Below are 48524 nucleotides of genomic sequence, written 5' to 3'. Positions count from 1 at the left end.
TTAGAGCTCTCTCCAGCGGCGATCAACACAGCAGTGACCAACTCGAGTACCGGTACGATTGTGGCCGAGGGCGGGCAAGTGTTTATGCAAGCATCTGCGCTTAATGATGTGGCGGCAACGGCGGTGAGCTCAGTCACCAACTCGGGAGCGATTGATGTATCAGGAGCGCAGGCTGGTAATGTCGCAATGTTGACTGACCATGGCAACATTAAAGTCGATGGTTCGATTAGCGCCAATAGCACCAATTCAAACAACAAAGGCGGCAACATCATTATTGGTCGTGATACCGATACCGGTGTATTGTCAGCCACAACCGATGTCAGCGGCGCTACCTTACAAGCCAAAGGCGGTTTTATTGAAACCTCCGGTCAATATCTAAAGACTGATGGCGTTCAGATCACCGCAAAAGATTGGCTCTTAGATCCCAATAATGTGGAGATTAATACCAACTCTACTGCTAATACGGCGGGTGACTCAGTTGTTAAAGCGGGTGATATTAGTACGGCCTTAGGTAATGGCACAAGTGTGACAATTGCTACTGGAAGCGGCACTGGATCAACTTCAAGCGCAACCGGTGTAGCGATCGCAGGATCAGGTGGTACACAAGCTGATGGCAATATTTTGGTGAACTCAGCTATCACTAGCACTTATAACGGCTCATCAGCACCAACACTCACTCTTACTGCCAATAACGGCATTACGGTTGTTTCTGGTATTGGCATTGGCATTACCGGCGCTGGTACTGGGTTTAATGTTTTAATGACAGCCAAGGGCTTAGGAACCACTAGCCAGGGCATTATCTTAAATAGCGCAATCAATGCGGGTACTGGCACCGTTAGCTTAACGGGTGCAACAACGAATGCCACCTCCAACGGCATTGCGTTTAATAACAACTCTGGCATCACTGCAAGCACCTATACCGTTATTGGAAACATGAACGCTACCAGTGGTGGCACTGAGGGTGGCGCAAATGGTGCCGGTGTTATGTTTAGAGGCACTACCTCATTTACTTCCACGGGTGCTAGCTCTATTACGGGTAGCACGCAGTCTGGCACGGCTGATGGCGTAGAGTTTTATAACTCTACGAGCACCACATTTAATGCCGGAGCCGGCTCCTTAGTCGTGTCAAGCGGCTCGAATAATATAGGCATTCAGGGTATTCGGTTTGGTTATGCCGGTGGCGCCACGATGAATACCTCGGGTAATGTCACCATCGGATCTACTGGTAATAACTATGCCAAATTACAGATTCAAGGCACTATCAATGCTAGCTCAGGCACTCTGAGTTTAATGGGCCAGTCTAATACTGGCGATGGCGTTTATTTTCAAGATGGTGGCGGCGTAGCCCCTCAAGTGCTGGCGACCAATGCCGCAAACATTAGCGTGACCGGAGTTTCCACAAATGCAAACACTGGCAATGGTATTGAATTAAATTTGAACGGCGTATTATCCAAAATCACTACCAACACCGGTAGCATTACGATGAATGGTACTGCATCGGGCACCGGTAATGGTAGTGGTATTACTTTCCAGAATGCGGGGGCGACATCGAATGTCACCAGCACTGGTGGCGGCGCCATTTCATTAACCGGAACAGTCGGCACCGGCGGGGGAAATGGCGTTTCTCTTTATTCTGGTATTTCCACAACCGGTAGCATCACTGTCAATGGCACCGCATCCGGAACTGGATACGCCATCACTGCCACCAATCCGCTCAAGGGTACTAATATCACCTTAAGCGCTACCCCAACAGTGAACACGGGCACAGCGATCTACATTAATGGCTCATCCACTACTACTGCCCCTTTAATAACTGCCTCTGGTAATGTCTTAATCAAGACAACCCAAGGCCAAATTAGTATTTATGATGGGTCGACAACGGCCAGTACGCCCACTATCAAAGGCGCTAATGTCACCATTGATAATACGGGCAGCACCAATATCGATCCCATAACAGGCGCTATTACAACGCCTGGCAGTGGCTACGCACAAACTTCTAGGGGCCTTCTGTTTCAGGATGGCAACAGCAATAGTGGTGTTGGCGGCGGCATTAGCGCAACGGGCAATATTAATATTGCCGCGCAATCAAACTCCACTACAACATCGTCATTAGAGCTGGCAGGGCCCATTGCGGCAACGGGGGCTGTGAACTTTTATGGAGCCCAAACCGGCTTAGCTACCAATAACAATGGTATTTATTTGTATGCAAACGCTAATATTTCTGGATCAACGGTTGCGATGACTGGTGTGGCTGGAACGGCGGGCGGTGCTGGAATTTATATCAATAACAACGTAGGGATTACGGGTAATGCAACGACAGGCACCGCCGTTTCCTTAACTGGCACAGCGAATGCTGCGAATGTTCCGGGCATTCAAACTTATAGTGGATCAGTGATTAAGGGTTACTCGGATATCTCCTTGAAAGCCACTGCTGCTGGATCAGGCATCACATTATCGGGCACCATTATTGGCATCAATAGTGGAACTGGCGTAGCCAATGTTGCAGTGGAATCAAATGGCGGCACTATTGCGGCTAATGGCGCAATCAGCGCTAACAATATTTCACTGGATAACACTAACGGTACGATTGATGCAACAAGCGGTGTAATCACGCGAGGTTCTGCTGGCCTAACATCGGGAGCACTTGGTGTTGGTGCATCTAATTTAAATGCAGCAAGCAATATTAATATTGCCGGCAATGGCGGGAATGTTGCATATCAAGGCGTAAGTCTTAGCCACTCTACCAATGGCATTACCGCAGGCAATGCCATTAATGTATATGGCTCAACTGGCTACTCACATGGAGTAGATATTAATAATGCGGCAATCACAGCAGGTGGCCCAATAACGATTACTGGCAATCAAACCGCTAATCAGGATTTAGGCGTCATTATTTGGCAGGGCAGCACTATTACTGCTAATGGTGGTAGCTACGCTGCCGGAGCTGATGCAATTAAGATTGCTGGATCGGGCACAAGGGGCGTTGTCATTAATAACGCCTCAATTATCAATAACTCCACTGGAGGCAATACTTCGATCAGCGGGACTGGTGGTGGTAGTGCCAATACACAACTGGATAATGGCGCGGTCATTACCAATGCCAGCACAGCTGGAGCAGTGCTAGTTAGTGCCAGTGGTTACGATGCAAGTGGTGTTGGGGCTACGGTTGGTGCATCCAATACAACTACGTACGGCGCACTACCCACAATCACTCAAAATAGTAATGCGGGAGTGATCATCTCCTCCCAATATGGCAATGTTGCCCCACCAAAAATTATTAACAACGGCAATGGCGATGTTGTTATAGCTGCTGGCACGGGATTTACAGCAGGCAATGGGCTATCTGCCAACATTACTGCGCCAGCCGGCTCGACAAGCTCCGCTTTAAATCCGGTAATCAATAGCGGCACCGGTAAGGTTTATCTATATTCTGGATCAACAACTGCGACTGGAAATTTAAGCGTTCTAAACGCAGGTTTTAATAACTTGTATTTTGCGGGCTATGGTGTCGCCCCTAATGCCCAATTAAATACGGCTTACTCTGTTGGTCGAAGCGTGTCGGGATCAACCTCTAATATGCAGATCATGTTTAGAGAGGTAGCAACTACGCCATCACCACTACCCCTACCACCTAATGTCAATCCGGTAAGCCCCGTTGTTGTTCCGTCGAGCACTCAATCAGCTGGCCTCGGTGTTTCTTTTGGACCTGCTTCTATAGAGGAGTCTAATACTTGCGGCACTAAACGAGCTTGTAATTGCGACGCGACGGGTACTGCCGGAGTAGAGATTTGCTATTTAATTGACGTCGATAGTGTTAAGCCAAAACTCCAGTTATCTAAGTTAGTTGGTGGCAAATGGTAAGCATTAATTTTCCTTATACCCCAATCGTTGGGTCATCAGGAAGCAATAACTTTTGACTTGTGGAAAATATCGCCATGCTCTATTGAGCTGGGCTCAATGTACATCAATATAAATATTTTTCATGGTCCTGTATGACAAAAAATCAATCCATTAAATTTCATATGAATTCCAAAATTAACCAATCCATAGTACATTTGAGCTTAACGCTTCTTTGTCCGCTATTGGCCTTTGGCCAAAGCGCTCCGGTTGTAGAGCCTAACCCAGCGGCCGCCTTGAAAAACATTCAAGATAATTCGACTTTGCCGCCCTTAAAAGATCAAACCAGGGACCTGTCTGAAGTCCAAAGAGTTGATTCTAAGATTTATATCGATAAATTAACCGGAGTTAGTGTAAATAACGAGTTAATCAAAGAAGAGATCTTGCAGTATTGGGCGCCATCGATTGGAAAGTCTGTGACTGATCAAGATATTTCCAACTTTAAAGAATGGGCATGGCAAAAGTTTGGTCAGGCTGGTTACTTTGCATTCCTGTACACAGAGATCCTTAAAGAAGATGGGGGGCAAAGATTAGTCATCAAGATCTCTTTGCCAAAGGTTAAAGAAATCTTGATTTACTCAAAGGACAAGGCTCTGGCAGAAAAATATTCTGGGCAGATTATTGGGCGCATTGGGGATAGTGGCATGCCGGGGCATACGGTAGACACCTTATCTTTAGAGCAAAAATTAGACAATATCAGCTTTGATTTACCAATTTCATTGGACTTGAATATTCGTCCGGTTGATTCTGATCAGGTGATTCTGGTGATTAATGTCACTGACAAAGAAAATAACCCGGGCGCTTTACGTTATGGCGCGGTTCAGGTAAATAATTACGGTCTTACTCAATATGGGAGAACCCAGGCCTTAGGCATTGCAGCTTTTAATGGGTTCACGCCTGATTCAACAGCCACTGTAACTGCTCAAGGGGCTGAAGGATTGGCATACGGTCGAGTAGAGTATGAGGCGCCAGTTGAAGAGCTTGCAGGCCGCGCCCGCATATTTGGAGAGTCTGTCTATAGCAGAACGATTACTGGCGGTACTACTGCGACTCAGGGCCTTACCAGTAATTATGGTGTAGGACTAACCAATCTTTTGGGCTCTCAGAGGGATATGGTTTATAAGTCGTTTATTGATCTGTCCCAGAGGAATACTTCTAGCAAGCTGCAGGCCGGAGGGTTGCAGATAAGTAGCATAGTTGATGATCAGGCCCGATTAAAGTTTGCTGCAGATAATGATAGGCTTGCAAGGGATAATATTCAGCATTATGAGATGACGGTTGTTGATGGCACGGATAACAATAACGGTCGATATTCATTCCTCTTAATTGGGGCTAATTATCAGGGTAGATTAAATAGTACCGGTCTTGGCCTATATGCAAAAATGCGAGCCCAAGGAATTCCTTCGCGAAATCTAGATACCTATAATCGCATATCTCTGGGTGGCGTCAATGGATTGCGTGCCTATACTACCCTTGATGGTATCGGCGACATGGGTGCAATGGGGTCTCTTGAAATTCGTCAGCAATACTTCGTTGATCATTTTATAGGCGCCTTCTACGATGGCGGAATAGTAAAACAAAACCGCAATCCAGTTCCTGGGCAATTCAATACCCCGTATACCCTGCAGGATATGGGGCTCTCTTTCGGCGGCTATGTAAAGGGGATCAATTACAACGCCTCAGTTGCAAAGGCGATTGGCAGTTATGCTGCTTTTGTGCCCGGCGTCTATGAAACAAATCCAAATTCATGGCGCTTTAATTTTGCGCTAACCTACCCAATCTAAAAAAATGTAAAGACTCTTGGCTATCCTTCTTATGCACTATGACAGGTAAAATTAAGGCTGTTAGCTTAATTTGATTCAATACCTAGTGCAAAGATTTTTATTAGCCATATTGCTTTTTGCTGCTCCTTGCGTACATGCGCAAGTAAGCCTTCCTTGGTATTTTGATGACCCGAAAACAAATGCTCAGGAGGCAGCAGCAATAAATGCCGAACAATTAGTCCGCTTTAGAGGTGTTGGCGAGGTGGTTGTTGCGTTAATTGATAGCGGACTACGTAGCGATCATCCTAGTTTGCGTGGAAAGGTATTGCCCGGTGTCGACATGGTGTCGTCTGAGCGCAATCCCCGTGGGGATAGAGGCGATAATTTTGCCCCTGACAATGAAAAAGACTTATGTCCCATAACTAAGCGGGTTAATAACCCTGATGTTTTTAGCCATGGAACAGGTGTTGCCAGCGTCATTGCAGGCAATGGAGAGTTGGGGGTTTTCGGAGTCAATTCCCGAGTAAAAATTCTTCCAATCAAGATTATGGGGGCCTGTCCAGCCAATAGGCGTGATTTAATGGATGGCTTACGATGGGCTGCTGGCATACATATTGACGGGGTAAAAGACAACCTATACCCAGCAAAAATAATTAATATCAGCATGGCGGGCGGGGAGTCGCGTTGTGATCCATCCCTACAGGAATTGATTGATCAGCTGATTAAAAAAAATATCATTGTGATTAGCGCATCTGGCAACACCTTTGGGAAATCTGCTCTCGAGCCTTCTATTTGCGATGGAGTTATTGGTGTGGGGGCAGTAAACCCTGATAATTCAAACACATTCTATACGGCTGTAGATAGCCGTATATTGCTTTATGCTCCCGGAGGTGGCAGTCAATCATCAACATATTCCATGGCCCTTAAAAATAAGATCAAAGTTGCGGGCTATGATCCAAATACAGGGCGGCCAATTGCTAGAGAAAGCGGGCTGGGGACAAGCTATTCATCTGCTCTAGTTGCTGGAGTAATCGCTGAACTTGTTTTGCAAAACCTAAATTTGAGCGCAAAAAGTGCAATATCAATAATTAAGCGACTCAATACCATGGAAGATGGTAGCGGTCGCCGCAACTTAAATTACGAGCGTCTTCTGACTTTGCTACGAGGTGAAGCCAAGCTTCAGGAGGAATATTAAAGAATGTTAAATATTGATCTTTGGGGTTGAGGTACGAATTACTTAAGTCAATAATTCGTACATGCTCCAACCACGAAACCATCTGCCAAAATTTGTATATCACAATAAGGCGGGTCATTTACCCTACATTAATTTTCGATTGATGCGATGCGCTATCGCGATAACTTTTGTCCTGATGGGCGGCATTCATCATGCCAATGCAATTGAGTTGCTTTGCTCAAGCTCTGAAAATTTATCCGCACTAAATAAAGATGAATTTTCTGTAGCGTTGGTAAAAGATGCACATATTTCTTTAGGAGATTTGCCGCAGCTGTTTTCGGCGTCTTACGAAAATGATGGGAGCGAAACAATTCGCGTATGCCTATTTCCGCCAGAGAGCCCATCAACGAAATCATTATTATCCAGTCTGGGGGTTAGTCGAACTAGTTTTAAGTCTCTACTTGCCAACCGCGATTCGATGAAAGATAGCCGGGAAATAAAACTTGTGAGTTCAGAGTCTGAAATGTTCCAGTGCGTAGAGGGAGCATATCCATCTATTGGATACACTGCCCGGGCTATAAATTCGCGGAACGATTTAGGCTGCTACTAATTTAGTAGACGCGCCTGATATTTCAACCAGTTTCGTAAAGCGAGTTTTCAACTAATATAGGCTGAACCTGCGCCATCACTTTTCTCTATGAGACTGGCAAAACTTCGGTACATCTTAAGAATCTGACATGCATTAGTCGGCGGCAACCAATTCAATTTCTTTATTATTGACCTTCACAAGTAGATTTTTTTGAAATGTAGCACCCCCAATTACCATTGACTTAATAGCGTTTATTAGGCTATTGGGAACCGCGGCAAATTGTGTTCCTATGGGGATAACTTTTTTACTTTCCACTAATGAATCATATAGCTTGGAATCAATTTGGTATCCAATTCGTTCCCCAGGGAAGCGAAAGGTTACACGATCAATATTTGTTTGATGGTTAATTGATGCAACTACACTACCCTCATTTTGCTGAGTAAGATTGAACGCATTCTCAGTAAATCTTTCATCCCTTGCTGCTGAGTTTGTGTTGGTTGTGGAATAAAGCGGCATAGCTCGTAGAGCTTGTTGTTGTAATGCTGCAACTACTTGGGCTTGGCTGTTGTTGGTTGTGTTTGCGGTCGGAATATTAATACAAGGGGCTTGTGTCACAGATGTCCCACAGGCGAATGCTATTTCACAGTTGTACATTAACAAGCAGGTTATAACAATAATTTTTAGAGGTACAAAGTGCATATCGGTAAATTTATATTTGACGATACAAAGATAATTCACCCAAGGTGTTTTGAAAGTTAAATATTGTTAAGTTCAAAACCGTAGAGCGGTAATTTTTTTACCACCGCGCACTCTATACCCCCTGTTTTTAACTCTAACCCGCATCAAATTAAAGCAAATTACGCGACGTTTAAATGAAGCGTATCTAGGGCTAAAAGGGTTGGCGGAAAATATTGCATTAAGATTTGACACAATGAGACATGATCGATATCTTGAAAAATAAATCTCTTGTAGATGCGAGTTATAAAACTAAAAGTACCAGATAGTCTTTTTGCAGGCTACTTCTCATTACGATTTGATATTGGCTATATCAGACCACTGCAAAGGGACAGGCTCAACCGCCTTGGCAACAAATTTATTAATTAAACACCTCTGAAATCAAAAACGATGACGGCCAAAATGCATGCGATTGACACCCTTCCCCGAAAAGCTACAGTCTAATAATCCAGCCTTAGCGCCAATTAATCCATAAAAGAAAGGTATGGAACGATTTTGCGCCTGACTCTCTGCGAAGTGAATAACAACCGATGCTGATAGCGGTGGGTAGCCCTGTGGTTTCCTTGGCTATGGGGTGGCTTTTGTATTGCTCCAAAGGATTTAGCGATAGCTTTAACAATTTTTAACAAATAAAAATGTGTGGCGGGCTTAAAGTCTAAGCCTATGAATACTCTTTGGCTCTGCTTCATATCACTGGTTCTTTTGCTTATTCTGTCACTATCGGGAGCTTATTCTTGGCTTGAGTGCTCAGTCATAACTACTGCAACACTTACCTCTATTGGGTTTGCCATAAAAGACGCCCGTAAGCAAAAAATACGTAGCTAATTGAAATTAGATGTCTTTGTAAGACTTTGCTAAGGCAAGGCCATTTTCAAGCTGCTTGAGTCGAGTGCCAGGATATTCGCGAATAAAAGCCCGGTCACCAAAGTCACGAACGGAATCCGGAATAACAGACATCTTCACCACCCTGTTTTTGGCATTGACAATTTCTAAGGTGGTCCAGCCAGCGTCGCCAGTTACAAAGCCAATGGTGTAGCTGCTAGTCACTACCTCACTATTTTTAAACCCCCCCAAAACTTTTGTAATTAGATGAGACGATGCTTGTTGCCACGGGGTCAGGTTGGTCATCAATGTATAGGGCCGCGTAGTATTTGGCCGAGCTGATGTCGTAACCACTTTTATTAATCATTTTGGCTTTAATCTTTGGCTGGTCGCCAAAAAAGTCTTTAGCAATATAAAAGCTAGCGTCGCTTACGGTAATTAATCGCAATGTGGCGGCTTCTTTTTCCCAGGCATCAACATCTTGCTTGAGCGCTGGAATTTGCTCTTCACTAATCTTTATTTGTTTTTTTACCTCCGCCCTAATAATTTCTTTAGGACTTGCGCCCGCGTATTCCTTGTTAAGGCGAGCTAGATCAAAATCTTGTACCGCCCAATTAAATGCCTCTTGTTCGTGAGGGCTCATCTTTTCCCAAGCAACATCAAGTGATGCTTTATAGGTTTGAGCATCTTTATTGGTAACAAGAGAGTGGTTGCTGCCCTCTCCGCATGCGGATAGTAGCAGTGACAGGCTTGAGAAAATTAACCCCAGAGAAAATCTTTTAATGGCTTGGATATTCATAATTTAGCTTGTAATTATTTAAAAACGATATGACATCCCACCCATATAAGTGTTTGCACTGTTCATAAACCCTGCGGTACTAAAATGGGTGTAATCGACGGTGAGATCCATATTTTTATAAAGTGCATACTTTGCACCCACCCCAGATGTGAGAGCAAAGCCGTTTGATGAGCCAATCAGCGCGGAAGAGGATGTGCTTAAGTAAGCGCCGCCTAGTTTTGCAATGAATTGGAGCTCAGGGATTGGCTTGACTCGAAACAGGAAGCTGCTGCCATATGCGCTTGTGTTGCCAAAATGCTTATAGGTAATATCTGCGCCAATATATTCGTTGGTGAAAAACCCAAGTCCAAACCCAGCGGCGAGATTATTTTGAGTAACTGAATTGGTTTGCAGGCTGGAGTTATACAAAAAGTTATTATTCGATACCAGTACTTGTTGAGAATATTTTGAACTTGCTTGCCCAACCAGTAGATCAACATAACCCTCTGCTTGTGTAGCCTTAGATAAGCATAAGGCTGCGACCACAATTACCGAGAAGGCGGTATTTTTCATTAGCTACTTATGCTGGATTTTGTTCGTAAGCTTTTGTACATTCATGAGAAGCTTTTGGCTAAAAATAGTGTCCTGCCTAGCGGACACCGGAGTTCTTTTTGGCCTTGAATCTGTTAGAGGCCAAAATCTTCAGGACTTCTGATGATGGCAGCAAAGATAGACTCTAATTCTTTTAGCTTATAGAGGCGCTCCCTTTCCTTGGGTAAAATTTGCCCTTCTTTGTTCAATAGCGGTGACCGTACACCTTCAATTTTTCTGTAAACATCAAAAATTTCTGCATATAAAGCAAAGCTCATTACCATCTCCCAATATGACTGCAAAATCTTCTGGAGCCAATGTAGCAACTTATTGAGAGGTTAAAAGTTAAATATTGTTAAACAACTGTCGTCACCAACGCAACTTGAGACTCAACTGCTTCTTGAAAATAGATGATTCGATAGTTGGGTACAGTGATATTGCATATAAAAATTAGACCGCTTACGCATCACTCTCAAGGCCAGAGAGGCTGCTGCATGAATGACGCCTGGGTCAGCCAAAAGAAGATCCATTCGAGCATCCTCATCACAGGCTAGGGTAATTTGATTTTGGCCCGCATCACGGTACCCTCTTTCGATAAATTGCACACTAGGAAAGTGCTCAAGAAAGACTTCAGGTTCAGGCCAATATTGGCTGAGTACCTCGGCATCTACCGTCATAAAGGCCCATAAATTATTGGTTTTTTTCACCCAACCAACAATAAATATCTCCATTGAGGCTACATTAACGCAAAAGAGTCTAGGCCAAGTACTGACATTGGTACTTGGCATGCAGCTGACAGACCAGAAAGAATACTCAGTAGATCTCGGAAATGGAATGCATTTAGATATGTATTGCTTTAAAAGAGATGTAGCAGACTTTTCTAGAGGATGGCCAAGGTATTGATCAAAGCTTTTGGAGAATCGATCTTGCTGATTTTGTGGAAGAATAATCTTCGGTTCACATTCTCCCCCTATAAAATCTTGACCACTAATAGCGGCCAGCCAATCTTCTTGCTCTTTTGGCGATACAACAGCATCTAGATCCGTATCGCCCAATATACTACTAACATGAATGGCATTTTTCAACTTTAGGCCCATAGCCTCAGCCCTGTAGATCAATTCTTTTTCTCGATCATTTAACAAGGCCTTTGAGCTCTCAATAAAACTAAATCCCACAATATCTAAGTAAATTTGGCGGTGTTCAGAAAACCTTCTCACCACATCAATTGCCTGCCCAATATAGAAATGGCCCGTTGCAAAAGATAAGCAGTAGATACCGCAACGTTTTTTAGTGGTGCCAAAGAAGTGTGCAATCGATAAGAACGACTCTACATTCTTTATTTCGAGGAAACCTAGGGGCGCTAGATTAGCCACGTTGGAGATTGGCTTTATGTCATCAATTTGCATATTCAAGTTCAAAGAAATCACCAGGCAAAAGACTTATTAAAAAATTCATAACTTTTGGCGACAGAAAAAATAAACTCACGCTTGAATCAGCAGAATTTTTTTGAATTATCCCTGCCAACTATCATTTAATTCCCATCGAATTATTAAATATTGTTAAGCGTGTTTTGCAATCCATCTTTACGCATTAACCTTTCAAACATTGCTGATAAAAATCCCCCTCATTAAAGGAGGAATTAAATGCAGTACAGAAGAGCTCTGGAGTTTAAGGAACTATGCCGCATAGGACTCCTTGGGTTAAGACAATAGTTATTTAAAGAGGGTTTATATGAATATCGCCAAAGTAATAGCTTTATCTATAATTGCTGCACAGATATTTGGATGCACTGCAATCAATACCAGCATCTCCAAGAGAAATCTAGATGTTCAGTCCAAACTATCGGATACAGTCTTCCTGGATCCAGTAGCCGATCGCTATAAAACCGTTTTTGTACAGGTGCGAAATACATCTGATAAGCCGGAACTTGATATAGAGCCAGGCGTGAAATCTGCTCTCATGCAAAAAGGTTACACAATTTCAACCGATCCAGATAAGGCACAATTTATCTTACAGGCCAATATATTGTCCGTGAGTAAAACTAGCGTAAATCCGCTTAATTCAGATTTCGGTGGGTACGGAGCAGTTTTGGCGGGCGGAGCAATTGGCGCTCTTGCATCGGCAGCAACGGGCGGATCGAATCGTAATATCGCAGGCACAGCTTTGGCAGCTGGGGCTCTAGTTGGACTTGGAAACTTAATTGGGAATGCTTTGGTATCTGATGTTTATTTTTCAGTTGTAACGGATGTTCAAATTAAAGAGCGAAATAAAGCTGGGGTTATTAGCCAGGAAAATAACACCCAAATAGCCAAAAATGGAAAAAGTGCATCAAGCACTACTACCGTCAACGCCTCAACCGATATGAAGACCTACCAAACACGGATTATGTCTGTTGCCAATCAAGCCAATCTTGAATTTAATGATGCAGTCCCATTGCTTCAAGGGGGCCTGAACAAAGTAATTTCAGGAATCTTTTGATCAAAAGCAGTCAACTTTGATTGGCCCCCAGCACATAACAAAGGGGCTTCTTTCAAGCCTAAGTAAGTTAATACTGTTTATTCCTCACGAAAGAATATCTATGTGGAAAGTACTATTTTCTATCATTTGTATCGCCTCACATCATTTGGCAATAGCTCAGAATGCCCCTATATCCTCGACTAATGCCCCTCCACAATCCATTAATCTTAAGCAGCTATCCAAAGAAGATGTAGCGCCTACTGCAGCAAAATGGAGCACTACTGGCTATACAATTATTGGCGTTCTATATGTCGCAGGCGCTATGGCCACTATGCGCGCTCACGGTGACGAACTAGACGCTGCCTTCAAGGGCTATCTTGCCAATAATCCACAATCCGATACTTTGGATAAAGTTTTTAATAATGAACTACTGGCAAACCTCAAAATTGTAGGAATAAAACCGAATGATATTGAGGTTAAATTTGAGGATAAGGAAGCCATCACTGACCCATCTAAAGCCAATGGTAATTTAGTTTTTTCCATTAACAGATTAGAAAGTGGTTTTCTAGCAGCTGCCGATGACAAGCCCTATAGACCCATTGTATCGGTCTCTTTTAGCCAGCTAGATGGCGCCGTTGAAAGACAAAAAGCAAAAGCCATGGCCGTCAATATGACACTGCCTGAGGCAGAACAAGTTCAATACGATAACTTTGATCAACTGCTCGCAGATGCGCCCAATGCTTTTATAGCTCTGCAAAAAATTACTAGGGCTGCAGCTAAGCAGTGTGCCCTGGCCATCAAGGGCGCTTTGGTAAAGTCGCGGAAAACCGAAGAAACTAATGCAAACCCTGCATAAAAATCTGATGAAAAATATCACCTCCTTTTTACTTACACTCTTATCCCCATGCCTTTCAAAAGACAGACCTCAGACTCACCCCTATTTTCTGCTGGCATTATTACCGTTGATGGGTCAAGCGGCGCACACTACGAACTTTTGCATCAACCAGTGGAAGGCCGACCAACTCACGGACTCGTTCAAAGATTCCCAATCCAAGGCGGTCAAGGTGAATGGGAATACTTTGCAGTCTGGAATTTGAGTTTCTCATTGCTAAAAAATCTGACCAATAAAAACATTTTTCATCCAAGAGAATTTCGATTGCTTCGGGTGCGGTCTTCACTTTTGGAATGTGCAATGCAAGCTTATCGCGTAACTCAATCCAATCGGTGCGCCTTCTGAGGTTTGTATATAGCCTATTTCTAGTGGTTAACTGATTTGTATTTTTTAGGCCTAATTTTTTTAGATAATTGACTGCTGCCAGAGTATCAAGTGTCTTAAATTCTTTAATAAGTTCACTTGTAATTTGAATATCAGCTTTTCTGCGTTCTTGTTCTTTGGCGGAAACATTTCCCAGAAAGTCTCCCCAGTTTGTCCATTCGGGGTAGCCGCCATTCGGCGCCGCTGGAGATTTCCTGATGAAATCCCATTCCCCTCCTTTTCGGGGATATTTTTCAAATTCTGTTTTTGATTGAAAGTTAAAAGTGCGAACAAATTTTTTCGCATCTTTCCAGCGCCAAAAGTCATCAATTTTTCTGCCATTAATAAATTCATACCAATCCATTCCATAGCTTTGGCGAATAGAGTTTGGCGTGCCTACAGGGAATAATCCTTTTTTATAGGCTTCGTTATATTGGGCTCTTTCAACAATGCCTAGGCGCCGACAATCTGCCCTAACATCTGCAATTGGCCTAAGATCTTCTTTGTAGGTAATCGATCTTCTGTTGTGCAAGGCATCCAGCGCTAGTCGCACTTCTTTTGCCAGGCCCTTTATGCGGGTCAGTGCATATAAGTCCGGTGCTCCACGTTGAAATTGAGAAAACGAGCCAATATGGTTCGTTTTAGCGTAGTTGACAAAGTCTTCTAATCCCCATTTGATTCCAAGATCGTGCTGACTGTATGCGATTGGTAGGCCAGCGGGAGCACACAACAGAATGCCGAAGTTTTTAAATTGTTGCTTGATGTGACTTAAGTATTTCCTTAAACCCCACTGCCGAAAAATTTCTGCTTCTATGGAGATGAGGGGTAGTTCTGAGTTTGCATAGTAGGCCTCCTTCTTTTGCCGTCTAATTAAATATGTTTCAGCCCATGTTGGTAGATCGCTTCTTGAATTCTTGTTAATGTCAGAGCACATAAACACTTCAACATTTGCCACCCCTGGCAGCTTAAAGTCACCTTTAAAAGGCTGCCTTGTTTCCTGAAGAGCTAGTTTGGGGTGGCTAAGGTAGCTAACCCCAGAATAATGAAGCCAGTTAGCAACAACCATTTCTGATTTGCTGTCATATCTTCGCCCATCCATCCCATAAAGGTTATCCACCCATTTACCAGAGTCGACCATTAATTTTTTAATTTGTGGCCAAAGATTAGACCTATACGCAGCATTTTGCCCTGCTACATAGTTGGAGCGAAATTCGCTAGCTGAGCTAAATTGTTCACAAAGTGCTAGCCAATCAGAAATTTTATATAGCCCCCACTTTTCTACTCCCCTGCGCCAGCCAAAAGTTGCGCTCATGCGAGCCCTTAAATTTTTCCGACCTTTAATTTCGTTATATAAGGGCACATCTTTTTTCGAGAGATTCGTGGGGCTGATCGCGTATTGGCAGGCCAACTCAAATAAAAAGTCGTCGGTTGCGCTGGCATAAGTTTTGTATTTAGGTGCCATGATTTTTTCGAGTGGTTAATAGATGGATGCTTGTGTGGGGGAAAGGTTATTTCATGAGCGCCCTCCTGGTGGCTTCTCTGGAGAAGTTGTTGGCTCGTTCGAGGGGGCTACAGAAAGACCAGAATGTTTTGCAATTTCTAACCAAGGATTGGCGATAAGCCCAGTATCGGCACCTTGATTTATCCGGATGTTGGGTAACTGATTTGGCGAATCTGGCGAGCTTAATGGGGGTGATGCAGGCAGCGTCATTGACTGAGGCCCGGGTAATTGTGTTGCTTGCTCAATTTCTTTAGTTGCCCGACTCTGAGTTTTCGGCAAACGGTTCACTCCAATTCTGTTTGGATTTATGCCTGAGTGGGCACTTACTTCATTGAGTGATTGGGGGTCAATAATGGGGTGCGGTTGGTCTTGCATCTGCGCTGCCATGAGTCTTTCAAAGGCGCTTCCGTCCTAGCGGGTCAAGTTCGGAATAAATCTTGAGTACACCCGAAAGAGCATCTCGGTGGTGGTGTGCCCCATCTGTCGGGCGATCCATTCGGGAGCCTCGCCAGAAGCCAACATGAGGGTGGCAAAGGTATGGCGAGTTTGATACGGCACTCGCTTTTTGAGGCCCAATAATCTTAAAAGCGGATACCAAACTCGCTTAGAAATATTGCGATGAGAAATGGGCGTTCCTGCGCTGGTTGCAAAAACATAGACGCCCTGCCCGGTCACTTTGTGTTGCGCCAAAAGCGCATCAAAGACCATCTGAGACATTTGGATGTCGCGCTCGGATTCTCCGGTTTTGGGAGTTTCCTCGTAATCGTTAACAATCGTCTCTTTTATGGAAATCGTGCGGCGCTCAAAATCGACGTACTGCCATTTGAGGCCATCGATCTCACCAGTACGGGTCCCCGTAAAGAAGCGAACGATATAGTAATTGCGAAAGTCAGCTCGAACTGTGCGAAGAATGTCTTGGACTTCTTGTATCGTGAACGGCTGCACATCGGTCTTGCCCACTCTTAAAGGTTTGATATTGATAAAGGCCGGGGCAAATTCATAGCGGTCGGCAGCCTCTGTCAATATCATCCGCAGCGGGGTCATGATGTGGTTAATACGTGAAGCAGAAAGGCTCTCTTTGTTCTTAATTCCGGGTAACTTTGCCAAAGAGGAGCGAAAAGCCAGAATGTCACCCTTTTTGATCTCATTTACCGTCTTTTGGCCAAACTGAGGAATCAGGGAGTTATCTAGAACACCGCGGGTAGTCGTCCTATGCGAACGCTTCCACCCCACTTCCATCTCTGAGTACCACTGATTGGCAAAGTCGGAAAACAGTGGGGTTTGACGATGGGTTGATGGCGGGCGGTCGGGTGGCATTCCAGCAATGGCTAAAACCAAGTTGGCGGGAGCCTTATTAATAGCAGGGGTGCTAATAGCCAGTCGCGCTTCTTCTACTTCTGCAATGCGTTTACTCATTGGAAAGAAGTGCTCATGGCGGTAAGAGCCATTGGCTACAGCTACTTTGATGTTTTCATCTAGCTTGGCCAGTAATTTGCGGTTAGCCTTGGAATCAACCAATTCCGTTTGCTCTCTACAGCGAATCCCAAAAACTCGGAAATCCAGAAAGAGGTGCCCAGTTTCTTTTCTGACGCGAATGTTAGACATGAACAACGCCCCCTCTTGCCATTGGGATTTGATTTAGGGTTGAAGAGATCGCCTTTGTCATGTCATCCTCAATAACTTCCCAGATATAGAGAATCTTTCTTCCGCCAAAAGGGCGGAAATAATGACGTCCCTCTAATAAGACAGAATCTTTAAGTTGATCCCGAATCGTGCGGGGGTCATATTTGATGCGAGCTGAAAGCTCTTCAGTGGTGAGATAGGTCTGTGCCATTGTTAACTCCATGTAGTAAAATCAATCAAAGTGGCGAAAAGTAATTCTTAATTAACTTTTGCCATCCTGAATGACATTATGCATGAGTAAATGACATTTAGCAAGCACTTTTTACATTTAATATTAAAAAAAGCTATTCAGAATGATAAAATGCCATTTATCGACCCTTATGGGCGAAAGAAAACTCAAGTTGGTGGATGTCGCTCGTGAAACAGGCTTGCATCGAAATACCATCACCCTGCTTTACGATGAAACAGCTGCAAGGGTCGATTTAGATGCAATTAGTAAGCTGTGCAAATTTTTCGATTGCAAAGTCGAAGATCTATTTGAATACCTACCAGATGCTCAAAACGACTAGTCAATTCGGCTTGGGCACAGAAATCTAGGTATTAAGGCGGTAAGTGTGCCAATTTGAGGCTAATACTCAAAATTGGCATAGCCCAAAAAAGGTGGGCACAAAGCAGGCACAAAATGGGCACGGTTTGGGCACAAAAGACCATTTGAGTATTGGCCTGATTTGTAAATGAAGAGATAGCAAAAGCATTAAAAGCTGCAAAAAATAGCTTTCAATGCAGTTTTTTAAAAACTATGTGCCCAAAAGACTGGTGCGCCCGGCAGGAATCGAACCTGCGACCCTTGGCTTCGGAGGCCAATACTCTATCCACTGAGCTACGGGCGCTAGTGGAAAAACTGGTTACCCCTCTATTGTAAGTGTCTATAACCCTTCTCTCTAGTTATAATCTAGACAAAACAACCCTGAAACCCGTCAAACGATAAATTCTTATGAGCAACGAGCACGGAAGTCTAATTAAGTCCCCAAAACAACTCATCATCATGGTGTTCGCAAGCTTTTTCGTGCCACTCATCATCATTTTGTTATTAATGGTGTTTGTGAACAATGGCAAGCGCGCAGATTCATCTGCATCTGCCGATCAAATTATTAAGCCAGTGGGGCAACTCAATTTTAAAGATGCTAGCGAGCCTGCGGCTCCTGCTACTAGCGCCAAATAAGTCTTTAGCGCATATTTAAAAGCTGGCCTTGTGCCAGCTTTTTTATTTTCATTTATTCACTCTTTGCATCTAAGGCAACTTGATAGGCTTCTTTTTTTGTGAGGCCTAAAGTTTGCGAAAGAACGGCAGCAATTTCTTTGCTCCCCATATAAGGGCTCAGCGCATTAGCCCACAACAAGAGAGCTGAATGCTCTGGAGTCTCATCGCTATTGGCTGATCGCCCTGCAACCACGATGACAAATTCACCCTTAAGGCTCTCTGCCACCTCTAGCCAGTGAGTAACGTCTTGCGCTTGAAGTGGCACCAGTTGCTCAAATTTTTTGGTTAACTCACGGCAGACTAAAAGCTGACGATCAGCCTCTAAATTTTTTGCAAGCAATGCAAGTGTTTCTTTAATGTGGTGCGGAGACTCGAAAAAGATGCTTGCCTTTTTGCTGCTGGAGATATCGTGCAGCAGAGCATCACGCTCTTTAGTTTTATTGGGCCAAAAACCTAAAAACTGAAAGCGTCCTTCCGAGTGATGCATCACTGAGCCGGCTGCTGAGATGGCGCTTGATACAGCGCTTGCGCCCGGAATGGGAATTACTCTTAGCCCTGCTTTTTGAACCTCATTTACCAGTTTTGCCCCTGGGTCCGAGACTCCCGGGGTTCCGGCATCTGAAATATAAGCCCAGCGCTCATTGTTCAAAAGGTGTTGTATGACTGTTTGAGCGCCGCCAATTTCATTGTGTTCGTGCAACGCTAAACATTTTTTATGAATGCCAAATTGTTGGAGTAATGCCGCACTATGTCTGGTGTCTTCACAAGCAATCCCATCGACTGAATTGAGAACATGCAGGGCGCGTAAAGTAATGTCGCCCAAATTGCCGATAGGTGTCGCAACCATATACAGAGCTCCTACAGGTAAATCCTGCTGCTTTAAGAAATCGAAAGAGCTAAGTTCCATGGGGGCTGCCTGCAAAAAGTTAAACAATTAGTAAGAGGATACGTTGCTTTTGGGATAAGCTGATTGCTAATGAAATTAGGACATCTTTGGCGCATAATATTGTTATGGAAAAAGATATCAACGAACGTTTGCGTCTGCGTGCCTCCCAGCATTTTCTGGACAGCATTGCCGTGAAACAAGAGGCTGAAAAACTGCTCCCCGAATCTGTTGCTAGGGGCGTACTGGCGATGGTCGATTGTTTGCGTGCCGGCGGTAAGATCATGGCCTGTGGCAATGGTGGTTCTGCAGCCGATGCGCAGCACTTTGCAGCAGAGCTCGTTGGTCGTTTTGAAAGGGAGCGCCAAGAGTTGGCTGCAATTGCTTTGACGACCGACACTTCAATTCTTACGGCCATTGGAAATGACTATAGCTACGATGAGATTTTTAGTAAGCAAGTTCGCGGTCTTGGGAAAAAAGGTGACATTCTGTTGGGTATTTCAACCTCAGGGAATTCGAAGAACGTGATTAAAGCCATTGAGGCTGCCAAAAAGCTCGGTATGAAAATTATTGCATTCACCGGCAATGGTGGCGGCAAGATAGCTCAGTTATTAGATAAAGATGATATTCACTTGTGCGCACCATCAACGCGTACAGCGCGCATTCAAGAAACGCATTTGGTTTTGCTGCATGCTTTATGTGATGGCGTAGATCACGTACTACTCGACTGAAAATTATTGTTACTTCAATACAGAAATTACCCAAATGAAAATCTCATTCCTCAGAAAACTGTTTCTCGCTACTCTCGTTGTTTCACAACTTTCTGCATGCGCAGTGGTTGCTGTTGGCGGGGTAGCGGCGGGCGCTGCCGTTATGGCGGATCGACGCACACCAGCCGTGCAAGCAATTGACAAAGGCATTGAGTTAGAGGCAGAGAATGCGCTAGCAAAAAGATTTGGTGATAACGCACACATTAACGTGACTTCGTTTAATCAAAAAGTATTGCTCACTGGCGAAGTGAAGGATGCCGATATTAAGGGTGACGCAGGAGCTTATGTCAAGGCGATGAAGAATGCGCGCTCCGTGTTTAATGAATTGGTTGTTGGGCCAAACAGTAACTACACATCACGCGCAAATGACTCTTATCTGGAGTCTAAGATCAAAACACAAATGGTCTTTACTGACCAGTTACCGTCAAACTCTATGGTTATAGTGGCGGAAGGGGGTAGCGTCTATCTTATGGGGATCTTGACGCAAAGTGAAGCTGACCTTGCCAAGAAAATTGCGAGCAATACCAATGGCGTAAAAGATGTTTATGTTTACTTCGACATCATTTCTGAAGAAGAAAAAGTGCGTCTAGAAAAGCAAGGCAAAGCAGATCAAACTCAACCTAGTAGCCCTCCAAAATTTCAATAATTTTTTCGTAGGTTGGTGATGTTTAAAAAGCGAGCGATTGTAAAAATAGTTTTTTTATTTACAGTGCTCGCTTATTTCTTGCCTACTGCGCAGGCGAATATTCAAGACGAGAATGCATTCGCACTTGCAAAACAAAATGCTTGCTTGGGCTGCCATGCAATCAATAAAAAAATTGTTGGCCCTAGTTTTCAAGCGGTGGCAGAAAAATATAAGAGCGACCCCAATGCTCAAGCATTTTTAAAAAATAAAATTGCTAAAGGAGGGTCTGGTTCTTGGGGCATTGTGCCTATGCCGGCCAACTCAAAATTGAGTGATGCGGATTTATCTACATTAACTAGCTGGATATTGCGTGGCGCACCCAACAAAAACTAAGGCTAGAAGTTAAGGCGCTAGACCGGGTCTTCCTAAGAGCCACCACCAGGCTTGATTAGAGCGTTTGAGGTTTTCTTTTAGGGCGTAGTCCATGCCAGCCCACTGCGCATTGGCAGCCTCTTCCACAATAGTCGCGGGATTTGCTGGGGGCAACTTAAGGCAAGCATCAGCATCGCCATAGGCGTATTCAACGGTCATCCCTGCCTTTTGAGCCAAATGCATCATGGCTTTGTTATTGGCAAGACAATGAACGTAAAGGGTTTCAATGCTGGTATTGCGTGAGTGAACGGCTGAGCGTTGTAACAACGCTGTGCCCAGGCCCTGGGAGCGCCCTTCTGGTAACACAGACACACCAAATTCAGCAGCTCGCGCCTCACCCTTATGCTCAGGCAAATAGGCTAGATGGGCCATACCAACTAGCTTCAGATCTAAATTGAAAACACCAAAAATGACATCCCGATTGAAATCAAGACCTTCTACATAGTGACGAATCACCTCATCAGGAGTCTGGGTGCCAAACCGTAGCCGCCTATCTTCATCATTTAGTTGTAGTAAATGATTCAATATTTCCTGTCTATATCCAGCGTGAAGTTCGCGAACGGGTACAGCCTGCCCAGCCATATATGGGCTTGAAGGTAAGTGACTATTCGCTAATTTATTGTGCATAGCAATATTTTAGCAGGGATAGCTAAAAATTACAGGGTTTTCCCTAAGTTTGTTGCAAATAGGCCAAATCAGCATCAAAAAACAGCGTAATTTTTGGTTTGTTTAGGGCTAAACCTTAAAAAATAAGAAATTTCGAAAAAAAGTTGAAATTTTTTTCGAAATATAACCCATTGTTTTAATTGGATATATTTTTAAACTAAGAAAAAACTTAGCCTTTTTTAAGTAAAAGAGTACGAAAGGTGTTGACGACCCTAAAAATGTGGGGTATAGTCTCACCTCTCTGCTGAATGTTTTACGAAATACGAAAAACAAGTCAGCCCTCTTTAAAAATTAGTCAACCGATAATTGTGGGTACTAAGTGAAAGCATCCAGTCCTTCGGGACAGATGTAAATAAATAGTACTCATAGACAGTAAAAAGATTTGGTTTTATTACCAAGTCAATTTCTTGAATGAGTGCGACGATCCGCAAGGATCACAGGAATTAAACTGAAGAGTTTGATCCTGGCTCAGATTGAACGCTGGCGGCATGCCTTACACATGCAAGTCGAACGGCAGCACGGGTGCTTGCACCTGGTGGCGAGTGGCGAACGGGTGAGTAATACATCGGAACGTACCTTATCGTGGGGGATAACGCAGCGAAAGCTGTGCTAATACCGCATACGCCCTGAGGGGGAAAGCGGGGGATCGAAAGACCTCGCGCGATTAGAGCGGCCGATGCCTGATTAGCTTGTTGGTGGGGTAAAAGCCCACCAAGGCGACGATCAGTAGCTGGTCTGAGAGGACGATCAGCCACACTGGGACTGAGACACGGCCCAGACTCCTACGGGAGGCAGCAGTGGGGAATTTTGGACAATGGGGGAAACCCTGATCCAGCAATGCCGCGTGAGTGAAGAAGGCCTTCGGGTTGTAAAGCTCTTTTGTCAGGGAAGAAACACCGGCTCTAACACAGTCCGGGAATGACGGTACCTGAAGAATAAGCACCGGCTAACTACGTGCCAGCAGCCGCGGTAATACGTAGGGTGCAAGCGTTAATCGGAATTACTGGGCGTAAAGCGTGCGCAGGCGGTTATACAAGACAGGCGTGAAATCCCCGGGCTTAACCTGGGAATGGCGCCTGTGACTGTATAGCTAGAGTGTGTCAGAGGGGGGTAGAATTCCACGTGTAGCAGTGAAATGCGTAGATATGTGGAGGAATACCAATGGCGAAGGCAGCCCCCTGGGATAACACTGACGCTCATGCACGAAAGCGTGGGGAGCAAACAGGATTAGATACCCTGGTAGTCCACGCCCTAAACGATGCTGACTAGTTGTTCGGGATTTACATCCTGAGTAACGTAGCTAACGCGTGAAGTCAGCCGCCTGGGGAGTACGGTCGCAAGATTAAAACTCAAAGGAATTGACGGGGACCCGCACAAGCGGTGGATGATGTGGATTAATTCGATGCAACGCGAAAAACCTTACCTACCCTTGACATGTCACTAACGAAGTAGAGATACATTAGGTGCTCGTAAGAGAAAGTGAACACAGGTGCTGCATGGCTGTCGTCAGCTCGTGTCGTGAGATGTTGGGTTAAGTCCCGCAACGAGCGCAACCCTTGTCTTTAGTTGCTACGCAAGAGCACTCTAAAGAGACTGCCGGTGACAAACCGGAGGAAGGTGGGGATGACGTCAAGTCCTCATGGCCCTTATGGGTAGGGCTTCACACGTCATACAATGGTGCATACAGAGGGTTGCCAACCCGCGAGGGGGAGCTAATCTCAGAAAATGCATCGTAGTCCGGATCGTAGTCTGCAACTCGACTACGTGAAGCTGGAATCGCTAGTAATCGCGGATCAGAATGTCGCGGTGAATACGTTCCCGGGTCTTGTACACACCGCCCGTCATACCATGGGAGTGGGTTTTGCCAGAAGCCGTTAGCCTAACCGCAAGGAGGGCGACTGCCACGGCAGGGTTCATGACTGGGGTAAAGTCGTAACAAGGTAGCCGTATCGGAAGGTGCGGCTGGATCACCTCCTTTCTAGAGAAAAGATGCTGGAGCTATAGTGCCCACACTTATCGGTTGACAATAAAAGCCACGGGTCTGTAGCTCAGCTGGTTAGAGCACTGTGTTGATAACGCAGGGGTCGTAGGTTCAAGTCCTACCAGACCCACCAATCAGCGTTGATATGGACTTAGTGGACGTTGGGGGATTAGCTCAGCTGGGAGAGCACCTGCTTTGCAAGCAGGGGGTCGTCGGTTCGATCCCGTCATCCTCCACCAACATCTAAATGTCAAAACTAAGCGATTTAATAATTGTTTAGTTTTGCCATTTATGGCTGTTCTTTAAAAATTTGAGTAAGCAAAGTGTCAAATGTTTCTTTGAGAGGACATTTGACAATGTAATAAGGGTAAAGATTGAATCATCAATCAGTAATACAAACGAGTTTTACCAAGTTCTTAACAAAGTACTTACAGTTTGGATTACGGCAAACATGTCAGAAGTAGAAGTAAACCTGTAACAGGTACTAGCAATGGTGCTCGTTATAGGATCAAGTGAATAAGTGCACATGATGGATGCCTTGGCGATTACAGGCGACGAAAGACGTTATAACCTGCGATAAGCCCCGGGGAGCTGGTAAATAAGCTTTGATCCGGGGATTTCTGAATGGGGAAACCCACCACTTTTGTGGTATCCATACCTGAATACATAGGGTATGAGAAGCGAACCTTGTGAACTGAAACATCTAAGTAGCAAGAGGAAAAGACATCAACCGAGATTCCCAGAGTAGTGGCGAGCGAAATGGGAAGAGCCTTCTAGTGATATCTCAGTAATTAACAGAATGGAATGGAAAGTCCAACAATAAAGGGTGATAGTCCCGTATGTGAAAATTATTGAGTGGTACTAGGCTAGAGACAAGTAGGGCGGGACACGAGAAATCCTGTCTGAATATGGGGGGACCATCCTCCAAGGCTAAATACTCGTAATCGACCGATAGTGAACAAGTACCGTGAGGGAAAGGCGAAAAGAACCCCGGGAGGGGAGTGAAATAGATCCTGAAATTGTGTGCATACAAACAGTAGGAGCCTCGTAAGGGGTGACTGCGTACCTTTTGTATAATGGGTCAGCGACTTACATTCAGTAGCAAGCTTAACCGAATAGGGAAGGCGTAGCGAAAGCGAGTCCGAATAGGGCGCTAGTTGCTGGGTGTAGACCCGAAACCAGTTGATCTATCCATGGCCAGGTTGAAGGTGCGGTAACACGTACTGGAGGACCGAACCCACTAACGTTGAAAAGTTAGGGGATGAGCTGTGGATAGGGGTGAAAGGCTAAACAAAACTGGAAATAGCTGGTTCTCTCCGAAAACTATTTAGGTAGTGCCTCGTGTATCACTGTAGGGGGTAGAGCACTGTCATGGTAGTGGGGTCCATTGCGGATTACTGCGCCATAGCAAACTCCGAATACCTACAAGTGCAAGCACGGGAGACAGACATCGGGTGCTAACGTCCGGTGTCAAGAGGGAAACAACCCAGACCGCCAGCTAAGGTCCCTAATATATGCTAAGTGGGAAACGAAGTGGGAAGGCTAAAACAGTCAGGAGGTTGGCTTAGAAGCAGCCATCCTTTAAAGAAAGCGTAATAGCTCACTGATCGAGTCGTCCTGCGCGGAAGATGTAACGGGGCTAAGCATATAACCGAAGCTGCGGATCACAGCAATGTGATGGTAGGAGAGCGTTCTGTAAGCCTGTGAAGGTGTCTTGTAAAGGATGCTGGAGGTATCAGAAGTGCGAATGCTGACATGAGTAGCGATAAAGGGGGTGAAAAGCCCCCTCGCCGTAAGCCCAAGGTTTCCTGTTCAACGTTCATCGGAACAGGGTGAGTCGGCCCCTAAGGCGAGGCAGAGATGCGTAGCTGATGGGAACAAGGTTAATATTCCTTGACCATTGTTAGATGCGATGGGGGGACGGATCGCGGAAAGTTGTCCGGGTGTTGGAAGTCCCGGTTCTTACGTTGGAGATGGCTATTAGGTAAATCCGGTAGCGTAATTCAAGGGCGTGAGACGAGCGAATTTATTCGCGAAGCAATTGGAAGTGGTTCCAAGAAAAGCCTCTAAGCTTCAGTCTAACAAGACCGTACCGCAAACCGACACAGGTGGGCGAGATGAGTATTCTAAGGCGCTTGAGAGAACTCAGGAGAAGGAACTCGGCAAATTTGTACCGTAACTTCGGGATAAGGTACGCCCTGGTAGTTTGACCCTGTACAAGGGGAGGACGAAAGGGTTGCAATAAAAAGGTGGCTGCGACTGTTTAATAAAAACACAGCACTCTGCAAACACGAAAGTGGACGTATAGGGTGTGACGCCTGCCCGGTGCTGGAAGATTAAATGATGGGGTGCAAGCTCTTGATTGAAGTCCCAGTAAACGGCGGCCGTAACTATAACGGTCCTAAGGTAGCGAAATTCCTTGTCGGGTAAGTTCCGACCTGCACGAATGGCGTAACGATGGCCACACTGTCTCCTCCTGAGACTCAGCGAAGTTGAAATGTTTGTGATGATGCAATCTACCCGTGGCTAGACGGAAAGACCCCATGAACCTTTACTGTAGCTTTGCATTGGACTTTGAATCGGTCTGTGTAGGATAGGTGGGAGGCGTTGATAACAGGATGCTAGTTCTGTTGGAGCCAACCTTGAAATACCACCCTGATTTATTTGAGGTTCTAACCTTGGCCCGTTATCCGGGTCGGGAACAGTGCATGGTAGGCAGTTTGACTGGGGCGGTCTCCTCCCAAAGTGTAACGGAGGAGTACGAAGGTACGCTTGGTACGGTCGGACATCGTACCTAAAGTGCAATGGCAAAAGCGTGCTTAACTGCGAGACCGACAAGTCGAGCAGGTGCGAAAGCAGGTCATAGTGATCCGGTGGTTCTGTATGGAAGGGCCATCGCTCAACGGATAAAAGGTACTCTGGGGATAACAGGCTGATACCGCCCAAGAGTTCATATCGACGGCGGTGTTTGGCACCTCGATGTCGGCTCATCTCATCCTGGGGCTGTAGCCGGTCCCAAGGGTATGGCTGTTCGCCATTTAAAGAGGTACGTGAGCTGGGTTTAAAACGTCGTGAGACAGTTTGGTCCCTATCTGCCATGGGCGTTGGAGATTTGACGGGGGCTGCTCCTAGTACGAGAGGACCGGAGTGGACATTCCGCTGGTGTACCTGTTGTTTCGCCAGAAGCATCGCAGGGTAGCTATGAATGGAAGAGATAACCGCTGAAAGCATCTAAGCGGGAAACTTGCCTGAAGATGAGATCTCCCGTAGGTTTAACCTACATAAAGGGTCGTTGAAGACCACAACGTTGATAGGTCGGGTGTGGAAGTGCAGTAATGCATTAAGCTAACCGATACTAATTGCCCGTTAGGCTTGATCCTATAACCAGCACTATTGTGTTGGATGTTTGCCAGATTTAATCTGCATCCTTATTACATGCTTACTCAAATAGAGTTGTTGATTTAATCAGCAACTCGACCCTCTACGCCCGGTGACCATAGCAAGTTGGAACCACTCCTTCCCATCCCGAACAGGACAGTGAAACGACTTTACGCCGATGATAGTGCGGATTACCCGTGTGAAAGTAGGTAACTGCCGGGCACCAATGCGACGCCCAGACCCTCTTAGGTCTGGGCGTTTTTACTTGTGCCAAGCGTTTAGAGATATTGACAGAAACTCTATTTGGAGTCAGAATATTGGGTTCGCGGAGGGGTGTCCGAGCGGCTAAAGGAGGCAGACTGTAAATCTGTTGGCTATGCCTACGTAGGTTCGAATCCTACCCCCTCCACCAGATGTGCGGGATTAGTTTAATGGTAAAACAGCAGATTTCCAATCTTCGGTCAAGAGTTCGATTCTCTTATCCCGCTCCAGAATTTGTTGCATTAGATTTCGCCCATGTGGCTCAGTGGTAGAGCACTCCCTTGGTAAGGGAGAGGTCGGCAGTTCGATCCTGCCCATGGGCACCATGTTTGATTTTATTAATTGTGTATTTCGTGTTTGGTTTAAGAGTTAACTAAAGGCAGATTAAAAATGGCAAAAGAAAAATTCGAGCGGACAAAACCGCACGTAAACGTAGGCACCATCGGTCACGTTGACCACGGTAAAACTACATTGACAGCAGCAATTGCAACCGTGCTTTCTAAAGCATTCGGTGGCGAAGCTAAAGCATATGATCAGATCGATGCTGCTCCTGAAGAAAAAGCACGTGGTATTACGATTAATACTGCGCACGTTGAGTACGAGACTGCAAACCGTCACTACGCACACGTGGATTGCCCAGGACATGCTGACTACGTGAAGAACATGATTACTGGTGCTGCTCAGATGGACGGCGCTATTTTGGTTTGTTCTGCTGCTGACGGCCCAATGCCACAAACTCGTGAACACATCCTCTTGGCACGCCAAGTAGGCGTTCCTTACATCGTCGTGTTCTTGAACAAATGCGACATGGTTGATGACGCTGAATTGTTAGAACTCGTTGAAATGGAAGTTCGTGAGCTTTTATCTAAGTACAACTTCCCTGGCGATGACACACCAATCATCCAAGGTTCTGCTAAGTTAGCTTTAGAAGGCGACGAAGGCCCATTGGGTAAAGAAGCCATCATGAAATTGGCTGAAGCATTAGATACTTATATCCCAACTCCAGAGCGTGCTGTTGACGGCGCGTTCTTGATGCCAGTAGAAGACGTGTTCTCTATCTCCGGTCGCGGTACTGTTGTGACTGGTCGTATCGAGCGCGGTATCGTTAAAGTAGGCGAAGAGATCGAAATCATCGGTATCAAGCCAACACTCAAGACCACTTGTACTGGTGTTGAAATGTTCCGTAAATTGCTCGACCAAGGTCAAGCAGGCGATAACGTTGGTATCTTGTTACGCGGTACAAAACGTGAAGAAGTTGAGCGCGGCCAAGTATTGGCTAAGCCAGGTTCAATCACCCCACATACTCACTTTACAGCCGAGGTGTACATCTTGGGTAAAGATGAAGGTGGTCGTCATACACCATTCTTTAACAACTATCGTCCACAGTTTTACTTCCGCACAACGGACGTAACTGGTTCAATCGAGTTGCCAAAAGACAAAGAAATGGTCATGCCTGGCGATAACGTCACGATTACCGTAAAACTCATCGCGCCAATCGCGATGGAAGAAGGTTTACGTTTTGCGATCCGTGAAGGTGGCCGTACTGTTGGCGCCGGCGTGGTTGCAAAGATTTTGGCTTAAGTAGTTTTTTATAAAGGGGTGTAGCTCAATTGGCAGAGCGTTGGTCTCCAAAACCAAAGGTTGGGGGTTCGATGCCCTCCGCCCCTGCCACGATTTGAACTGAAAGTTATATGTCTCAACACACTGCAAGTCACTCTGAAGAAAAGAGCAGCTGGGTCTCCGGACTCGCTGCTTTAATCGTCGTTGCTGCGTTAGTTCTTTACTACACGTTGATCGACCAGTCTTTATTGGTGCGTCTTGCAGTTTTGTTTGGCGGCATTGCAGCAGCAGTGATCATTGTGGCGATATCTCCTGATGGGCGTCGTTTTATCGCCTATGCAAAAGATTCTTGGTATGAAGTAAAAAAGGTTGTTTGGCCAACTCGCAAAGAGACGACCCAAATGACTCTAGTCGTATTTGGCTTTGTTCTGATCATGTCCTTGTTTTTATGGATTGCAGACAAATTGATTGAATGGCTAGTTTTTTCAGTCTTTTTGGGCTGGAAGTGAGTAAAAAATGATTGATTCTGAAGCAGCTGTAAATCCACAAGCAACCGGCAATATGCGTTGGTACGTGATCCATGCTTACTCTGGCATGGAAAAAAGCGTTAAAAAGGGTCTTGAAGAGCGTATTGCACGTTCTGGCATGCCTGAAAAATTTGGCCGTATTTTGGTTCCCTCTGAAGAGGTTGTAGAGATCAAGTCCGGCACCAAGTCAGTTTCCGAGCGTCGTTTCTTCCCAGGATATGTCCTGATTGAGATGGAAATGACCGATGAGAGCTGGCATTTGGTGAAGAACACACCAAAAGTAACCGGTTTCGTAGGCGGCGTTCGTAATCGTCCAAGCCCAATTTCTACGGCTGAAGTAGCCAAAATCATGGATCAAATGCAGGCTGGGGTGGATAAACCTAAGCCTAAGACCCTATTTGAGGTTGGCGAGATCGTGCGAGTTAAAGAAGGCCCATTTGTTGATTTCAACGGAAATATCGAAGAAGTCAATTATGAGAAGTCAAGATTGCGCGTTTCTGTTACAATTTTTGGCCGCGGTACCCCAGTTGAGCTGGAGTTCGGCCAGGTAGAAAAGATGTAAAAACAAGGACTTAGTCCTGGTTTTAGTAGTTAGTAGTTAAGTGGTTAGCAATAACCGAGGAGCGGAGCTAGAAAGCCAAAAACTAGCGAAGCGTTTACTCAACAGCGGTCTTTCCTAATGAGGTTAGGCGCGCTTTAAGGAGCACACATGGCAAAGAAGATTATTGGCTTTATTAAGCTGCAGATCCCTGCAGGTAAAGCAAATCCATCACCACCCGTAGGTCCAGCATTGGGTCAACGCGGCCTTAACATTATGGAATTCTGTAAGGCGTTCAATGCTCAAACTCAGAGCATGGAACCAGGCCTTCCAATTCCAGTCGTGATTACAGCGTTTGCTGATAAGAGCTTCACATTCATCATGAAGACTCCTCCAGCAACCATCATGATTAAGAAGGCTGCGAAGATTGAAAAAGGATCACCACGTCCTCATACCGATAAAGTGGGTTCAATTACTCGTGCTCAAGCGGAAGAAATCGCTAAAGCAAAAATGCCAGATTTGACAGCAGCCGATATGGACGCAGCTGTTAGAACAATCGCTGGTAGCGCCCGTTCCATGGGCATCACTGTGGAAGGTCTCTAATCATGACTAAATTATCTAAACGCGTAAAAGCAATTCAATCTAAAGTTGATCGCAACAAGTTCTATTCATTAGATGACGCATTGAACCTTGTTAAAGAGTGTGCAACTGCTAAGTTTGATGAATCTATTGACGTTGCTGTTCAGTTGGGTATTGATGCTAAGAAATCTGACCAAGTTGTGCGTGGCGCAGTAGTGCTCCCGGCTGGTACAGGTAAGCATGTTCGTGTAGCTGTTTTTGCTCAAGGCGAGAAGGCTGAACAAGCTAAAGCCGCTGGTGCAGAAATTGTTGGCATGGAAGAGCTTGCTGAACAAATTAAAGGCGGCAAAATTGATTTCGATATTTTGATCGCATCCCCAGACACAATGAAAATTGTTGGTACTTTAGGTCAAGTATTGGGCCCACGTGGTTTGATGCCGAATCCAAAAGTTGGAACAGTGACTCCTGACGTTGCTACTGCAGTTAAAAATGCAAAAGCTGGTCAAGTTCAGTTCCGTGTGGACAAAGCCGGTATCGTGCACGCAAGCATTGGCCGTCGTTCATTCGAGCCAACTGCATTGAAATCCAACTTGCTCGCATTGCTCGAGGCTTTGAATAAAGCGAAGCCACCTGCATCTAAGGGTATTTATTTAAAGAAGGTTGCCGTAAGCAGCACCATGGGTGCAGGCGTACGCGTAGACCAAGCATCGTTACAGGCAGCAGCTTAATTAGCCTGTAGCAAAAAAGAACTTTGGGTCGACTCCCACTCTTTGAGTGAGAGTCGAACATCAAAGACCGTTGGTGAATGAGTTTGCTTTTATAGGGATGAATTCTTAATCGTTACGAAAGTAATAGCCAGCGCAGATGGCGACCCTGAAAAGATTTTCACAAGAACCTTGTGAACAAATGATCAGACGCTGGTGTGTAACCCCAACTGGAAACAGTTGGTTTTTTAGGAGTTAAACCGTGCCTTTGAATGTACAAGACAAAAAAGCGATTGTTGCTGATGTCGGCGCTCAATTGGCTGGAGCCCAAACTGTCGTGCTCGCTGAATACCGTGGTATTCCAGTAGAGCAGTTGACAAAGCTACGTGCTAGCGCACGTGACCAAGGTGTATATCTTCGCGTTTTGAAGAACACATTGGCACGCCGTGCTGCACAAGGCACACAGTTTGAGCCTCTTGCCGATTCGATGGTTGGCCCCTTGATCTACGGCATTTCTGCTGATCCGATTGCTTCGGCAAAAGTATTGCAGAACTTTGCTAAGACTCAAGACAAGCTGGTCATTACTGCTGGCTTATATAACGGCAAGTTGTTGGACGTAGCGGGTGTTAAATCCCTCGCGTCTATTCCAAGCCGCGACGAGTTGTTATCTCAGTTGTTGGGCGTGATGTTGGCCCCAGTTTCTGCGATGGCTCGCGTATTGGGCGCAGTAGCAGCACAAAAGGCAGAAGGAGCACCTGCTCCTGTTGCAGCACCGGTAGCAGAAGTAGCAGCAGCCCCAGCAGAAGTAGTTGCTGAAGCCGCCGCTCCAGAAGCAAGTGCTGAGCCTGCAGCCGCAGCCCCAGAAGCTGGAACAGAAACACCTGAAACCCCTGCCGCTGAATAAGCGACAGATTAACTATTTAAGTATTAGGAGCTAAAAATGGCGATTACTAAAGAAGAAATCATTGATGCAGTAGGTAGCATGTCCGTTATGGATTTGAACGACTTGGTTAAAGCATTCGAAGAGAAGTTTGGCGTATCAGCTGCAGCGATGGCTGTTGCTGGTCCTGCTGGTGCAGCTGGCGGCGCTGCTGCTGAAGAGCAAACAGAATTCACTGTTAACTTGCTCGAAGCTGGCGCAAACAAAGTTTCAGTAATTAAGGCAGTTCGCGAAATTACTGGTCTTGGCTTGAAAGAAGCTAAGGACTTGGTTGACGGTGCACCGAAGCCAATCAAAGAAGCTGTTGATAAGAAGACGGCTGAAGAAGCTAAGAAGAAGCTTGAAGAAGCTGGCGCTAAAGCAGAACTCAAGTAATACATACAATGCTGGCGCCTCTCAAAAAGGGGCGTTAGCCATGTTGGGTTTGACCTCTAGAGGTCAAACCCGATTTCATTTCTGATTGAAATCGGGTTTGCCTTCTGATACGACTGCAGAATGCAAGTTTGGTCGGACACTAAATCTATCGGTTTAGTGTTGTCCGCCAGTGATTGGTAGTGGCCAATCGCCAAATCTTTGTACAGTCGCTGAATTCGGAGATGAAATGAACTATAGCTTCACCGAACGCAAGCGAGTCCGTAAAAGCTTTGCTAAGCGAGTAAATAACCACCAGGTTCCGTACCTGATCGCAACGCAGCTGGAATCCTACGCTAAATTTTTACAGGCTGAAAAGCCAGCAATGTCTCGTCTTACTGAGGGACTTCAAGCTGCCTTTACATCAGCATTCCCAATTGTGTCTAACAACGGCTATGCACGTATGGAATACGTGTCTTACCAGTTATCACAGCCACCATTTGACGTTAAAGAATGTCAACAGCGTGGTTACACATACCACTCTGCCTTGCGCGCAAAAGTTCGCTTGATTATTTATGATCGCGAAGCGCCTACTAAGGTTAAAGAGGTAAAAGAGAGCGAAGTCTACATGGGTGAAATTCCACTCATGACAGAAAATGGCTCTTTTGTGATCAATGGTACTGAGCGCGTGATCGTTTCTCAGTTGCACCGTTCCCCAGGCGTGTTCTTCGAGCACGATAAGGGTAAAACACATAGCTCAGGTAAGTTGCTGTTCTCAGCACGCATCATTCCTTACCGTGGTTCATGGCTCGATTTCGAGTTTGATCCGAAAGACATTCTCTATTTCCGCGTTGACCGTCGTCGTAAGATGCCTGTCACCATTTTGCTCAAAGCAATTGGTTTAAACAACGAACAGATTCTTGCTAACTTCTTTAACTTTGACCATTTCTCATTAACTGCTAACGGCGGTTCAATGGAATTTGTGCCAGAGCGTTTGCGTGGTCAGTTGGCTAGCTTTGATGTGCTCGACAAGAATGGCGTTATTGTCATTCAAAAAGACAAGCGTATCAATGCAAAGCATATTCGTGAACTCGAAGCTGCTAAAACTAAAACAATCGCTGTACCAGACGACTATTTAATTGGTCGTGTAGTGGCACGCAATATTGTTGATCCAGATTCTGGTGAAATCTTGGCCTACGCTAATGATGAAATCACTGAAGAGGTATTGGCTACATTGCGCGATGCAGGCATCAAGCAATTAGAAACTATCTACACCAATGATTTGGATTCTGGTGCATACATTTCTCAGACATTGCGTACTGATGAAACAGCGGATCAAATGGCTGCTCGTATCGCCATCTACCGCATGATGCGTCCTGGTGAGCCTCCAACAGAAGATGCTGTAGAAGCCTTGTTCCAGCGCTTGTTCTACAACGAAGATACTTACGATTTGTCACGCGTTGGCCGTATGAAGGTCAACAGCCGTTTGAACCGTCCAGAAATGGAAGGCCCAATGGTTCTGTCAAACGAAGATATTCTCGACACCATTAAGTCCCTCGTAGATTTGCGTAACGGCAAAGGCGAAGTAGACGATATCGATCACTTAGGTAATCGTCGTGTACGTTGCGTTGGCGAATTGGCTGAAAACCAATTCCGTGCTGGTTTGTCACGTGTTGAGCGTGCGGTTAAAGAACGTCTCGGCCAAGCCGAAACAGAAAACCTCATGCCGCATGACTTGATTAACAGTAAGCCAATCTCTTCTGCGATTCGTGAGTTCTTCGGTTCTTCACAGTTGTCCCAGTTTATGGACCAAACCAACCCGCTTTCAGAGATCACGCACAAGCGTCGTATTTCTGCGTTGGGACCTGGTGGTTTGACCCGCGAGCGCGCAGGCTTTGAAGTGCGCGACGTGCATCCAACTCACTATGGACGTGTTTGCCCAATTGAAACTCCCGAAGGACCAAACATTGGTTTGATCAACTCACTCGCGTTATTTGCGCGTTTGAATGAGCATGGTTTCTTAGAAACCCCATACCGTAAAGTTTCCAATAGCAAGGTAAGCGATGAAGTGGTTTACCTCTCTGCGATTGAGGAAGCAAAGTATGTGATTGCTCAGGCAAACGCAACAATCGACAAGAGCGGTAAGTTGGCCGACGAATTAGTTTCTGCTCGTCAAGCTGGTGAAACCATGATGGTTAGCCCAGAGCGCATCGATTTCATCGACGTTGCTCCTAGCCAGATCGTTTCTGCTGCCGCTTCACTCGTTCCATTCTTAGAGCACGATGATGCAAACCGTGCGTTGATGGGTGCGAACATGCAGCGTCAAGCAGTTCCTTGCTTGCGTCCGGATAAGCCATTGGTTGGTACAGGTTTAGAGCGTATTGTTGCGGTTGACTCTGGCACTGTTATTTTGGCGTCCCGCGGCGGTATCGTTGATTATGTTGACGCTAACCGTGTTGTGATTCGTGTAAACGATGATGAGACAGCTGCTGGTGAAGTTGGTGTGGATATTTATAACCTCATCAAGTACACCCGTTCAAACCAAAACACCAACATTAACCAACGTCCTATCGTTCAGGCTGGTGATCGCGTAGCGCGTGGTGACGTTGTTGCTGACGGCGCATCTACCGATTTGGGTGAATTGGCTTTGGGTCAAAACATGACTGTGGCATTTATGCCATGGAACGGCTACAACTTCGAAGATTCAATCTTGATCTCTGAAAAAGTTGTTGCTGACGACCGCTACACCTCTATTCATATTGAAGAGTTGTCAGTGGTTGCGCGTGATACCAAGCTGGGTTCAGAAGAAATTACTCGCGATATCTCCAATTTGGCAGAGTCACAACTCTCCCGTTTGGATGAAAGCGGTATTGTTTACATCGGTGCTGAAGTTGAAGCTGGCGACGTATTGGTTGGTAAAGTAACTCCAAAGGGCGAGACTACTCTCACTCCTGAAGAGAAGTTACTACGTGCGATCTTCGGTGAAAAAGCATCTGACGTTAAAGATACTTCTTTGCGCGTTCCATCAGGAATGATCGGTACTGTTATTGATGTTCAGGTCTTCACCCGTGAAGGTATTGAGCGTGATGCACGTGCACAGTCAATTATCCAAGAAGAATTACAACGCTATCGTTTGGACTTGAACGACCAGTTGCGTATTGTTGAGGGCGATGCCTTCATGCGTTTAGAAAAGCTGTTGATTGGCAAGGTTGCCAATGGCGGTCCTCAGAAATTAGCTAAAGGCACTAAGATTGACAAGGAATACCTTGCCAGCTTAGATAAATACCATTGGTTTGACGTTCGTCCAACAGATGATGAGGTTGCCTCACAAGTTGAAGCAATCAAGTCTTCTATTGAAGCGAAGCGTAAGCAATTTGATGAGGCTTTTGAAGAGAAGCGCACCAAGCTTACCCAGGGCGATGATTTACAGCCTGGCGTAACAAAGATGGTTAAGGTGTACTTGGCCGTTAAGCGTCGTTTACAGCCTGGTGACAAGATGGCCGGTCGTCACGGTAACAAGGGTGTGGTTTCTAAAATCGCCCCAGCTGAAGATATGCCATTTATGGCTGACGGACGCCCTGTTGACATCGTCTTGAACCCATTGGGTGTTCCTTCCCGTATGAACGTTGGCCAGATCTTGGAAACCCATTTAGGTTGGGCTGCCCAAGGTATTGGTAAGCGTATTGACGAGATGGTTCGTGAGCACGCTAAGCAAGCTGAATTACGTAAGTTCTTCAAGCAGCTTTATAACGAAACAGGTCGTGTTGAAGACATCGACAACTTCACTGATGAGCAGATCAATGTTTTGGCTGAGAATCTCCGCCAAGGCTTGCCATTTGCTACTCCAGTGTTTGATGGTGCTACTGAAGCTGAAATCGGACGCATGCTCGAGTTGGCGTATCCAGAAGATGTTGCTAAATCTTTGAAGATGACCCCTTCACGTCAGCAAATGATTTTGTGCGACGGCCGAACTGGCGACCAATTTGAGCGTCCAGTCACTGTTGGCGTAATGCACGTCTTGAAACTCCACCATTTGGTCGATGACAAGATGCATGCACGTTCAACCGGACCTTACTCTTTAGTAACGCAACAGCCATTGGGCGGTAAAGCTCAGTTCGGTGGTCAGCGCTTTGGTGAGATGGAAGTCTGGGCCCTCGAAGCATACGGTGCTTCATATGTCTTGCAGGAAATGCTGACAGTGAAGTCCGATGACGTCGCAGGCCGTACCAAGGTTTATGAAAACATCGTCAAGGGCGAGCACACGATTGATGCTGGCATGCCCGAATCCTTCAACGTGCTGGTAAAAGAAATCCGTTCGTTGGGTATTGACATTGACATGGAGCGCAACTGATATGAAAGCATTGCTCGATTTATTTAAGCAAACGCAGGGCGAAGAGCAGTTTGATGTCATCAAAATTGGTCTCGCATCTCCTGAGAAAATTCGCTCATGGTCTTTTGGTGAAGTACGCAAACCAGAAACCATCAACTACCGGACTTTTAAGCCCGAGCGTGATGGTTTGTTCTGCGCCAAGATTTTTGGACCAACCAAAGACTACGAGTGCTTATGCGGTAAGTACAAGCGTTTAAAGTTCCGTGGCGTGATCTGCGAGAAGTGTGGCGTTGAGGTTACCCTCGCTAAGGTACGTCGTGAGCGCATGGGCCACATTGAGTTGGCAGCCCCTGTAGCGCACATTTGGTTCTTGAAATCACTGCCATCCCGTTTGGGCATGGTTCTCGATATGACATTGCGTGATATCGAGCGCGTTCTCTACTTTGAAGCATATGTAGTTGTTGATCCTGGCATGACTCCTGAAGGCGCAATGAAGCGCGGTCAGATCATGTCTGAAGATGAATACATTGCTAAGACTGAAGAGTATGGTGACGGTGCATTTACCGCCATCATGGGCGCTGAAGGTATTCGTGATCTCTTGCGTTCGATTGATATCGATCGTGAAGTAGAGACGATTCGTGCAGATTTAAAAGCCACTGGTAGCGATGCCAAGATCAAGAAATACGCTAAGCGCTTAAAAGTGCTCGAGGCGTTCCAGACTTCAGGTATCAAGCCTGACTGGATGATCATGGAAGTGTTGCCAGTATTGCCACCAGAGTTGCGCCCATTGGTGCCATTGGATGGCGGTCGCTTTGCTACTTCTGATTTGAACGACCTCTACCGTCGCGTTATTAACCGTAACAATCGTCTTAAGCGTTTATTAGAGTTGCGCGCTCCAGAGATCATCGTTCGCAACGAAAAGCGGATGTTGCAAGAAGCGGTTGACTCATTGCTCGATAACGGTCGTCGCGGTAAGGCTATGACTGGCGCTAATAAGCGTCCGCTCAAGTCCTTGGCTGAGATGATTAAAGGTAAGAGCGGTCGTTTCCGTCAAAACTTGTTGGGTAAACGTGTTGACTACTCAGGTCGTTCAGTCATCGTGGTTGGCCCTACACTGAAATTGCATCAGTGCGGCTTACCAAAATTGATGGCATTGGAATTGTTCAAGCCATTTATTTTCAACAAGCTTGAGACTTTAGGAATTGCAACCACCATTAAGGCTGCGAAGAAAGAAGTTGAGAGCCAGACTCCAATCGTTTGGGACATTCTCGAAGAAGTGATTCGTGAACATCCAATCATGTTGAACCGTGCACCTACATTGCACCGTCTCGGTATTCAGGCTTTCGAGCCAATGCTGATTGAAGGCAAAGCAATCCAATTGCACCCATTAGTCTGCGCGGCATTTAACGCGGACTTTGACGGTGACCAAATGGCGGTTCACGTTCCTTTGTCGCTCGAAGCGCAAATGGAAGCGCGTACATTGATGTTGGCTTCGAACAACGTATTGTTCCCAGCTAACGGCGAGCCATCAATCGTTCCTTCACAGGACGTGGTGTTGGGTCTGTACTATGCTACACGTGACAAGATCAACGGTAAAGGCGAGGGCATGGTCTTCGCTAACATTACTGAAGTAGTGCGTGCATACGAAGCAGGTCAAGTTGAATTGGCTTCTCGTGTTGCTGTGCGTATTACTGAGTATGAGATCGTGGACAAGAAGGCAGAGGGCGATGCCCGTTTTGCTGAGAAGACCAAGATTTATCACACATCAGTTGGCCGCGCCATCTTGTCTGAGATTTTGCCTAAAGGCATGTCTTTCGAGGAAATCAACAAGCCTTTGAAGAAAAAAGAAATCTCACGCTTGATCAACACTTCATTCCGTAAGTGCGGCTTGCGTGAAACAGTGATTTTTGCTGACCGCCTCTTGCAGTCTGGTTTCCGCTTGGCAACCAATGCAGGCATCTCTGTTGCGATCGACGATATGTTGATCCCAACATCTAAAGAGCGCATCATCACTGAGGCTTCTGCCAAGGTTAAGGAGTATGACAAGCAGTTCATGTCAGGTCTCGTAACCAATCAAGAACGTTACAACAACGTGGTTGATATTTGGGGTGCTGCAGGTGATCAGGTTGGTAAGGCGATGATGGACGAGTTGTCACACGTTGACGTACTCGACCGTAACGGTAAAACTGTGCGTCAAGAATCCTTCAATTCCATCTACATGATGGCGGACTCTGGTGCGCGTGGATCTGCAGCGCAGATTCGCCAGTTGGCTGGTATGCGTGGTTTGATGGCCAAGCCTGATGGCTCGATCATTGAGACCCCAATTACTGCGAACTTCCGTGAAGGTTTGAACGTATTGCAGTACTTCATTTCAACCCACGGTGCTCGTAAAGGTCTGGCTGATACAGCGTTGAAGACAGCGAACTCTGGATACTTGACACGTCGTTTATGTGACGTAACTCAAGACCTCGTAGTCATTGAAGATGATTGCGGCGCAACTTCTGGCGTAACAATGAAAGCGCTGGTTGAAGGCGGTGAAATTATCGAAGCATTGCGCGATCGTATTTTGGGTCGTGTATGTATCGGTGACATCGTTCATCCAGATACACAAGAAGTTATTGTTCCTAACGACACACTGCTTGACGAAGATCACGTTGATCAAATCGTTGCATTGGGTATCGACGAAGTTAAGGTTCGCACAGTATTGTCTTGCTTAACTCGCTTCGGCTTGTGTGCTAAGTGTTACGGACGTGATCTAGGTCGTGGTGGTTTGGTCAACGTTGGTGAAGCAGTTGGCGTTATCGCTGCTCAGTCCATCGGTGAGCCAGGCACACAGTTGACTATGCGTACCTTCCATATCGGTGGTGCAGCGTCACGTGCATTGGTTGCAAGTAATATTGAAGCCAAGTCTAACGGTGCATTGAAGTTCTCCGGCACGATGCGTGTTGTGAAGAACGCAAAGGGTGAGCAGATCGTGATTTCACGTTCTGGCGAAGCCTTGATCGTTGACGAGAATGGTCGTGAGCGTGAGCGTCATAAAGTGCCTTACGGTGCAACTCTCTTGTTAAAAGAAGATGCAGCCGTGAAAGCTGGCGCAAGCTTGGCGACTTGGGATCCGTTAACACGTCCGATTATTTCTGAGTACGCTGGTATCGCTCGCTTCGACAACGTCGAAGAAGGTGTAACCGTTGCTAAGCAGGTTGATGAAGTTACTGGCCTCTCCACCTTGGTGGTGATTGACGGTAAGCGTCGTTCTGCTGCAAGCAAAGGCGTTCGCCCAATGATCAACTTGGTTGATGACAAGGGTAACGAAGTCATGATCGCCGGTACTGATCATCCAGTTAACATTGGCCTCCAAGTGGGCGCTTTGATTACTGTTAAAGATGGTCAGAAGGTCGAAGTTGGTGAAGTGTTGGCACGTATTCCAATCGAATCACAGAAGACTCGCGATATTACCGGTGGTTTGCCACGCGTTGCAGAATTGTTCGAGGCACGTTCACCAAAAGATGCAGCTGTATTGGCGAAAGTTACTGGAACCGTTTCCTTCGGTAAAGAAACCAAAGGTAAACAGCGTTTGGTTATTGCCGATATGGATGGCGAAGCTAATGAATTCTTGATTCCTAAAGAGAAGCAAGTTCTCGTTCATGATGGTCAAGTTGTGAATAAGGGCGAGATGATTGTGGAAGGCCCTGCTGATCCACACGACATCTTGACTCTCAAAGGTATCGAAGAGTTAGCAATCTACATCGTTGACGAAGTGCAGGACGTTTATCGTCTCCAGGGTGTGAAGATCAATGACAAGCACATCGAAGTAATCGTGCGTCAGATGTTGCGTCGTGTTCAGGTAACTGATCCGGGCGATACATCCTTCATCACTGGTGAGCAGGTTGAGCGTTCTAAGTTATATGACGCGAACGATGCGGTGATTGCCCAAGGCAAGCATCCAGCTCAGTTCGACAACGTATTGCTTGGTATTACTAAGGCATCCTTGTCGACCGACAGCTTTATTTCAGCGGCTTCTTTCCAAGAAACCACCCGTGTATTGACCGAAGCAGCGATTATGGGCAAGACCGATACACTCCGTGGCCTCAAGGAAAACGTCATTATTGGTCGCCTGATTCCTGCAGGTACCGGCTTGTCATACCGCCGTGCACGCAAGGTCAGAGAGCAATTCGAGCGTGATCGCGCTCAAATGATTGCCGCTGAAGAGGAAGCAATGGCTAACGCCCCTGTAGAAATAGAGGCTGAAGTGGTTGCTCCTGCTGGGGAGGCTGATCCGAGCTAATTTGGTAATTCTGGCCAGAAATGGCCAGTTTTTTCCCCATTAGGTTGACGGAAAGGGCTGGCCAAGCTAGAATGCTGAGTTCTACTGATTCAGAAGAGGGTCTTTTTGACCTAGAAATTCTCTAAGTCATTGATTTTCTTGAAGAAAGCAACAAAGAAGTACTAACCGAGCTATTTTATGCCAACAATTAATCAATTAATACGCAAGCCAAGATCCAGGCTTATCGTTAAAAGCAAGAGCCCTGCACTGGAAAACAGTCCGCAGCGCCGTGGTGTATGTACACGTGTGTACACAACCACTCCTAAAAAGCCTAACTCTGCGCTTCGTAAAGTAGCCAAAGTTCGCCTAACCAATGGTTTTGAAGTGATTTCATACATTGGTGGTGAAGGCCATAACCTCCAGGAACACTCAGTAGTGTTAATTCGTGGCGGTCGTGTAAAGGATTTGCCAGGTGTTCGCTACCACATCGTTCGTGGCTCACTTGACTTGCAAGGTGTTAAAGACCGTAAGCAGTCACGTTCCAAGTACGGTGCTAAGCGCGCCAAGAAAGCTGCTTAATAGCAACTTCAAGTATTTGCAGTAAGTCTTCGTTTGTCAGACTTAAAAGACAAGTAAGTGGTTGTTCCGTTTAAGAAATTTCTTAAATAGTAGGGCAACCGGAGCGGATGATTCATGTGAATCATCCCTAACTGAACTGAAGGAGTAGTTATGCCACGTCGTCGTGAAGTTCCCAAACGGGAAATTTTGCCGGATCCAAAATTCGGCAATGTAGAAGTAGCTAAATTCATGAACGTCCTGATGTTGGACGGCAAGAAATCGGTTGCAGAGCGTATCGTTTACGGTGCCTTTGATCACATCGAGAAAAAAGCAAACAAAGAACCACTCGAAGTTTTCTCAACAGCTATGGGCAACGTTAAGCCAATGGTTGAGGTGAAGAGCCGTCGTGTTGGCGGTGCTAACTACCAGGTTCCTGTTGAAGTTCGCCCATCACGCCGCTCTGCTTTGGCAATGCGCTGGGTGCGTGAAGCCGCTAAAAAGCGTGGTGAGAAATCTATGGCTCAACGTTTGGCCAACGAATTATTAGAAGCTGCTGAAGGTCGTGGCGGCGCAATGAAGAAGCGTGAAGAAGTTCACCGTATGGCAGAAGCTAACAAAGCTTTCTCACATTTCCGCTTCTAATCAAATAGTAAAGAAAAGGCACCAACAGTGGCACGTAAAACCCCCATCGACAAATACCGCAATATCGGTATTTCTGCGCACATCGACGCAGGTAAGACAACAACTACAGAACGCGTTTTGTTCTACACCGGTGTTAATCACAAAATTGGTGAAGTGCATGATGGCGCGGCTACCATGGACTGGATGGAGCAAGAGCAAGAGCGTGGTATCACGATTACTTCCGCTGCTACAACCACTTTCTGGAAGGGTATGGCAGGCAATATGCCTGAGCACCGTATCAATATTATTGATACCCCAGGACACGTAGACTTCACGATTGAAGTTGAGCGCTCTATGCGCGTTTTGGACGGCGCTTGCATGGTTTACTGTGCGGTAGGTGGTGTGCAGCCACAATCAGAAACTGTTTGGCGTCAAGCTAACAAGTATCAGGTTCCCCGTTTAGCATTCGTAAACAAGATGGACCGTACTGGCGCGAACTTCTTCAAGGTCTATGACCAAATGAAGATGCGCCTAAAAGCAAATCCAATCTTGATTCAAATTCCTATCGGTGCCGAAGAAAACTTCAAAGGCGTTGTGGACTTGGTAAAGATGAAGGCCATCTATTGGGATGAAGCTTCACAAGGCACTAAGTTCACCTACGAAGATATCCCTGCTGAGTTACAAGCTTCTGCTGAAGAGTGGCGCGAGAAAATGCTCGAAGCTGCTGCAGAGAGCTCAGAAGAGTTGATGGAAAAGTATCTCGGCGGCGAAGGCTTGACCGAAGAAGAAATTAAAGCAGCATTACGTCAACGTACTATCGCTAACGAAATCGTTCCAATGTTGTGCGGAACTGCCTTCAAAAACAAAGGCGTTCAAGCAATGTTGGACGCAGTAGTTGAGTTGCTGCCATCCCCATTGGATGTTCCACCGGTTCTTTGTGAATTAGAAGACGGCACTCCTGCAACTCGTGAGGCATCTGATAATGCGAAGTTTTCTGCATTAGCATTCAAGATCATGACTGACCCATTCGTTGGCCAGCTCATTTTCTTCCGCGTTTACTCAGGTGTGATGAAGTCTGGCGACACAATCTATAACCCAATCAAGGGTAAGAAAGAGCGTGTTGGCCGTTTGTTGCAGATGCATGCAAACCAACGTGAAGAAATTAAAGAAGTTTACGCAGGCGATATCGCTGCAGCGGTTGGTCTAAAAGACGCAACTACTGGTGAGACATTGTGTGATCCAGATAGCATCGTGATTTTGGAGCGCATGGTATTCCCAGAGCCAGTAATCTCACAAGCTGTTGAGCCAAAGACTAAAGCTGACCAGGAAAAAATGGGCCTTGCTTTAAATCGCTTGGCACAAGAAGATCCTTCTTTCCGTGTGAAGACTGATGAAGAATCAGGCCAAACCATTATTTCTGGTATGGGCGAGCTTCACTTAGAAATTTTAGTTGACCGTATGAAGCGTGAGTTCAGCGTTGAAGCAACTGTTGGTAAGCCACAAGTTGCCTATCGCGAAACCATTCGTAAGGTTTGCGAAGAAATCGAAGGTAAATTCGTTAAGCAATCTGGTGGTCGTGGTCAATATGGTCACGTAGTATTGAAATTAGAGCCACAAGCACCTGGTAAAGGTTTTGAATTCGTCGACGCTATTAAGGGCGGTGTAGTTCCACGTGAATATATCCCTGCAGTAGAAAAAGGCATTATCGAAACTTTGAACTCCGGTATTTTGGCTGGCTATCCAGTTGTAGATATCAAAGCAACATTGTTCTTCGGTTCATACCATGACGTTGACTCCAACGAAAACGCATTTAAGATGGCGGGTTCTATGGCATTCAAAGACGGTATGCGTAAAGCATCCCCTGTGTTGCTTGAGCCGATGATGGCTGTTGAAGTAGAAACACCAGAAGATTTCATGGGTAACGTTATGGGTGATCTCTCATCCCGTCGCGGTATTTTGCAAGGTATGGATGACATTCCAGGGGGCGGTAAGATCGTTCGCGCTGAAGTGCCATTGGCAGAGATGTTTGGTTACTCAACTGGCTTGCGCTCGTTGACCCAAGGTCGCGCTACCTACACCATGGAATTTAAGCATTATTCCGAAGCACCTAAGAACGTTGCTGAAGCAGTTATGGCTGCTAAAGCGAAGTAATTTATCCACATTAATTTTGAATATTGACTAGCTAAAGAAGGCAGACAAAAATGGCAAAAGAAAAGTTCGAGCGGACAAAACCGCACGTAAACGTAGGCACCATCGGTCACGTTGACCACGGTAAAACCACATTGACAGCAGCAATCGCAACTGTGCTCTCAAAAGCATTCGGTGGCGAAGCAAAAGCATACGATCAGATCGATGCTGCTCCAGAAGAAAAAGCACGTGGTATTACGATTAATACTGCACACGTTGAGTACGAGACTGCAAATCGTCACTACGCACACGTCGATTGCCCAGGACATGCTGACTACGTTAAGAACATGATTACTGGTGCTGCGCAGATGGACGGCGCAATTTTAGTTTGCTCTGCAGCCGACGGCCCAATGCCACAAACGCGTGAGCACATCCTCTTGGCACGCCAAGTGGGCGTTCCTTACATCGTTGTTTTCTTGAACAAGTGCGACATGGTTGATGACGCTGAATTGCTCGAGTTAGTTGAAATGGAAGTTCGTGAGCTTCTGTCTAAATATGACTTCCCAGGCGATGACACACCAATCGTTCAAGGTTCTGCTAAGTTAGCGCTTGAAGGCGACGAAGGCCCATTGGGTAAAGAAGCCATCATGAAATTGGCTGAAGCACTCGATACATACATCCCAACTCCAGAGCGTGCAATTGATGGCGCGTTCTTGATGCCAGTAGAAGACGTGTTCTCTATCTCCGGTCGCGGTACTGTTGTAACCGGTCGTATCGAGCGTGGCATCGTTAAAGTCGGTGAAGAGATCGAAATTATCGGTATCAAGCCAACCCTCAAGACAACTTGTACTGGCGTTGAAATGTTCCGCAAATTGCTCGACCAAGGTCAAGCAGGCGATAACGTTGGTATCTTATTGCGCGGTACAAAACGTGAAGAAGTTGAGCGCGGCCAAGTATTGGCTAAGCCAGGTTCAATCACCCCACATACTCACTTTACAGCCGAGGTTTATATCTTGGGTAAAGATGAAGGTGGTCGTCATACTCCATTCTTTAACAACTATCGTCCACAGTTCTACTTCCGTACAACGGACGTTACTGGTTCAATCGAGTTGCCAAAAGACAAAGAAATGGTGATGCCTGGTGATAACGTCACAATTACCGTAAAACTCATCGCTCCTATCGCGATGGAAGAAGGTTTACGTTTTGCGATCCGTGAAGGTGGCCGTACTGTTGGCGCCGGCGTGGTTGCAAAGATTTTGGCTTAAGTAGTAGTAAAAAATATTTAGCGGTTTGCTAACCGGTGACATCAGTGCTGCTGATGTCACCGAGCTCTTTAGATGTATAACGTGGCAGCACCACAACGCTCTTTGGAATTAATATGCAAAACCAAAAAATTCGTATTCGCCTTAAAGCATTTGATTACCGTTTGATCGACCAGTCTGCAGCTGAAATTGTTGATACAGCTAAGCGTACTGGTGCAGTTGTTAAGGGTCCAGTACCTTTGCCAACCCGTATTGAGCGTTTTGATATCTTGCGTTCACCACACGTGAACAAGACATCACGTGATCAGTTAGAGATCCGTACCCATCTCCGTTTAATGGATATTGTTGATCCTACAGAGAAAACTGTAGATGCTTTGATGAAATTAGACCTCCCAGCAGGTGTGGACGTCGAAATTAAGTTGCAGTAATTTGTTATTTCCAGTCTTTTTGCTTGTCAAGACTGGGTTTTCGGGATAGAATCTAAGGCTTCGCTCAATTATTTGAGCGAAAATTTGAGTTTTATCAGTATTAAAAACGCTGTAAGTTATTGATTTAGAAGTACTTTTACTTGTAAATCACTTAAATTAATTTTGCCGACCAATCGAAGTCGGCGTGGAGCATGAATATGAGCTTAGGCTTAATCGGCCGCAAGGTCGGCATGACCCGTCTATTTACGGACGAAGGGGATTCAATCCCTGTAACCGTAATTGACGTGAGCGACAACAGAATCGCTCAAATCAAGACCCAGGCAACTGATGGCTATGATGCTATCCAGTTGGCACATGGCACACGTAGAGCTACACGCGTTACTAAAGCAATGGCTGGTCACTTCGCCAAAGCTGGAGTGATGGCTGGTAACGGTCTCAACGAATTCCAATTAGACGCAGCAAAAATTGCAGAAATGACGCCAGGACAAGTAATTCCTGCTGAAGCTGCATTTACTGCTGGTCAAAAAGTGGACGTACAAGGTGTGTCTATCGGTAAGGGCTACGCAGGTACCATCAAGCGTTATCACTTCGCTTCTGGTCGTGCATCCCACGGTAACTCACGTTCACATAACGTACCAGGCTCAATCGGTATGGCGCAAGATCCAGGCCGTGTTTTCCCTGGTAAGCGTATGACCGGTCACTTGGGTGACGTTACACGTACAGTTCAAAATTTAGTCATCGCACGCATTGATGCAGAACGTAATCTCATCATGGTTAAAGGCGCTATTCCAGGTGCCCCGGGCGGTAAAGTTATTGTTACTCCAGCGGTGAAAACACCGTTGAAGAAGAAATAAGGAGAGCGAATATGGAACTTAAGCTTCTCCAAGACAACGGTACTTTAGGTGCAGGCGTTCAAGCTTCACCAGAAGTATTCGAACGTGAATATAACGAAGCATTGGTACACCAAGTTGTAGTGGCCTACCAAGCAAATGCACGCAGCGGTAACCGTGCACAAAAAGACCGTGAGCAAGTTAAGCACACAACCAAGAAACCTTGGCGTCAAAAAGGTACTGGTCGTGCACGTGCTGGTATGAGCTCTTCCCCGCTGTGGCGTGGGGGTGGTCGTATATTCCCAAATTCTCCAGAAGAGAATTTCAGCCAAAAAGTAAACAAGAAAATGTACCGCGCTGGTATGAGATCAATTTTGTCTCAGTTGGCTCGCGAAGGTCGTTTGAATGTTGTTGATCAATTCAATCTTGATGCTCCAAAAACTAAGGTTTTAGCTGACAAAGTTAAGGCAATGGGTTTGGATTCAGTCTTGATCATTGTTGATCAGGTTAGCGAGAATTTGTACTTGGCATCACGTAACTTGCATAAAGTTGCTGTATGTGAGCCACAGCACGCCGATCCATTAGCTTTGGTTCAATACAAAAAGGTATTGGTCAGCAAATCAGCGATCGCAAAAATTGAGGAGTTGCTGAAATGAGCCAAGTCCGTAAAAACGATCACAACCTAATGAAGGTTCTGCTTGGTCCGGTTATCTCTGAAAAAGCCACAATGGTTGCAGAGAAGAACGAACAAGTAGTGTTCCAAGTTGCTCGCGACGCAAATAAGCTCGATGTAAAACAAGCAGTTGAATTGCTCTTCAAAGTGCAAGTTGACTCTGTTCAAATCGTGAATCAAAAGGGTAAGCCTAAGCGCTATGGCCGTTTTGAAGGTCGTCGTGACCACACTAAGAAGGCCTATGTGAATTTGAAGCCAGGTCAAGAAATTAACTTTGAAGCGGAGGCGAATTAATCATGCCTTTGATGAAGACAAAACCGACCTCACCAGGTCGTCGCTCAATGGTCAAGGTGGTCAATCCTGACCTCCATAAAGGCAAGCCTTTTGCACCATTGTTAGAGCCACAGTTTCAAAAAGCGGGACGTAATAATAACGGCCACATCACTACCCGTCATAAAGGTGGTGGTCACAAGCATCATTACCGTGTTGTTGACTTTAAGCGCAACGACAAAGATGGTATTCCAGCAAAAGTTGAACGCTTGGAATACGATCCAAACCGCAGTGCAAATATTGCATTGATCGTGTTTGCGGATGGCGAGCGTCGCTATATTCCTGCTGCTAAGGGCATGACTGTTGGCCAATCTTTGATGAGTGGCTCAGAAGCCCCAATCAAATCTGGTAACAATTTGCCAATTCGTAATATTCCTGTTGGTAGCACAATTCACTGTGTAGAAATCATGCCTGGCAAAGGTGCTCAAGTAGCCCGTTCGGCTGGTGGTTCAGCAGTATT

40 protein-coding genes, 7 tRNA genes, 3 rRNA genes and 1 pseudogene are annotated in these 48524 nt (G+C 45.8%); 38 read left to right on the top strand and 13 right to left on the bottom strand.

Annotation, left to right across the window (positions count from 1 at the left end; all coding sequences use genetic code 11):
* From A9236_RS11105 to A9236_RS11020, 4 genes are all read left to right on the top strand, one after another.
* Positions 1-3861: S-layer family protein (locus A9236_RS11105; protein ID WP_161485621.1), on the top strand; the 3861-nt coding region annotated here is incomplete at its 5' end.
* 161 nt (positions 3862-4022) lie between these two features.
* The gene (locus A9236_RS09465; protein WP_143070627.1) at positions 4023-5681 is read left to right on the top strand and encodes a hypothetical protein; all 1659 of its coding nucleotides are present in this window, start codon (positions 4023-4025) and stop codon (positions 5679-5681) included.
* An 85-nt stretch (positions 5682-5766) separates the two neighbouring features.
* On the top strand, positions 5767-6855 hold the full coding sequence (locus tag A9236_RS09460) for a S8 family serine peptidase (RefSeq protein WP_161485634.1): 1089 nt from the start codon (positions 5767-5769) through the stop codon (positions 6853-6855).
* A gap of 61 nt (positions 6856-6916) precedes the next feature.
* Entirely contained in the window at positions 6917-7444 is a 528-nt protein-coding gene (locus tag A9236_RS11020; RefSeq protein WP_143070785.1) for a hypothetical protein, read from the top strand.
* Positions 7445-7576: 132 nt separating this feature from the next.
* Here A9236_RS11020 and A9236_RS09455 read toward each other — a convergent pair whose 3' ends face one another.
* From A9236_RS09455 to A9236_RS09430, 6 genes are all read right to left on the bottom strand, one after another.
* Positions 7577-8038: a hypothetical protein gene (locus A9236_RS09455; protein ID WP_143070625.1), complete on the bottom strand. Its 462-nt coding sequence runs from the start codon at positions 8036-8038 to the stop codon at positions 7577-7579.
* A gap of 951 nt (positions 8039-8989) precedes the next feature.
* Positions 8990-9205 carry a hypothetical protein gene (locus tag A9236_RS09450; RefSeq protein ID WP_071464414.1) on the bottom strand — a complete coding sequence of 72 codons (216 nt, stop codon included), beginning with the start codon at positions 9203-9205 and terminating at the stop codon, positions 8990-8992.
* A gap of 13 nt (positions 9206-9218) precedes the next feature.
* Positions 9219-9779 carry a hypothetical protein gene (locus A9236_RS09445; protein WP_071464415.1) on the bottom strand — a complete coding sequence of 187 codons (561 nt, stop codon included), beginning with the start codon at positions 9777-9779 and terminating at the stop codon, positions 9219-9221.
* A gap of 18 nt (positions 9780-9797) precedes the next feature.
* The gene (locus tag A9236_RS09440) at positions 9798-10331 is read right to left on the bottom strand and encodes a hypothetical protein (protein WP_071464416.1); all 534 of its coding nucleotides are present in this window, start codon (positions 10329-10331) and stop codon (positions 9798-9800) included.
* Between the two features lie 113 nt (positions 10332-10444).
* The gene (locus A9236_RS09435; RefSeq protein WP_071464417.1) at positions 10445-10627 is read right to left on the bottom strand and encodes a hypothetical protein; all 183 of its coding nucleotides are present in this window, start codon (positions 10625-10627) and stop codon (positions 10445-10447) included.
* Positions 10628-10738: 111 nt separating this feature from the next.
* Complete coding sequence (locus tag A9236_RS09430) at positions 10739-11755, bottom strand: GIY-YIG nuclease family protein (RefSeq protein ID WP_071464418.1); 1017 nt, start codon at positions 11753-11755, stop codon at positions 10739-10741.
* A 325-nt stretch (positions 11756-12080) separates the two neighbouring features.
* Here A9236_RS09430 and A9236_RS09425 point away from each other — a divergent pair, with 325 nt between their 5' ends.
* Both A9236_RS09425 and A9236_RS09420 read left to right on the top strand, forming a co-directional pair.
* Positions 12081-12827 carry a complement resistance protein TraT gene (locus tag A9236_RS09425; protein WP_083393415.1) on the top strand — a complete coding sequence of 249 codons (747 nt, stop codon included), beginning with the start codon at positions 12081-12083 and terminating at the stop codon, positions 12825-12827.
* 100 nt (positions 12828-12927) lie between these two features.
* Positions 12928-13662 (top strand): hypothetical protein, encoded by a 735-nt coding sequence (locus tag A9236_RS09420; RefSeq protein WP_071464419.1) that lies wholly within the window; start codon positions 12928-12930, stop codon positions 13660-13662.
* Between the two features lie 100 nt (positions 13663-13762).
* Here A9236_RS09420 and A9236_RS09415 read toward each other — a convergent pair whose 3' ends face one another.
* The 4 genes from A9236_RS09415 to A9236_RS09400 form a co-directional block, all read right to left on the bottom strand.
* Positions 13763-15373, bottom strand: a complete 1611-nt coding sequence (locus A9236_RS09415) for a hypothetical protein (protein ID WP_143070624.1) — start codon at positions 15371-15373, stop codon at positions 13763-13765.
* Positions 15374-15574: 201 nt separating this feature from the next.
* A complete protein-coding gene (locus A9236_RS09410; protein WP_071464421.1) occupies positions 15575-15949 on the bottom strand; it encodes a hypothetical protein in 375 nt (124 codons plus the stop codon).
* A 24-nt stretch (positions 15950-15973) separates the two neighbouring features.
* Positions 15974-17167: a tyrosine-type recombinase/integrase gene (locus A9236_RS09405; RefSeq protein ID WP_071464422.1), complete on the bottom strand. Its 1194-nt coding sequence runs from the start codon at positions 17165-17167 to the stop codon at positions 15974-15976.
* Positions 17160-17396, bottom strand: a complete 237-nt coding sequence (locus A9236_RS09400; protein WP_071464423.1) for a hypothetical protein — start codon at positions 17394-17396, stop codon at positions 17160-17162. Before A9236_RS09400 ends, A9236_RS09405 begins: the two co-directional genes overlap by 8 nt.
* A gap of 142 nt (positions 17397-17538) precedes the next feature.
* Between A9236_RS09400 and A9236_RS09395 the strand changes: the two genes are divergently transcribed.
* Entirely contained in the window at positions 17539-17754 is a 216-nt protein-coding gene (locus A9236_RS09395) for a helix-turn-helix transcriptional regulator (protein WP_071464424.1), read from the top strand.
* Between the two features lie 245 nt (positions 17755-17999).
* On the opposite strand, the gene A9236_RS09390 is transcribed toward A9236_RS09395, so the two are convergent.
* Positions 18000-18075 (bottom strand) — tRNA-Arg (locus tag A9236_RS09390).
* Positions 18076-18179: 104 nt separating this feature from the next.
* Here A9236_RS09390 and A9236_RS09385 point away from each other — a divergent pair.
* Positions 18180-18407, top strand: a complete 228-nt coding sequence (locus A9236_RS09385; RefSeq protein ID WP_236638845.1) for a hypothetical protein — start codon at positions 18180-18182, stop codon at positions 18405-18407.
* A gap of 52 nt (positions 18408-18459) precedes the next feature.
* On the opposite strand, the gene rsmI is transcribed toward A9236_RS09385, so the two are convergent.
* Positions 18460-19353: a 16S rRNA (cytidine(1402)-2'-O)-methyltransferase gene (rsmI, locus tag A9236_RS09380; RefSeq protein ID WP_071464425.1), complete on the bottom strand. Its 894-nt coding sequence runs from the start codon at positions 19351-19353 to the stop codon at positions 18460-18462.
* 104 nt (positions 19354-19457) lie between these two features.
* On the opposite strand from rsmI, the gene A9236_RS09375 reads away from it, so the two are divergent.
* From A9236_RS09375 to A9236_RS09365, 3 genes are read left to right on the top strand one after another with little or no spacing between them, the layout of a single operon-like run.
* Positions 19458-20060 carry a phosphoheptose isomerase gene (locus tag A9236_RS09375; RefSeq protein ID WP_071464426.1) on the top strand — a complete coding sequence of 201 codons (603 nt, stop codon included), beginning with the start codon at positions 19458-19460 and terminating at the stop codon, positions 20058-20060.
* A 34-nt stretch (positions 20061-20094) separates the two neighbouring features.
* Positions 20095-20745, top strand: a complete 651-nt coding sequence (locus A9236_RS09370) for a BON domain-containing protein (protein WP_071464427.1) — start codon at positions 20095-20097, stop codon at positions 20743-20745.
* A gap of 18 nt (positions 20746-20763) precedes the next feature.
* Complete coding sequence (locus A9236_RS09365; RefSeq protein ID WP_071464428.1) at positions 20764-21117, top strand: c-type cytochrome; 354 nt, start codon at positions 20764-20766, stop codon at positions 21115-21117.
* 9 nt (positions 21118-21126) lie between these two features.
* Here the strand turns inward: A9236_RS09365 and A9236_RS09360 are convergent, their stop codons facing one another.
* Positions 21127-21783 (bottom strand): GNAT family N-acetyltransferase, encoded by a 657-nt coding sequence (locus A9236_RS09360; RefSeq protein ID WP_071464429.1) that lies wholly within the window; start codon positions 21781-21783, stop codon positions 21127-21129.
* 484 nt (positions 21784-22267) lie between these two features.
* Here A9236_RS09360 and A9236_RS09355 point away from each other — a divergent pair.
* The 27 genes and pseudogenes from A9236_RS09355 to rplB all read left to right on the top strand — a co-directional run.
* Positions 22268-23800 (top strand): 16S ribosomal RNA (locus A9236_RS09355).
* 59 nt (positions 23801-23859) lie between these two features.
* Positions 23860-23936, top strand: a tRNA-Ile gene (locus A9236_RS09350).
* Between the two features lie 30 nt (positions 23937-23966).
* Positions 23967-24042 (top strand) — tRNA-Ala (locus tag A9236_RS09345).
* A 267-nt stretch (positions 24043-24309) separates the two neighbouring features.
* Positions 24310-27183: ribosomal RNA gene (locus A9236_RS09340) — 23S ribosomal RNA — on the top strand.
* 106 nt (positions 27184-27289) lie between these two features.
* Positions 27290-27403: ribosomal RNA gene (gene rrf, locus A9236_RS09335) — 5S ribosomal RNA — on the top strand.
* Together the 16S, 23S and 5S rRNA genes with 5 tRNA genes alongside form the textbook arrangement of a ribosomal RNA operon.
* A 105-nt stretch (positions 27404-27508) precedes the next feature.
* Positions 27509-27593 (top strand) — tRNA-Tyr (locus A9236_RS09330).
* Between the two features lie 5 nt (positions 27594-27598).
* Positions 27599-27672, top strand: a tRNA-Gly gene (locus A9236_RS09325).
* A gap of 21 nt (positions 27673-27693) precedes the next feature.
* Positions 27694-27768 (top strand) — tRNA-Thr (locus A9236_RS09320).
* Between the two features lie 64 nt (positions 27769-27832).
* On the top strand, positions 27833-29023 hold the full coding sequence (tuf, locus tag A9236_RS09315) for an elongation factor Tu (RefSeq protein ID WP_071464430.1): 1191 nt from the start codon (positions 27833-27835) through the stop codon (positions 29021-29023).
* A 14-nt stretch (positions 29024-29037) separates the two neighbouring features.
* Positions 29038-29113: transfer RNA gene (locus A9236_RS09310), tRNA-Trp, on the top strand.
* A gap of 20 nt (positions 29114-29133) precedes the next feature.
* Positions 29134-29511, top strand: a complete 378-nt coding sequence (gene secE / locus A9236_RS09305; protein WP_071464431.1) for a preprotein translocase subunit SecE — start codon at positions 29134-29136, stop codon at positions 29509-29511.
* 7 nt (positions 29512-29518) lie between these two features.
* Positions 29519-30091 (top strand): transcription termination/antitermination protein NusG, encoded by a 573-nt coding sequence (gene nusG, locus A9236_RS09300; RefSeq protein WP_071464432.1) that lies wholly within the window; start codon positions 29519-29521, stop codon positions 30089-30091.
* A gap of 147 nt (positions 30092-30238) precedes the next feature.
* A complete protein-coding gene (rplK, locus tag A9236_RS09295; RefSeq protein WP_068320088.1) occupies positions 30239-30670 on the top strand; it encodes a 50S ribosomal protein L11 in 432 nt (143 codons plus the stop codon).
* Between the two features lie 2 nt (positions 30671-30672).
* Positions 30673-31374: a 50S ribosomal protein L1 gene (gene rplA / locus A9236_RS09290; protein WP_071464433.1), complete on the top strand. Its 702-nt coding sequence runs from the start codon at positions 30673-30675 to the stop codon at positions 31372-31374.
* Positions 31375-31612: 238 nt separating this feature from the next.
* A pseudogene (gene rplJ / locus A9236_RS09285) lies at positions 31613-32131 on the top strand (50S ribosomal protein L10); the annotation flags it as partial.
* Between the two features lie 159 nt (positions 32132-32290).
* A complete protein-coding gene (gene rplL / locus A9236_RS09280) occupies positions 32291-32665 on the top strand; it encodes a 50S ribosomal protein L7/L12 (RefSeq protein ID WP_011901893.1) in 375 nt (124 codons plus the stop codon).
* A 226-nt stretch (positions 32666-32891) separates the two neighbouring features.
* Positions 32892-36992, top strand: coding sequence for a DNA-directed RNA polymerase subunit beta (rpoB, locus tag A9236_RS09275; RefSeq protein ID WP_071464435.1), 4101 nt, complete (start codon positions 32892-32894; stop codon positions 36990-36992).
* 1 nt (position 36993) lies between these two features.
* A complete protein-coding gene (rpoC, locus tag A9236_RS09270; RefSeq protein ID WP_071464436.1) occupies positions 36994-41256 on the top strand; it encodes a DNA-directed RNA polymerase subunit beta' in 4263 nt (1420 codons plus the stop codon).
* A gap of 177 nt (positions 41257-41433) precedes the next feature.
* A complete protein-coding gene (rpsL, locus tag A9236_RS09265; protein WP_011901896.1) occupies positions 41434-41814 on the top strand; it encodes a 30S ribosomal protein S12 in 381 nt (126 codons plus the stop codon).
* 150 nt (positions 41815-41964) lie between these two features.
* Positions 41965-42435, top strand: coding sequence for a 30S ribosomal protein S7 (gene rpsG / locus A9236_RS09260; RefSeq protein ID WP_015420229.1), 471 nt, complete (start codon positions 41965-41967; stop codon positions 42433-42435).
* A gap of 27 nt (positions 42436-42462) precedes the next feature.
* A complete protein-coding gene (gene fusA, locus A9236_RS09255) occupies positions 42463-44565 on the top strand; it encodes an elongation factor G (protein WP_071464437.1) in 2103 nt (700 codons plus the stop codon).
* Between the two features lie 50 nt (positions 44566-44615).
* Positions 44616-45806 (top strand): elongation factor Tu, encoded by a 1191-nt coding sequence (tuf, locus tag A9236_RS09250; protein WP_071464438.1) that lies wholly within the window; start codon positions 44616-44618, stop codon positions 45804-45806.
* A gap of 113 nt (positions 45807-45919) precedes the next feature.
* A complete protein-coding gene (rpsJ, locus tag A9236_RS09245; protein WP_011901899.1) occupies positions 45920-46231 on the top strand; it encodes a 30S ribosomal protein S10 in 312 nt (103 codons plus the stop codon).
* A gap of 197 nt (positions 46232-46428) precedes the next feature.
* Positions 46429-47085, top strand: coding sequence for a 50S ribosomal protein L3 (gene rplC, locus A9236_RS09240; RefSeq protein ID WP_071465078.1), 657 nt, complete (start codon positions 46429-46431; stop codon positions 47083-47085).
* A gap of 11 nt (positions 47086-47096) precedes the next feature.
* Positions 47097-47717, top strand: a complete 621-nt coding sequence (gene rplD, locus A9236_RS09235; protein ID WP_071464439.1) for a 50S ribosomal protein L4 — start codon at positions 47097-47099, stop codon at positions 47715-47717.
* Positions 47714-48028, top strand: a complete 315-nt coding sequence (gene rplW / locus A9236_RS09230; protein ID WP_071464440.1) for a 50S ribosomal protein L23 — start codon at positions 47714-47716, stop codon at positions 48026-48028. The genes rplD and rplW overlap by 4 nt, the downstream gene beginning before the upstream one ends.
* A 2-nt stretch (positions 48029-48030) precedes the next feature.
* On the top strand, positions 48031-48524 hold a 494-nt coding region (rplB, locus tag A9236_RS09225; RefSeq protein ID WP_071467860.1), incomplete at its 3' end, for a 50S ribosomal protein L2.

Source organism: Polynucleobacter sp. QLW-P1DATA-2 (assembly GCF_001870365.1).
GTDB lineage: Bacteria > Pseudomonadota > Gammaproteobacteria > Burkholderiales > Burkholderiaceae > Polynucleobacter.
Note: the sequence above shows the minus strand (reverse complement) of the source record. Positions and strands in the feature narration are given on the sequence as shown.

Coding starts and splice junctions, on each gene's coding strand:
- A9236_RS09465 (WP_143070627.1), top strand. CDS start 4,023: ATGAATTCCAAAATTAACCAATCCATAGTACATTTGAGCTTAACGCTT.
- A9236_RS11020 (WP_143070785.1), top strand. CDS start 6,917: ATGCTCCAACCACGAAACCATCTGCCAAAATTTGTATATCACAATAAG.
- A9236_RS09445 (WP_071464415.1), bottom strand. CDS start 9,779: ATGAATATCCAAGCCATTAAAAGATTTTCTCTGGGGTTAATTTTCTCA.
- A9236_RS09440 (WP_071464416.1), bottom strand. CDS start 10,331: ATGAAAAATACCGCCTTCTCGGTAATTGTGGTCGCAGCCTTATGCTTA.
- A9236_RS09435 (WP_071464417.1), bottom strand. CDS start 10,627: ATGAGCTTTGCTTTATATGCAGAAATTTTTGATGTTTACAGAAAAATT.
- A9236_RS09430 (WP_071464418.1), bottom strand. CDS start 11,755: ATGCAAATTGATGACATAAAGCCAATCTCCAACGTGGCTAATCTAGCG.
- A9236_RS09425 (WP_083393415.1), top strand. CDS start 12,081: ATGAATATCGCCAAAGTAATAGCTTTATCTATAATTGCTGCACAGATA.
- A9236_RS09420 (WP_071464419.1), top strand. CDS start 12,928: ATGTGGAAAGTACTATTTTCTATCATTTGTATCGCCTCACATCATTTG.
- A9236_RS09415 (WP_143070624.1), bottom strand. CDS start 15,373: ATGAGCGCAACTTTTGGCTGGCGCAGGGGAGTAGAAAAGTGGGGGCTA.
- A9236_RS09410 (WP_071464421.1), bottom strand. CDS start 15,949: ATGGCAGCGCAGATGCAAGACCAACCGCACCCCATTATTGACCCCCAA.
- A9236_RS09405 (WP_071464422.1), bottom strand. CDS start 17,167: ATGTCTAACATTCGCGTCAGAAAAGAAACTGGGCACCTCTTTCTGGAT.
- A9236_RS09400 (WP_071464423.1), bottom strand. CDS start 17,396: ATGGCACAGACCTATCTCACCACTGAAGAGCTTTCAGCTCGCATCAAA.
- A9236_RS09395 (WP_071464424.1), top strand. CDS start 17,539: ATGATAAAATGCCATTTATCGACCCTTATGGGCGAAAGAAAACTCAAG.
- A9236_RS09385 (WP_236638845.1), top strand. CDS start 18,180: ATGAGCAACGAGCACGGAAGTCTAATTAAGTCCCCAAAACAACTCATC.
- rsmI (WP_071464425.1), bottom strand. CDS start 19,353: ATGGAACTTAGCTCTTTCGATTTCTTAAAGCAGCAGGATTTACCTGTA.
- A9236_RS09375 (WP_071464426.1), top strand. CDS start 19,458: ATGGAAAAAGATATCAACGAACGTTTGCGTCTGCGTGCCTCCCAGCAT.
- A9236_RS09370 (WP_071464427.1), top strand. CDS start 20,095: ATGAAAATCTCATTCCTCAGAAAACTGTTTCTCGCTACTCTCGTTGTT.
- A9236_RS09365 (WP_071464428.1), top strand. CDS start 20,764: ATGTTTAAAAAGCGAGCGATTGTAAAAATAGTTTTTTTATTTACAGTG.
- A9236_RS09360 (WP_071464429.1), bottom strand. CDS start 21,783: ATGCACAATAAATTAGCGAATAGTCACTTACCTTCAAGCCCATATATG.
- tuf (WP_071464430.1), top strand. CDS start 27,833: ATGGCAAAAGAAAAATTCGAGCGGACAAAACCGCACGTAAACGTAGGC.
- secE (WP_071464431.1), top strand. CDS start 29,134: ATGTCTCAACACACTGCAAGTCACTCTGAAGAAAAGAGCAGCTGGGTC.
- nusG (WP_071464432.1), top strand. CDS start 29,519: ATGATTGATTCTGAAGCAGCTGTAAATCCACAAGCAACCGGCAATATG.
- rplK (WP_068320088.1), top strand. CDS start 30,239: ATGGCAAAGAAGATTATTGGCTTTATTAAGCTGCAGATCCCTGCAGGT.
- rplA (WP_071464433.1), top strand. CDS start 30,673: ATGACTAAATTATCTAAACGCGTAAAAGCAATTCAATCTAAAGTTGAT.
- rplL (WP_011901893.1), top strand. CDS start 32,291: ATGGCGATTACTAAAGAAGAAATCATTGATGCAGTAGGTAGCATGTCC.
- rpoB (WP_071464435.1), top strand. CDS start 32,892: ATGAACTATAGCTTCACCGAACGCAAGCGAGTCCGTAAAAGCTTTGCT.
- rpoC (WP_071464436.1), top strand. CDS start 36,994: ATGAAAGCATTGCTCGATTTATTTAAGCAAACGCAGGGCGAAGAGCAG.
- rpsL (WP_011901896.1), top strand. CDS start 41,434: ATGCCAACAATTAATCAATTAATACGCAAGCCAAGATCCAGGCTTATC.
- rpsG (WP_015420229.1), top strand. CDS start 41,965: ATGCCACGTCGTCGTGAAGTTCCCAAACGGGAAATTTTGCCGGATCCA.
- tuf (WP_071464438.1), top strand. CDS start 44,616: ATGGCAAAAGAAAAGTTCGAGCGGACAAAACCGCACGTAAACGTAGGC.
- rpsJ (WP_011901899.1), top strand. CDS start 45,920: ATGCAAAACCAAAAAATTCGTATTCGCCTTAAAGCATTTGATTACCGT.
- rplC (WP_071465078.1), top strand. CDS start 46,429: ATGAGCTTAGGCTTAATCGGCCGCAAGGTCGGCATGACCCGTCTATTT.
- rplD (WP_071464439.1), top strand. CDS start 47,097: ATGGAACTTAAGCTTCTCCAAGACAACGGTACTTTAGGTGCAGGCGTT.
- rplW (WP_071464440.1), top strand. CDS start 47,714: ATGAGCCAAGTCCGTAAAAACGATCACAACCTAATGAAGGTTCTGCTT.